Below are 57,671 nucleotides of genomic sequence, written 5' to 3'. Positions count from 1 at the left end.
CGAGGGTGTCGGCGAGGATCCGGGCCCGGGCGTTGCCGGCGCTCTCGGCGAGGTGCTCGAAGCTGGCCGCGAGCGCGAAGAACTCGCCGAGGCTGTCCCAGCGCAGGTGGTTCTCCTTGACCAGCTGCTGCACGTGCTTCGGCGCGGAGCCGCCGGCACCGGTCTCGAAGAGCCCGCCGCCGTTCATCAGCGGCACCACGGAGAGCATCTTGGCGCTGGTGCCGAGCTCGAGGATCGGGAACAGGTCCGTGTTGTAGTCGCGGAGCACGTTGCCGGTCACGGAGATCGTGTCCTCGCCGCGGCGGATCCGCTCCAGCGAGTACGCCGTGGCCGCGGCGGGGTCCATGATCTCGATGGTCAGCCCGTCGGTGTCGTGCTCGGGGAGGTACTCCTCCACCTTGGCGATCAGGTGGGCGTCGTGGGCGCGCTCCGCGTCCAGCCAGAACACCGCCGGGACCCCGGTCGCGCGGGCCCGGGTGACGGCCAGCTTCACCCAGTCGCGGATCGGCTCGTCCTTGGTCTGGCAGGCGCGCCAGATGTCGCCCGGCTCGACCTCGTGCTCCATGAGCGTGGTGCCGGCCGAGTCCACGACCCGGATGGTGCCCGCCGCGGGCGCCTCGAAGGTCTTGTCGTGGGAGCCGTACTCCTCGGCGGCGCGGGCCATCAGCCCCACGTTCGGCACCGACCCCATCGTCGACGGGTCGAAGGCGCCGTGCGCCCGGCAGTCGTCGATCACGGTCTGGTAGACGCCGGCGTAGGAGGAGTCCGGGATCACCGCGAGGCAGTCGTGCTCCTCGCCGTCCGGGCCCCACATGTGGCCCGAGGTGCGGATCATGGCCGGCATCGAGGCGTCGATGATCACGTCGGAGGGCACGTGCAGGTTGGTGATGCCCTTCGTGTCGTCGACCATCGCCATCCGGGGCCCGTCGGCCAGGCCCTGCTGCACGGCCGCCTCGATGGCGGCCCCGTCGGGCAGGTCCGAGACCGAGCTCAGCAGTGCGCCGAGACCGTCGTTGGGCGAGATGCCCGCGGCGGCCAGCTGCTCGCCGTACTGCTCGAAGAGCGTGGGGAAGAACGCCTGCACCGCGTGGCCGAAGATGATCGGGTCGGAGACCTTCATCATCGTGGCCTTGAGGTGCACCGAGAAGAGCACGTCGTCGGCCTTGGCGCGGGCGATCTGCTCGGTGAGGAAGCGGCGCAGCGCGGCGACGTTCATGAAGGTGCCGTCGACGACCTCGCCGGCCAGCACCGGCACCGACTCCTTGAGCACTGTGACGGTGCCGTCGGCGCCGACGTGCTCGATGCGCAGGGTGTCCTCGGCGTCGACGACCACCGACTTCTCGTTGTGGCGGAAGTCGTCGGCGCCCATCGTGGCCACGTTGGTGCGCGACTCGGGGCTCCAGGTGCCCATCGAGTGCGGGTTCCGTCGGGCGTACTGCTTGACCGAGGCCGGGGCGCGTCGGTCCGAGTTGCCCTCGCGCAGGACCGGGTTGACGGCGCTGCCCTTGACCTTGTCGTAGCGGGCCCGGGCCTCCTTCTCCTCCTCGGTCGTGGGGCTCTCCGGGTAGTCGGGCAGGTCGTAGCCCTGCTCCTGCAGCTCCTTCACCGCGGCCTTGAGCTGCGGGGTGGAGGCGGAGATGTTGGGCAGTTTGATGATGTTCGCCTCGGGCGTCTTGGCCAGGTCGCCGAGCTCGGCCAGCGCGTCGTCGATGCGCTGCTCGTCCGTGAGCCGGTCGGGGAACTGGGCGATGATCCGGCCGGCCAGCGAGATGTCCCGGGTCTCGACGTCCACCCCGGCGGTCGAGGCGTAGGCCGCGATGACCGGCAGGAACGAGTGGGTCGCCAGCATCGGCGCCTCGTCGGTGATGGTGTAGATGATCTTGGACATGGGTGCGGCGACTCCTGGCTCGGTGGGCGTCGGTCGACAAAGTTGCTTGACGTCAAGATACCTGACGCGGCGTTGCGCTCACCCTCGCACCCGGTCGCCGCCCGGCGCTAGAGTGCCCGGCGAGCCCGGTCAGCGGGAGGACGACGCCCACGAGGGAGCCCCGACATGCAGCACTACCGGCAGGCGCTCGGCCAGCAGGTGGCCGCTGAGGCGTTCGGCACGTTCGTGATCGTGCTGGTGGGGGCCGCGACCGTCGTCGTCGCCGACGACCCCGTGGCCACCGGGCTGGCCTTCGGCCTGTCGCTGCTGGTCATGACCTACGCCGTCGGCCACCTCTCCGGAGGTCACTTCAACCCCGCCGTGTCGGTCGGCTTCGCCGTCAGCGGCCGCATGACCTGGCCGCAGGTCGGCGTCTACGCCGCCGCGCAGGTCGGCGGAGCCGTGGTCGCCGGACTCACGCTGTTCGTGGTGCTGCACGGGTACGACGGCTACGAGAGCCGCGGCAACATGGGGCAGAACTTCTTCGGCTCCGAGGCGCCGGGCGGGTTCGCGGTCTGGGCGGCTCTCCTGGTCGAGGTCGTCGCCGCCGCGATCTTCGTGCTGGTGATGCTCTCGGTGACCGACCGCCGCAACCCCGCAGCCGCCGTGGCCCCGGTGGTGCTCGGCCTGGGCCTGGCGGCGATCTACCTGGCGACCTCCGGCATGACCGGCGGCTCGGTGAACCCGGCCCGCTCGATCGGCCCCGGCCTGTTCGCGGGCACCGACGCCGTCCTGCAGCTGTGGCTGTTCATCCTGGCGCCGCTCGCCGGTGCCGCGCTCGCCGGGCTGGGGCACCCGCTGGTCTTCGGCCGCGACGAGGCACCGGTCCCCGGGTCGGGGCTGCGGCTCCCGCAGCGGCCCCGGCACGCCGCCGCGCCGGAGGCCGCCTCGCCGGAGGACAGGCGGACTGACGGGCCGGCTGATGGGCCGACTCAGGGGTCCGCGGAGCGACTCTCGGCCGGGCCCGGGGACCGGCCGGCGGACGATCACCCCGACCGGGAGTCCCCGGGCCGGTCCTGAGCGACCAGCGTCCACGTGCCGCCCGACCCGTCCCGCTCGACGAGCCCGGCCCCCGGCGCGTAGGCGGCACGGGTCACGGTGGGCTGGTCGGGACTGCTCTCCTCGAGCACGACCACGCCGTCGTAGTCGGCGTACGGCGTGCTGCGGGTGTCGTCGACCTCCAGGACCGTGACGTACTCGTCGCCGGCGCCGGGGACGACCGCCCGGGCCCAGCCGTCGCCCACCCGCGGCTCCGCCGGCATCGCCAGACCGGCCTCCGCGCCGGCCACGCCGGCCTGCCAGGAGCCCTCCGCCGGGTCCGTGACGGCGAAGAGCCAGACGTTCCCGTCCCGGTCCTGGGCGTAGCTGCGCTCGCTGGTCCGCCGCGCGGCTCCCCGGCCCTCGACGGAGCGGACCACCGTGGTCGCGACCCCGGCGACCTCACGGACCTCGGTCAGGACCTTGACCCGCAGCACCCGGTCCCCGGCGTCGTCCCGGTAGCGGCGGGTCTCCCCCGGCGGCAGCGGCAGCAGCGGGTTGTCGACCTCCGCCACGAAGTCGGCCGCGGCGGGGTCCGGGGTGGGGATCACCAGCTCGTCGATGCCGGTCGGGTCGATCTCCGGCGGGGCGGATCCGCACCCGGTGGCTGCCAGTCCCAGGATCCCCGCGAGCAGCACGGCGGGGACCCTGGAGCGCATGGGCACAGCATCCCATCGGCCTTGCGGCGCCCGAACCCGACCTCGCTGGGACCTCCGCGGCGCTGCTAGCGTGATCGGGAATCCACACGCTTCCTCGAAGGAGACCCCGTGAGCCCTGCCTCGCCCCTGAAGGTGGCCGTCACCGGCGCCGCCGGCCAGATCGGCTACAGCCTGCTGTTCCGCCTCGCCAGTGGCGCGCTCGGTGACCGCCCGGTCGAGCTCCGGCTGCTGGAGATCACCCCGGCCCTCAAGGCCCTCGAGGGTGTCGTGATGGAGCTCGACGACTGCGCCTTCCCGACGCTGGCCGGTGTCGAGATCGGCGACGACGCGAATGCGATCTTCGACGGCGCGAACCTCGCCCTGCTGGTCGGCGCCCGCCCCCGCGGCCCGGGCATGGAGCGCGGCGACCTGCTCGAGGCGAACGGAGCGATCTTCACCGCCCAGGGCAAGGCGCTCAACGAGGTCGCCGCGGACGACGTTCGGATCGGGGTCACCGGCAACCCCGCGAACACCAACGCGCTGATCGCGATGACCAACGCGCCGGACATCCCGCAGGAGCGGTTCTCGGCGCTGACCCGCCTCGACCACAACCGGGCGATCTCGCAGCTCGCGGCCAAGACCGGCGCCCCGGTCACCGACATCAAGAAGATGACGATCTGGGGCAACCACTCCGCGACGCAGTACCCCGACCTTTTCCACGCCGAGGTCGGCGGCCGCAACGCCGCCGAGGTCGTCGACGACCAGGCGTGGCTGGAGAACGAGTTCATCCCGACGGTGGCCAAGCGCGGCGCAGCGATCATCGAGGCGCGCGGCTCCTCCTCGGCCGCCTCCGCCGCCTCGGCCACCATCGACGCCGCCCGGGACTGGCTGCACGGCTCGGCCGCCGACGACTGGGTCTCGATGGCCGTCCCGTCCGACGGCTCGTACGGCGTCCCCGAGGGCCTGATCTCGTCGTTCCCGGTCACCACGGCGAACGGCGACTGGTCGATCGTCCAGGGGCTCGAGATCGACGACTTCTCCCGCGGCCGGATCGACGCCTCGACCGCCGAGCTCGCCGAGGAGCGGCAGGCCGTCAGCGACCTCGGCCTGATCTGAGGTCCGCCCCGGTCTCCGGGCCAGCCCGCGAAAAAGTGTCATACGACCGCAATTGCGGCCGTGTGACACTTTTTTCGCGCCAGAACATGTCAAAGGGCCGCAATTGCGGCCAATGGGCGGCCGGTTCGTCTTGCGGCCACCGGTCAGCCGGTCGATCGATCCGCGCTCAGCCGGGCTGGTTCGGGATCGTCGCGACGAGCGACAGCAGCGCGATCCCGGTGCCGACCAGGATCACCACGTCGAGGAGCTTGCTGCGGACCCGGAGCATCCCGGCATCCGGGTCGGGCAGCACCAGGCGCGCGGCCGCGGCGGCGATGAGGGCGATCGCCAGCCAGCTCACGCCGTTGCGCCAGGCGCCCGTGGCGGCCACGCCGATCCCGGCCAGCGCCCCACCGAGCACACCGAGGTAGACCATCCCGCCGATCGTCGACGGCTTGCGGACCTCGGTGACCCCCCGCACCCCACCCGGCTCCGCGGCCAGCGCGTCGGCACGGGCCGCCTCGGGGTCGTCGACCTCGGGGAAGCCGGACTCGCCGGAGCCCTCGGCGGAGCCGGCACCCGGCGGGTCCGAGGCAGGCGGCTCCCCACCGGCCTCCCGGTCCAGGGGATCCTGCGCGGCGTCGCCGCTCACGCGGACCCGAGCCCGTCCTCGGCGATCGAGACCACGTTGGCCAGCAGCATCGCCCGAGTCATCGGACCGACGCCGCCGGGGTTGGGCGAGACCCAGCCGGCGACCTCCCACACCTCCGGCGCGACGTCCCCCGCGAGCTTGCCGTCCACCCGCGAGACGCCGACGTCGAGCACGGCGGCGCCGGGCTTGACCATGTCGGCCGTGATGATGCCGGGCACCCCGGCCGCGGCCACCACGATGTCGGCGCCGCGCACGTGGCCGGCCAGGTCGGTGGTGCCGGTGTGGCACAGCGTCACGGTCGCGTTCTCCGAGCGCCGGGTCAGCAACAGCCCGAGCGGCCGACCGACGGTGACGCCGCGACCGACCACCACGACGTCGGCCCCGGCGATCGGCACATCGTGGCGACGCAGCAGCTCGACGATCCCGTACGGCGTGCACGGCAGCGGGGCCTCGTTGCCCAGCACCAGCCACCCGAGGTTGGTCGGGTGCAGCCCGTCGGCGTCCTTGGCCGGGTCGATCAGGCCGAGCACCCGGTTCTCGTCGCGCCCCCGCGGCAGGGGCAGCTGGACGATGTAGCCGGTGCAGGCGGGGTCCTCGTTGAGGGTCCGCACCGCCTCCTCGATCTCCTGCTGGGTCGCGACCTCGGGCAGGTCGACCCGGATCGACTCGATTCCGACGTCGGCACAGTCCTTGTGCTTGCCGTTCACGTACCACCGCGACCCCGGGTCGTCGCCGACCAGCACTGTGCCCAGCCCGGGGACGACGCCGCGCGAGCGCAGCGCCTCGACCCGGATGATCAGCTCGTCCTTGATGGCCTTGGCGGTCGCGGTGCCGTCCAGCTTGCGTGCAGTCACCTGCTCATCCTTCCATCCGCGTGGCGGGCGAGCACTCAGTGGGCGAAGTGCCGGGTCCCGGTGAAGTACGTCGTGACGCCGGCCGCCTGCGCCGCCTCGATGACCTCGTCGTCGCGGATCGAGCCACCGGGGGCGACGATCGCGGTGACGCCGGCCTCGATCAGGATCTCGGGGCCGTCGGCGAACGGGAAGAACGCGTCGGAGGCCGCGACCGACCCGGCGGCTCGCTCCCCCGCCCGGCTCACGGCCAGGTGGCAGGAGTCGACCCGGTTGACCTGGCCCATGCCGACGCCGACCGAGGCGCCGTCGGCGGCGAGCAGGATCGCGTTGGACTTCACCGCCCGGATCGCCCGCCAGGCGAACCGGAGGTCGGCCAGGGTGTCGGCGTCGGCCGGGTCCCCGGCGACCAGCCGCCACCGGGCCGTGTCGTCGCCGGTGGGGTTGCCCTCGGCGTCGCTGCCCTCCGCGTCGATCAGGTCGCGCTGCTGCATCAGCAGCCCCCCGGAGATCGGCCGGGTCTCGACGCCGCCGCCGGCCGGCGGGGCGACCTCGAGCAGCCGCAGGTTCTTCTTGCGCGCCAGGACGAGCAGCGCCTCGTCGTCGAACGCCGGTGCCACCACGACCTCTGTGAAGATGTCGCGGACGGTCTCGGCCATCTCCGCGGTCACGGTGCGGTTGGTCGCGATGATCCCGCCGTACGCCGACACGGGGTCGCAGGCGTGCGCCTTGCGGTGCGCGTCGGCGACGTCCTCCCCGACGGCGATCCCGCACGGGTTGGCGTGCTTGATGATCGCGACGGTGGGCTGGTCGCCGTGGTCGTAGGCCGCGCGGTAGGCCGCGTCCGCGTCGACGTAGTTGTTGTAGGACATCTCCTTGCCCTGCAGCTGCCGCCCCTGGGCGAGACCCGGCTGGGGCTGGAAGCCGTTGGTGTACAGCGCCGCCGCCTGGTGCGGGTTCTCCCCGTAGCGCAGGACCGCGGACCGGTCCCAGGTCGCCCCGAGCCAGACCGGGAACGGCGAGTCCGAGGCGCCCCCGGCACCCTCGGCGGGAGCCAGCACGCTCCCCATCCAGCTGGCCACGTGGACGTCGTACGTCGCGGTGTGGACGAACGCCTCCGCGGCCAGGGCACGTCGCTCGTCGAGGGTGAAGCCACCCTCCCGGGCGGCGCGCAGCACGTCGTCGTACCGGTCGGGTGAGGTGACGATGGCGACCGAGGGGTGGTTCTTGGCCGCGGCCCGCACCATCGAGGGCCCGCCGATGTCGATCTGCTCGACGCACTCGTCCGGCGAGGCGCCCGAGACCACGGTCTCGGTGAACGGGTACAGGTTGGAGACGACCAGGTCGAACGGCTCCACGCCGAGCTCGGCCAGCTGGGAGACGTGGTCGTCGAGGCGGCGGTCGGCCAGGATCCCGGCGTGCACCCGCGGGTGCAGGGTCTTCACCCGGCCGTCGAGGCACTCGGGGAAGCCGGTGAGCTCCTCCACCCGGGTGACCGGCAGGCCGAGGCCCTCGATCAGCGCGGCGGAGCCGCCGGTCGAGACCAGGGCCACCCCGGCGTCGTGCAGGCCACGGACCAGGTCCTCCAGCCCGGACTTGTCGTAGACGGAGACCAGTGCCCGCTTCAGCGGGACGCGTGCTTGCGACATCAGCCGAACCGCACCTTCCTGTCGGTGATCGTGAATCCTTCTCGGGCCATGCGGCCCACGGTCTCGACGAGCATCTGCCGCTCGGCGACCTTGATCCGCTCGTGCAGGGTGGCCGGGTCGTCCTCGTCGAGCACCGGCACCGGCACCTGCGCCACGATCGGCCCGGTGTCCACGCCGTCGTCGACGACGAACAGGGTGGCGCCGGTGACCTTGACGCCGTAGGCCAGGGCGTCGCCGGGCCCGTCGGTCCCCGGGAACGCCGGACAGAGCGCGGGGTGGGTGTTGACGACCCGGCCGCCGTGCGCGGCCAGGAAGTCCCGGCCGACCAGCTTCATGAACCCCGCCAGCACGATCAGGTCCGGCTCGAACGCGGCCACCGTCCCGGCCAGGGCGGCGTCCCAGTCCGCCCGGGTGGCGAACTGGTCCAGGCGGTGCACGAAGGTCGGCACCCCGGCCCGCTCGGCGCGTGCCAGGCCCCCGGTGCCGTCCCGGTCCGCCCCCGCGGCCGCCACCCGGGCGCCGTAGGAGTCCTCGGCGCAGGCGTCGAGGAGGGCCTGCAGGTTCGTCCCGGCGCCCGAGACCAGCACGACGAGGCGGGCGGGGTTCGGGGTGGGCGGCACGCGCCGGAGTCTAACGACCCGACGCCGGGCGGGCGCCGTCCGGGCGGGTCGCCCGGGCCGGGCGGATGCCGCTCAGGCGGCGACCGCGCGTCGCGCCCACCAGACCCCGGCCAGCCCCCCGAGCAGGCCGCCGATGCCGAGCGCCACGATGGCGTGCACGAGCACCTGGCCGGCGAGTGGCCCGACCTCGGCCATCCGCCCGGGACCGACCGCCCCGCCGGCAACGGCGGTCAGGGCGGCGATCAGCACACCGGCCACGACGCCGGCCACCAGCCCGCGCAGCGCCCCCTCGTCCCAGGCGGTCGTGGGGCGCCGCCCGGCGGCCCGGAAGCTGCCGAGCGCCGCGCAGAGGACCGGGACGACGACCAGGTACGGCAGCCAGGTCGGGACCGGACCGTTGTCGGGCAGCGCCGCCAGCAACGGGAACATCGGCACCGGTCCGATCGCGACCACCGAGGGCGAGACGAGGGTCCCGGTCCCGACGGCGAAGCCGGGCCCCAGCAGGTACGCCGCCGCGAACAGCACCGCGTTCGGCACGAGGGTGAGCACCAGCAGCACGAACAGCAGCGTGTCGCCGGTGTCGGTGTGCAGGCGCGACACCACGTTGACCGCGGCACCGAGGTCCAGCAGCAGCGCACCGGTGAACACCGCCGCCGAGACCCCCAGCAGGGTGAGCAGGATCGAGGCCACCGCCGCTCCGCCGGCCCGCACAGCCGCGGGCACCAGCGAGAGCCAGATGGCCGCGCGACCGGAGCCGATGGCGATGCCGATGCCGCCGAGCACGGCCGCGAGCAGCGTCGCCCACAACAGCACCGGGCCGGTGCCGGCGGGGCCGGGAGCGCCGCCGGCCGAGAGCACGACCGCGGCGACGGTCACCAGCAGGTACGGAGCCGTGAACAGCAGGGTCGAGGCGGCCACGGTCCAGTCCCGGTCCCCGTCGGAGAGTGCGGCCGCATCGGGACCGTGGCCCGCGACGGACTCGCCCAGCCGGACCGCCGAGCGCCACACCTGCCACACGACCAGCAGGGTGACCCCGAGGGGTACGACGGTCACGGCGGTGCCGCGCACGTCGACCCCGGCGCCGTGCGCCATGAGCCAGGCGGTGCCCCCGGTGCGCAGGGCGTCCCGCGGGGTGCCGTGCATCCCGGCGTCGGCGAGGAACCAGCCGGCGAGGGCGACCCCGAGGCACACCGCCAGCGGCACCACCGCCGAGGAGAGCCCGGCCGCGGTCGCCAAGAGCGTGAGCGGTCGGCGCGGCGCGTCGGCGGCGGTGGCACGGGGAGGGCTGAGCGTCGCGGTCATGGCCCGGCCATCCTCTCCCGCACGTCGGGGACCGGTCCGCTGCACACGCCGCGGTGCCGCGTTTCGCCTCCTCCCGGAGGCTCACGTAACGTGGTGGGGCCATGCGAGGTTCCGAGGAGTTCGACGCGTTCTACCAGTCTGCGCGGAGCAGGGTGCTCCTGCAGACCTACGCCCTGACCGGCGACCTCCCCGCCTCGCGCAGCGCGGTCCGCGACGCGTTCGTGGCGGCCTGGCACCACTGGCCGAAGGTCTGCCGGCTCGACGACCCGGAGGGCTGGGTCCGCCCGCACGCCTGGCAGCACGCCCAGCGCCGGCACACCGCCCGGATCTGGCACCGGGACCGCTCGCTGGACGACTCCTCGCGCGCCACCCTGGAGGCCCTGGGCAAGCTCGGTGTCACCCAGCGCAAGGCACTGCTGCTGACCCAGCTCGGCTCGAGCACCCTGCCGGAGATGGCACGGGAGGTCGCGCTCACCGACGACGCGGCGAGCAGCGCCCTGCAGAGCGCGACGTCGCAGTTCGCCGTGCACCGCGGGGTGCCCTCCTCCTCGATCAGAACGCACCTCGAGGCGCTCGGCCCACGGGTCGCCGACGCCCGGTTCCCCCGTCCGAGCATCATCCGGCGGGCCGGCGCCGCCCGGCGGCGTGCCCACACCACGGCCGGCGTGCTGGCGGCGGTGGTCGCCCTGTTCCTCTCGGGGATGGTCGTCCACGAGAACGGCGGGGCCGAGGCCGACATCGGCGCCGCGGTGCAGAACGCGCCGGCTCCGCCACCGGACGAGCCCGAGGCCGGGCTGCGGACCAGCGACCTGCTGGATCGCGACGAGATCAACCGGCTCTCCCCCGGCCGCGCCAAGGTCAAGGCCTCGACCAGCGACAACACCGAGGGCGACGGCATCAACGTGCTGTGCCAGCGGGAGCGCTTCGCCGACCCGGACGGGGTCGCGGCCCTGGTCCGGACCTTCGACCTGTCGGGCCGGCCCGAGCTCGGGGCGGTCCAGAGCCTGGAGCTCTCCCGGTCGCCCAAGGACGCCCGGCAGGCCTACCGCCGGGCGCTGTCGTGGTTCGGCGACTGCTCCGAGCCGCGCGTCCAGCTGCTCGCCAGCCACCGACTCGACGGCGTCGGGGACGAGGGCATGGTGCTCGTGCTGCGGTCCTGGCGCGAGCCCGTGACGACGTACACGCTGGGCATCGCCCGCACCGGCAGCCTGGTCAGCTCCACGCTGCGCAGGACGGCCGACGGCCGGCCGCCCCGGCTCCAGCCGATGGTCCGGCTCACCGGCGCCTCGGTGGCCCGCCTGTGCGGCCAGCCGGAGGCCGGCGACTGCACGACCCGACCCACGACGCGGCCGGCGCCGCCGCCGCCGCCGGCCGAGGCCGCCGGCATGCTGCAGGTGGTGGACCTCCCGCCCATCGACGGCATCGTCCGGCCCTGGATCGCCACCGACCCGTCGAAGCCGAAGGTGAACACGGCGGCCACCCGGTGCGACAACGCCGACTTCCGTGGAGACGCGGTACGCCGCGCCGCCACCCGGAGCTTCCTGGCTCCCGAGGCCAAGGTGGCCCGGACGTTCGGGATCACCCAGACCGTCGGCCGGTTCGGCTCGCCGGAGGGCGCCCGCGCCTTCGTCGGCAGGCTCCGCGACCGCCTGGCCGGCTGCGAGGACCGCGACCTGACCGCCACCGTGCGTCAGGTCTACGACCGACGCCAGGGCGCGGTCGAGGCGGCCGTCTGGCGGGTCACGACCGAGGTGTCGGACCAGCGCGCGGTCAGCTTCGACATGGCCCTGGTGCGCGACGGCGCGCTGGTCTCCCAGATCGGCTTCGTCCCGGCACCCGGCCGGACGATGGAGGCGGACCGCTTCCGGGCCCTCGCCGAGCGCGCCCTGGAGCGGCTGCAGCAGATGCCGGGGCGCTGAGCCGGCCCGATCCCGGTCGCGATGTCGGTCGCGGGTCGCTCCGGAGGCAACCCGAGCCGCCTCTGAGGCGTATACCCCCTCGAGGACCGGATCGGACAGGACGGGGTGAGGCGCGTGGACGAGTCGGAGTTCGATGAGTTCTACACCTCCTCGCGAGCCCGGATCATCGGGCAGCTGTACGCGATGATCGGGGACCACGACGAGGCCCAGGAGTGCGTCCAGGAGGCGTTCGTCCGGGCCTGGGCACACCGGGGCAGCCTGTCCCGGGCGCAGCACCCCGAGGCGTGGGTGCGAACCACCGCGTACCGGCTCGCCGTGAGTCGCTGGCGGCGGACCCGGCTGGCCCGTCGGCCGGCGGACCGGGCGGTGTCGGCTCCGGTCACCGCCGGGCCGCCCGACGACGCCCGGGTGGCCCACGTCGCCCTCATCGAGGCGTTGCGCCAGCTCCCCGAGAAGCAGGTGCGCGCCCTGGTCCTGCACCACCTCTGCGACCTCCCCGTCGCCGAGGTCGCCCGGGAGACCGGCGTGCCGGAGGGCACGGTCAAGGCACGGCTCGCCCGGGGCCGGACCGCGCTGGCCGCCCTGCTCGACGACGGTCTCGGACAGCCCGGATCACCCGAAGGAGCCCACCATGGCTGACCCGATCGACGAGCTGGAGCGCCTCCGGGGGCACACCGTCGGACTCCACGACACGATGCCCCCCGCCGCGGAGATCCGACGCCTCGGCGACCGCCGTCGGCGCCGCGAGCAGGGCCTGGTGGCCGGAGCGGCCGCGGCCGCCGTCGCCGTGGTCGCCGTCACCGGCGCTCTCGCCGGCGGCGCCCTGGACCGCGACGCCGCCCCGCAGCCGGCGGCACCGAGCGAGCCGCCGCCCAGCCGGAGCCCGTCCGTCACAGACGTGCCCACGGACATCCCGCGGGACTTCCCGCTCGACCTGGGGGCGCTCGACCTCACCGGCGACGGCGGAGAGCTGCGGGGTCCGGCGCCCGGCGCGACCGGGCTCGAGGAGCTCGAGGTCTGCGGGCAGCCGGTCTGGGACACCGAGCCGGCCTCGAGGCTGGGGTTCACCTCGACCGGTCCGGAGACGGCCGACCGCCGCGAGCTGCGCGTCTACCCCTCGGCCGAGGAGGCGGTGGCCGCCATGTCCCGCCTGCAGGAGCTCCCGGCCTGCGGCGAGGAGCCCACGGCGGACCCGGGGCGCTCCTGGGTCTGGCGCCCCTACGACGCCACCACGGGCTACGCCACCGTGAGCTTCGGTGCGTCCTTCAGCCAGGCGCCCGACGACGCCCCGCCCCTCGGCGGTGAGGCCTACGTCGTGACCCGGGTGGGGAGCGCGGTGCTGGCCCTGTGGTCGAGCGGCGAGACGTCACCGGACACCCAGGCCCAGTCCGTGACCGGCATGACGGAGACCGCACGCGGGCTCACCCCGAGGCTGTGTCGCTACACGGTGGCCGGCTGCGACTGACCCCGGCGTACGTCGGCCCCGACAGCGTGCGCTGCCGGGGCCGACGTCGAGGTCGCAGGACGACTCAGGAGCGCTCGAGGATCTCGCGCATCAGTGTGGCGGTCTCGGACGGCGTCTTGCCGACCTTCACGCCGACGGCCTCGAGGGCCTCCTTCTTCGCCTGGGCGGTGCCCGAGCTGCCGGACACGATGGCGCCCGCGTGACCCATCGTCTTGCCCTCAGGAGCCGTGAACCCGGCCACGTAGCCGACGACCGGCTTCGTGACGTGGTCCTTGATGTACGCCGCCGCACGCTCCTCGGCGTCGCCGCCGATCTCGCCGATCATCACGATCGCGTCGGTCTCCGGGTCCTCCTCGAAGGCCTTCAGCGCGTCGATGTGCGTGGTGCCGATGATCGGGTCGCCGCCGATGCCGATGCAGGAGGAGAAGCCGAAGTCCCGCAGCTCGAACATCATCTGGTAGGTCAGCGTGCCCGACTTCGAGACCAGGCCGACCCGGCCGGCCTTGGTGATGTCGGCGGGGATGATGCCGGCGTTGGACTTGCCCGGGCTGATCAGCCCGGGGCAGTTCGGGCCGATGACCCGGGTGCCCTTCGCCTCGGCGTACGCCCGGAACTCCGCGGTGTCGTGCACCGGGACGCCCTCGGTGATGACGATCGCCAGCGGGATCCCCGCGTCGGCGGCCTCGATGACGGCCGCCTTGGTGAACGCCGGCGGGACGAAGAGGACCGAGACGTCGGCGCCGGTCTCCTCCATCGCGTCCGCGACCGACCCGAACACCGGGATGTCGTTGCCGTCGATCGACACCGTCTCGCCGGCCTTGCGGGGGTTCACGCCGCCGACGATGGTCGTGCCGGAGGCGAGCATGCGCGTGGTGTGCTTCATGCCCTCGGAGCCGGTCATGCCCTGGACGATGACCTTGCTGTTCTCGGTGAGGAAGATTGCCATGTCGTTGTCCCTCTCAGGCTCGGTTGGCGGCGGCGAGCTCGGCGGCCTTGTCGGCCGCGCCGTCCATCGTGTCGACCAGCGTCACCAGCGGGTGGTTCGCCTCGTTGAGGATCCGCCGGCCCTCCTCGACGTTGTTCCCGTCGAGCCGGACGACCAGCGGCTTGGTGGCCTCGTCGCCCAGCTTCTGCAGCGCGCCCACGATGCCGTTGGCCACCGCGTCGCAGGAGGTGATGCCGCCGAAGACGTTGACGAAGACCGACCTCACCTGCTCGTCGCCGATGATGATGTGCAGGCCGTTGGCCATCACCTCGGCCGAGGCGCCACCACCGATGTCGAGGAAGTTGGCCGGCTTCACGCCGCCGTGCTCCTCGCCCGCGTAGGCCACCACGTCGAGGGTGGACATGACCAGGCCGGCGCCGTTGCCGATGATGCCGACGGAGCCGTCGAGCTTGACGTAGTTCAGGCCCTTCTCGGCCGCCGCCAGCTCCAGCGGGTCGGCGTCCTCCACCAGCTCGAACGCCGCGTGGTCCTCGTGCCGGAAGTCGGCGTTGGTGTCGAGGGAGACCTTGCCGTCGAGCGCCTCGAGCGAGCCGTCGCCGAGCCGGACCAGCGGGTTGACCTCGACCAGAGAGGCGTCCTCCTTGATGAAGACGTCCCAGAGGCTCTTGATGACCGACTTCGCCTCGTCGGCGATCTCGGCCGGGAAGCCCGTGGCCGCGACGATCTCGTCGGCCTTCGCGTCGTCCACGCCGACCTGCGGGTCGACGGCGACCTTGGCGACCGCGTCGGGGTTCTCCACCGCGGTGACCTCGATCTCCACCCCACCCTCGATCGAGGCGATGCACAGGTAGTTGCGGTTCGCGCGGTCGACCAGGAACGAGAAGTAGTACTCCTCGGCGATGTCGGCGGCGGGGGCGATCAGCGCGCGGTGCACGGTGTGGCCCTTGATGTCCATGCCGAGGATCTCCTCGGCCTTGGCCACCGCCTCCTGCGGGTCCTGGGCGAGCTTCACGCCACCGGCCTTGCCGCGGCCACCGACCTTCACCTGGGCCTTGACGACGACCTTGCCGCCGTTGGCCTCGGCGGCCGCTGCCGCGTCCGCGGGATCGGTCACCACGGTGCCGACCGTCACCGGCACGCCATGCTTCGCGAAGAGCTCCTTCGCCTGGTACTCCATCAGGTCCACGATGCACCCAGTCCTTGTCCAGTTCGCCGAGAGTGTTCCGGGCCGCCGGAGGAGCAGGTCAGGCGGCGTGCGAGACGGCCCTCCGTGGCATTTCCTCTCGGCACCCTAGACCTGTTGCGTGGCCCACGACCATGCCGGGTGCCCGGCGACGGGGCCTCCGCCGGGAGCCGGGTGCGCCTGCTGCGGGTCGGGCGGCGCTCCCCGTGATCGGCGGTGTGGGATCGGGCACACCTCTCGCGGAACGGTCGCGAAGGAGCGCGATTGCGTCCACAATGGTCCGCGGGGACGATTTCGACGCGCCGTCGGGGTCGGCTACAGTCAGGGCTTCCCCGAACACTTACGTGAGGACGCATCTCTATGGGCAACCACCGGGCTCCCCGGCGCGCCAACCGCGCGACCCCGGGTCCGTCGGTCGCCGGCATCACGCCGGCCGAGTCGCCCTCCGAGACCTCACCCGCCCGCTCCTCCGGGAAGCGGCGCGCGGTCCGACACGCCGGTCGGCGCGGCCAGCTGGTCCGCCGGCTCCCCTCGGTGCCGGTGCTGCTGGGCGTGGCCGCCCTCGCGGTCTCCGCCGCCGGCGCCGTCACCGTCAGCAGCACCTCGCCGGTGGCCGACGCCAACTTCGTGCTCACGGCCCAGGCCAACGCGATGTCGGGAGAGACTGTCGCGGCCTCGACGAGCGCCGAGGACCAGCGGAAGGCCGCGGTCTCCCGCGACTCCCGCCGTGACGCCCTCCAGAGCGCCAGCAGCGCGAAGCTGCAGGCGGCGGTGGAGGCGCAGGCGAAGCAGCGCAACGCCGAGCTGGCCAAGCTGGCCCAGAGCGCCGAGAAGCAGGCGGCGCGGATCGCGCTGAACCTCTGGCAGCTCCCCCTCGAGTCCTACCGGCTCAGCGCCACCTTCGGTCAGTCCAGCGGGCTGTGGGCCAACACCCACACCGGGCTCGACTTCGCCGCCGACTACGGCAGCCCGGTCGCCTCGGTCACCAACGGCACCGTGACCTCGGTCGGCTACGAGGGCTCCTACGGCAACAAGGTCACCGTGACCACCGACGACGGCGAGGAGCTGTGGTACGCCCACCTCTCCGGTTTCGCGGTCTCGGTCGGCGAGGAGGTCCGCAGCGGCGAGGTGCTCGGCTACGTCGGCAGCACCGGCAACAGCACCGGCAACCACCTGCACCTCGAGGTGCGGCCCGGCGCCGGGGACCCGGTCGACCCCTTCTCCGCCCTGGTCGCGCACGGCGTCACCCCGTAGCCGGCCGCGGCGCGTCGTACGCCGCAGCCGGCCCCCGCGTGCGCGCGGGTCCCAGGTGTCACTCCACGCACTGGACGTCGACGAAGTACGTCCGGTCACCCGCCTTGTGGTTCTTCACGAAGACCGGCACCACCACCGTGCCGTCGACCGGCAGGTAGTCCTCACCGTCCGGTCCCCGGACCGACTCGATGGTGCAGCCGACCTGGTCGTGGATGGTGATCTGGTGCCTGCCCTGCTCCGCCGCCTCGACGTGCGCCTCGTGGAAGGCGAGGATCGCCGGGTTCCACTCGGAGTACTTCACGTTGCTGGCGCCGAGCGTGTCGGTCCACACCGCCGCCATCCCGTCGATGGGCGTGCTCGAGCCGTGCACGTAGAAGCGGGCGTCGATCTCGACGATGTTCTGCGCACGGACCTTGAAGTTGTCGGTCTTGCTCTCGCTCGGCAGGAAGCAGTGCTTGGCCGCTCGGGAGTCGCACGCCAGGTCGTTCGTCAGCGTGATCCAGACCTTGTAGACGCCGCCGTTGTTCGGGGTGTCGTCGTACGGGAACAGCTGCACCGTGGTGCCCCCGTCCTCGCCGTCCGTGCCCGTGCTGTGCGCGCACGCACCGCTCGGGGCGACCGAGCCGAAGACGCCGTCCGCCCCGACCTCGACCTGACGGCAGGAGATGTCGTCACTCGACAGCAGGGTCTTGCCGGACGGGTCGGTCACCATGAACGTGTAGATGCCGGCCGGCAGTCCGGCGGCGGAGTCCGGTGCATTGATGCCGGGTCCACCGTTGAGGTAGACGTCCCGCTTGTCCGCGTAGTGGTTCAGGTTCACCGGGACGCCCGTGACGTCCGTGGTGAAGAGCGCGCCCGACAGCTGCGTGTCCGGTGGCGCGGCGGAGACTGCCCCTCCCAGGGTCAGAGCTGCGGCCCCCGCGACCGCAGCGACCAGTGTTGCCGTTCTCCTCATGACCTGCTCCCTCGAATCGACGGCGGGCGTCGCGAGCGATCCGGCGCCCGGATCCTTTCGACGCTACGCCCGCCCGAAGTCGACGGGCAGGGGCGATCGAGTCATCCCGCCCCCAGCCGGGGACCCCGGGGGCGGCCTCCGCCGGCCACCGGATCGGGCCCCTCACACCTGCGCGGCGGACGCGTTGGCAAGGCCTGCCATATCGACCGCGCGCGGCGGCGCCTAGCGTGCTGGCATGAGCGAAGGCCCCCTCTCCGACCTGTTGGTGCTCGACCTGACCCGCGCCCTGGCCGGCCCGCACGCCGCCATGATGCTCGGAGACCTCGGCGCCCGCGTGATCAAGATCGAGTCCCCCACAGGCGACGACACCCGGACCTGGGGGCCGCCGTTCGTCGGCGAGGGCGAGGACCGCGAGTCGACGTACTTCCTCTGCGCCAACCGCAACAAGGAGTCCCTGACGCTCGACCTCAAGTCGGAGGAGGACCGCGACGTGCTGGCCCGGCTGGTCGAGCGGGCCGACGTGCTCATGGAGAACTTCCGCCCCGGCGTGCTGGACCGGCTCGGCTTCCCGACCTCCCGGCTGCACGAGATCAACCCCGGCCTGGTCGTGCTCTCGATCACCGGCTTCGGTCACGACGGCCCCGAGGCCACACGGGCCGGGTACGACCAGATCGCGCAGGGCGAGGGCGGCCTGATGTCGCTGACCGGCGTCGACCAGCCCACCAAGGTCGGTGTGCCGATCGCCGACCTGCTGGCCGGCATGAACGGGGCGTACGGCGTCCTCGCCGCCCTGCACGAGCGGTCCCGGACCGGCCTGGGCCGGGTGGTCCGGACCTCGCTCCTCGCGGGCGTCGTGGGCGTCCACGCCTTCCAGGGCACCCGGTGGACCGTCGCCGGGGAGGTGCCCGGTGTGTCCGGGGCGCACCACCCGTCGATCGCGCCGTACGGACTGTTCTCGACCGGCACCGCACCGATCCAGATCGCCTGCGGCTCGGAGGGCCTCTGGCGGGCCTTCGTGGCCGCGTTCGGGCTGGACCCCGACGACCCCCGCTTCGCGACCAACCCCGACCGGGTGGCGCACCGGACGGAGCTGGTCGCCGAGCTCGAGGCGATCTTCGCCGGGAACTCCGCCGAGCACTGGCTCGAGCTCCTCGCCGCCGCGGGCATCCCCTCGGGCAAGGTGCGCAGCCTCGACGACGTCTACACCTGGGACCAGACCCGCTCGCAGGGCCTGCTGCTCGAGGTGGAGCATGCCAGCCAGGGCACGCTGACCCTGCCCGGCTCCCCCCTCCGCTTCGACGACAACCTGCACTCCGGGGGCCGGGTCCGGCACGAGGCGCCTCCGACGCTCGGCCAGCACAACGACGCCATCCGCGCCTGGCTCGACACCTGAGGCAGGTCGTCGGTCGCAGGGTCGTCCCCGGGTGGTTGAGGAGGTCGCGCCCGGTGGTTGAGGAGGTCGCCCTCGGTGGTTGAGGAGGTCGCGCAGCGACCGTCTCGAAACCACGCCCCGCCCACCCCCTCGCCGGTTGAGGAGGTCGCCCAGCGACCGTCTCGAAACCACGCCCCGGCCCCTCGCCGGTTGAGCCGGCCGGTCGTCCCCGGTGGTTGAGGAGGTCGCGCAGCGACCGTCTCGAAACCCACCCCGCCGGTTGAGCCGCGAGCCCTGGCGAGCGTGTCGAAACCCGCCGCCGCCGGCCCCCGTCGGTTGAGCCGCGAGCCTTGGCGAGCGTGTCGAAACCCGTTGTGCACAGCCGATTCTCGACCCGGTCCGACTGTCAGTGGGCACGGCTAGCGTGGTTGCCATGAGGACGAAGCCCACCGAGACGACCGACACCGCGGACGCGGTGCTGGGTCGGGCCAAGGGTCTTCGTCGAACCGCGGACCAGGCCGAGGCCGACCTGCTGGTGGAGGCATGCCGCTGGGCGGACCTGCACCCCCCGGAGGGCATCCACCCTGCGGCGACGGTGTCCACGGCACTGTTCGGTGACACCGGCCTGCCGTTGGCTGGGCAGGGTGCACCTCAGGTGGCGGAGTTCTGTGTGGCCGAGTTTGCCGCCAGCATCGGGTTGGGCACCGAGTCCGGGAAGGCGCTGATCGGGGAGGCCCTCGAGCTGCGGCACCGGCTGCCGAACCTGTGGACCCGGGTGATGGTCGGTGACCTGGCCGCCTGGAAGGCGCGTCGGGTCGCGGCCGCCACCATCGTCCTGTCCCCGGCCGCGGCCGAGTTCGTGGACGTGGCGGTCACGCCGGTGGCACACAAGGTCACCCCCGGCCAGGTCGACCGACTCGTCGCCGAGGCGATCGGCCGGTGCGACCCGCAGCTGGCCCAAGAGCGGGCCGACCGGGCGGTCGCGGGCCGGCACGTGACGATCACCCACGGCCAGGTGTCCTTCGACGGCACCAGTCAGGTGCACGGGATCCTCGACCTGGCCGACGCGCTGGACCTCGACACCGCAGTGGCCAACGGTGCCGCACAGCTCAAGGCCCTCGGGTCCACCGAGGACCTCGACGCCCGCCGGGCCACCGCGCTCGGTGGCCTGGCCCGCCGCCAGCTGGCCCTGGACCTCAACCCCAACACCGATGGCGCCGCCGCAAGCGGCCCCAACCCCGACACCGACAGCATCGAGGCCGACCGAGGCCCGGTCGAGTCGCCCCGCAGCGACGGGAGCCGGCAGGCAGCCGCCGGCACCGGCGAGGCGGCCGGCGAGCAGGCCGCCGACGCCGCCGCGGGCGCGAACGAGTCCGACGGCCGAGCCGGGAGTGGGCGGGTGAAGCCGCGGCAGGCGGTGCTCTACCTGCACCTGGCCGCGGACGCGATCACCGGCACCCGCAGCGGAACTCGTGCCACCGGCGGTGGCGCGGCCAGCACCACCGGCACCACCGACGGCGGCGCCGACTCCGGTGCGGGTCGTGGTGGGGTGGTAGGGCGGTGTGAGCTGTCCCGGTCCCCGGTCACCGCCGACCAGATCCGCACCTGGCTGGCCCACCCCGACGCCCAGGTCGTGGTCAAGCCGGTGCTCGACCATCAGGGGCTGGTCCCGGTCGATGCCTACGAGGTGCCGGACCGGATGGGCGAGGCCATCCGGCTCCGTGATGGGACGTGCGTGTTCCCGTGGTGCACCCGCCCGGCCCGGTCCTGCGATGCCGACCACTTGGTCGCCTACGACCCCGACGGCCCACCGGGCCAGACCGCGACCGACAAGCTCGGCGCGCTGTGTCGGCGGCATCACCGGCTCAAGACCCACGGCGCCTGGGCCTGTCACACCCCGAGGCCGGGGGTGTTCGAGTGGACCTCCCCGCACGGGCTGAGGTTCCGACGCGACCGCACCGGCACCCTGGACATCACCGACCCGACCCGCCCGGCCGGTTCCCCGCCCGAGCACTGAGGACCACGCCCCACACCCCACCCCAGGCAGCATCGGGTGGGGGCACAGGCATGTCCACCGGTGGTTCAGGAGTGGGTTCGAGACGCTCGCTGGCGCTCGCTCCGGGTCCTGAGGAGGCGCGCCAGCGCCGTCTCGAAGGGCAACCACCGGAGACCACGCCCGCTTGTCGGTGGTTGAGGAGGGCCGCCAAGGCCCGTCTCGAAACCAGCACGCCAGCCGAGGGTGGTTTCGAGACGCTCGCTGGCGCTCGCTCCTCAACCACCGGGGACCGCGCTCGCTCCGGTTCCTGAGGAGGCGCGCCAGCGCCGTCTCGAAGGGCAACCACCGTCGCCCGGTTGGCCAGGTCGCGCCGCGAGCGTGTCGAAAACCGGTGGCCGGGCAGGACTACGTGCAGCACCCCGCCTCGGAGTGCCGTACGGCGCTGAAGGGCAGTGGCTGCACGTCGTTCTGCACGCGCAGCACCGTCGAGGAGTGGTTTCGAGACGCTCGCTGCGCTCGCTCCTCAACCAGCGAGGACGGCTGGCGCTCGCTCCTCAACCACCGGGGACCGGGCTCGCTCCGGTTCCTGAGGAGGCGCGCCAGCGCCGTCTCGAAGGGCAACCACCGGGGACCGCTGGCGCTCACTCGCAACCGGCCCCGGGGCGGCCCGCCCGCAGGAGCGGGCCGCGCCGGAACGGATCAGCCGAGGTCGACGATGGCGGCGACGGGGCCGCCACCCTCCGGGCCCTGGTGGGCAGCGGAGACCGAGACGAAGACGGCGGGGTCGCCGGTCACGGCGGCGGTGACGCCGCCGACGCAGGACTTGATCTGACGGTGCCAGTGCACGTCGGAGTCGTCGAGCATCGCGTTGCGGCGGCCGCGCACGGTGCCGTCCTGCGACGCCTCGCACTTGAGGAACAGGTTGACGAGCTTGCCGTCGAGGTCGCTCTGGTGCGGGCGCTCGGGCAGCTCCAGCCCGGCGTCGCGGATCGCCTCCCAGAGACCGTCCTGGTCCAGCGCGTCCTTCATCACCGAGTGCCCGATCCGGTACCGACCGCCGACACCCGGCGCGTTGCCGACCACGACGATCTGGGCCTGGTCGAGCTCGACGCCCGACGAGCAGGAGGCGACCGAGCTGAACAGGTCGCGTCGGTGCATGACATCCGCGTCGGTGGGCATCTCGATCTCGCCGAGGGCCACGGCGATGCCCAGCGCGGTGACGCCGTTGGAGAGGTCCATCGACTCGTGGGTGTGCTCGGTCCAGACGGTCTTGCCGCGGCTCTTGGCGTCACGGATCGTGTTGATCGTCAGCAGCGGGGTCTTCGTCTGGACGTAGTGCACGTCCTTCGGGTCCGTGATCCCGGCGCGCTCCATGGCCACCTTCACCGCGTCCGCGACCTTGGAGATCATCGGGGTGCGGCCGATCTCCTCGGGCAGCAGCTGCTCGCTCATCGCGAACCCGACGGTGAGCCGGGGCTCGTCGGTCTCGACCTTCTCCTCGTCGGGGACCGTCGCGAAGATCGTGGCGTGCGGGCTGATGACGCCGTCGGTGCCACCGGACCACACGATCGGGACCTGCTTGACCTGGTCGGCCGGAGCGCCCTTCTCGATGAGCACCTCGCGGAAGGCCCGGTCGGCGATGATCCGCGTGTAGTCGTTCACCCCGCCGTTGCCCTCGGTCTTGCCGATGATCGCGATCACGCGGTCCGCGTGCATGACACCGTCGTCGATGAGCTTGGCCAGCTCACTGGCGTCGGCGACGGAGTGGATCGGCACCTTGCGTACTTCGATGGCGGAGGGCATGGGGTTCCTTTCGGTGGAGGGTCAGTCGGGTACGACGACGGTGCCGGAGGTCCCGGCGACGGCGTCGAGGATGTGCTCGAGGTTGGTGATGACGGAGCGCTGGCCACCCTGCTCGACGAAGCGGCAGGCCGCGTCGACCTTGGGGCCCATCGACCCACTGGCGAAGTGGCCGTCGGCGGCCAGCTCCCGCATCCGGGAGACGGTGACCTCGCCCAGGGGCTCGGCCTCGGGGGTCCCGTAGCGCAGGATCGCGTGGGGTACGTCGGTCGCGACGACGAGGACGTCCGCCTCGACCGTGAGCGCGAGCAGCGCCGCCCCCAGGTCCTTGTCGATGACGGCCTCGACACCGCGCAGCACCTGCCGGCCCCGGTCGTCGGTGTCCCGGACCACGGGGATCCCGCCGCCGCCGTTCGCCACGACGACGTACCCCGCGTCCACCAGGGTCCGCACGGCTGCGGCGTCGAGGATCTCGCGAGGCTCCGGGGAGCCGACCACGCGCCGCCAGCCCTTCTCGCCGCGGTCCTCCCAGATCTCGCCGTGGGCGATCAGCGGCTCGGCCTCGGCGGCGCTCAGGAACCGGCCGACGGGCTTGGTGGGCGTGCTCAGCCCCGGGTCGTCGGCGTCGACCCGGGTCCGGGTCACCACCGCCGCGCAGCGACGGTCCGAGTCGCGTCGCGCCAGGGCGTCGTCGAGCGCGTCCATCAGCACGAACCCGAGCGTCCCCTGCGTCTGCGCACCGCACCAGTCCAGCGGCACGGGCGGCACCACGCCGGCGGCCAGCTCGTTCTTGACGAGCAGGTTCCCCACCTGGGGACCGTTGCCGTGGGTGAGCACCACGTCGACGGGGTCGACGGGGTCGACGGGGTCGGCACCGGCCGCGGGTGGGCTGGTCAGCAGGTCCGCGACCGCGCCCATGGCGACCCGAGCGGCCGCGATCTGGTCCTCGGGCCGGGCCCGCCCGTCGGCGGAGGTCATCGCGTTGCCGCCGAGTGCGAGGAGGACTCTCATGCGTCGAACCTAACAACCGGCAACGGCGCCGACACTGGCAACTCGAGCCAACCAGGAGCCCGACCGCGGGCAGGTGTTGCCATACGCACTCACCGGTCCGATACGCGGGCGGGAGCCGTCGGAGTCCGCCCCAGCAGCGTCGTCATCGGCACGGTGCCGACCGGCAGGCCGTGCGCCTCGTAGTAGGCGAACATCGCCAGCAGCCAGGACCGCTGCCGCTCGTCGAGGCCGGCGCCGTCCGTCCGTGCCCACTCCTCCGGGTCGAGGACCTCGGTGGCCGCGCCGACGGCAGCGGCCACCCCGGAGACGTCACCGCGCCACGACGCCAGCTCGTAGGTGGCGCCGGCGTGCGCCTCGTCGAGCAGCACCGTGGCGGCCACCTCGGCCAGGTCGTCGAGGTGGGCGAACCCGAACGGTGCGTCGAGCCGGTAGGGGACGACGATCGTCGAGCCGTCCAGCGGCAGGTTCTGCAGGTAGGCGCCCGGCTGCAGGATCGTCCAGGCGAGGCCGGATCGCCGCACCAGGTCCTCGGCCCGGGCCTTGCCGAGGTGGTGCGGCAGGTCGGGTGCGTACGGCGCGGCCACCGAGTGGTGGACCACCCTCCCCACGCCGGCGGCCCGCGCCGCCGCGAGGATCGCGGAGACGTGGGCGGGCTCGTCGGGGTGCAGGTTCGGGGCGATCAGGTACGCCGCGGCGCAGCCCCGCAGGGCGCCCGACAGGTCGGGCCACTGGGCACGACCGAGGGGGACCGGGACCGCCCCACGGGCGGCCAGGGCCCGCGCCACGGCGCGTCCGGTCTTGCCGGTCCCGCCAAGGATCCCGACCCGGGTCATCAGGACACGTCGACCGCCGCGTGCGCGGCCCCACCGGCCAGCGTCGCGTACCCGGGGCCGCGGTCGAAGAACGCCTCCGCGGGCCCGTGGCGCGAGCTCCGCTTGGCGGCCGTCGCCTCGGCGTCGAAGCCGAGCGTGTCGTCGTCGCGGGAGCCGGTCAGGACGACGCCGTAGTCGGCGAGCGCCGCCTCCGGGGAGACCTTGCGCCACTGGACGTCGCGGACCACGGAGCCGGGCTCCCGGTCGAGCGGGTTCCCCCAGCCGCCGCCGCCGGTGGTGCGGATCCGGATCACCTCGCCGGCAGCGACAGGCTCGGCGTCGGCCAGGGCGTCGACGATCCGTTCGTTGGGTCCGCCGGCGTCGATGGTCACCTCGAACGGCTTGCCGGCCAGGCCGCCCTTGACACCCCAGCAGGCCAGGATCGACCGGTCCGCGATCGACATGAAGTGGCCGTCCTTGAGCATCCGGATGTGCTTCTCGTAGCCGAGGCCCCCACGGAACTGGCCGGCACCGCCGGAGTCCATCGCCAGCGAGAGCGCCTCGACCCGGAACGGGAACCGCGCCTCGGTGAACTCGCTCGGCAGGTTGCGGGAGTCCGGCACCACGTGGATGGTGTCCTCGCCGTCGGCGTAGTAGCGCCCGCCCGACCCGCCCCCCAGCACCTCGCGCATCAGGTACGGCCGGCCGGCGAGGTCGTCGCCGTACACGCCGGTGTAGCGGATCGTCTCCTGGTCGGCCGGCATCCGCCCGTCCACGGCCTTGGCCAGCACGCCCGCGAGCACGCCGAGCAGCCGCAGGATCACGAACGTCCGGGCGTTCGTCGGCGCGGGGAACACCGGGGTCAGCAGGGTGCCCGGCGGCGGGAACCGCATCTCGATCAACGGGATGATTCCCTCGTTGACGTCGAGCTCGGCCATCCGCTCCGGGCTCTCGGCCAGGTTGCGGAGGATCGGCGCGAGCCACTTCTTGAGGAACACCCCGTCGCTGTAGTCGCCGCAGTGGTTGATCGGGCCCTTGGCCTGCGGGGACGTGCCGTCGAAGTCGAGGATCAGGCGCTCCCCGTCGGGGTCGTCGGCCGCGGTCCGGGTGAGCGTGATCCGCTGCGTGTGCAGCATCGGCTCGTCGACGCCGTCGTGCTCGGCGTAGTCCTCCCACACCCACTCCCCCACCGGGATCTGGCTGAGGATCTCGCGGCGGTAGGTCTCCGTGGTGCGGTCGATGATCGCGTCGAAGCTGGCCTCGACGGTCTCCCGTCCGTAGCGGTCGAAGAGCTCCCCGAGCCGGCGGGCGCCCATCAGGCAGGCCGAGCACTCGGCGTCGAGGTCCGCGGCCAACGACTCCGGCATCCGCGAGTTCCGGGTCATGATCGCCAGCGCCGCCCGGTTCGGCTCGCCGGCGTCCCACAGCTTGATCGGAGGGACCATCAGCCCCTCCTCGAACACGCTCTCCGCGTTCGAGGGCATCGAGCCGGGCACCGCGCCGCCGATGTCGTCGTGGTGGCCGAAGGCCTGGATGAAGGCGACCACCTCGGGCCCGGACCCGCTGTCGTGGAACACCGGGACCGTGACGCACAGGTCGGGCAGGTGCCCGATGCCGCCCTCGGAGCGGTAGACGTCGTTGTGGAAGAACACGTCGCCGGGCTTCATCTCCGCGAGCGGGAAGTCCCGGGCGATCGGGTGCACCAGCGCGCTGTAGGAGCGTCCGGTCAGCTTGCGCAGGAGCCGGTCGTGGATCCCGGCCCGGAAGTCGTGGGCGTCGCGGATCATCGGACTCCGGCTGGTGCGCGCGATCGCGGTCTCGACCTCCATCTCCACGCTCGCGAGCGAGCCCTGCACGATCTCGACGACGACCGGATCGGCGCTGCGACCGGCGTCGGCGGTCAGCGTCCCGAACGGGAAGTCCGTGGGTGCCCTGCGGCTGCTCATGCCTCGCTCCTCGTGACGATGATGTTGAGGTACTCGTCGATCCGGGCCGTGAAGCCCGGGTGCAACGGCACGGTGGAACCGAACTCCTCGATGATCGCCGGGCCCACGACGGTGGTCCCGGGCGCCAGGTCCGGTCGCCACAGGACGGGGGTCTCGAGGTACCCGTCGGCGGCGTCGAAGCAGACCTGCCGCGTGCCCCGCGGCTCGACCGAGGCGCCCTCGGCTTCCCCGGTCACGGGGTGCCGGGTGATCTCGGGTCGCTGGATCGGGCCGACACCGGAGACCCGGAGGTTCACCCACTCCACCTGCTGGCTGGGGTCGTGGGCGAAGTCGTAGCCGTACAGCGCCCGGTGCTCGTCGTGGAAGCGCTGGGCCACCTCGTCGAGGGCGGCCTGGTCGAGGACGCCGTCGGCGACGGTGACCCGGACCTCGAAGGCCTGGCCGAAGTAGCGCACGTCGGCGGTCCGCAGGAACACCTGGTCGGCGTCGGCGAAGCCCTCCGTGGCGAGCGCCGTGCGCGCCTGCCCGGCCAGCGTGTCGTACGCCGCCTGCACGGTGCCGAGGTCGAGCTCGTCGTGGAGGGACACGGCCGTCTGCACGTAGTCGTTCTTCACGTCGACGGTCAGCAGGCCGAACGCCGAGACGTTGCCCGGGTTCGGGGGCACCAGCACCGTCGGCAGGCCGAGCACGTCGACCAGCCGGCACAGCAGCAGGGACCCCGAGCCGCCGAACGTGGTCAGCGTGAAGTCGCGGACGTCGAGGCCGCGCTTGACGGTCACCTGGCGCAGGGCGTTGGCCTGGTTCCACGCGGAGATCTCCAGGATGCCGGTGGCGCAGGCCTCGGGGGTGAGGCCGAGCTCGGCGGCGAGCGTCTCGACGCCGTTCCGGGCAGCCTCCACGTCGAGCGGGATCTCCCCGCCCAGCAGGTGGGGAGGGATCCGACCGAGGAAGACGTGGGCGTCGGTGATCGTGACGTCCTTGCCGCCCTTGCCGTAGCACAGCGGCCCCGGGTCGGCGCCGGCCGAGTGCGGGCCGACCTTGAGCGTCCCCTCGGGGGAGAGCCAGGCGATGGAGCCACCCCCGGCGCCGACGGTGACCACGTCGATCATCGGGATCTTCGAGGGGTAGGCGCCGACGGTGCCCTCGGTGGTGAGGGTGGGCTCGCCGTCGATGACCACCGAGACGTCGGTCGACGTGCCGCCCCCGTCGCTGGTCAGCACCCGGTCGAATCCGGCCACCTTCGCGATCAGCGCGGCGCCCAGGGCGCCGGCCGCCGGACCGGAGAGGACGGTCGTGATCGGCTGGTGGACCACCTCGTCGGCCGAGAGCACGCCGCCGTTGGACTTCATGACGTAGAACGGGACCGAGTCGGAGCCGGTGGCCGCCGCGGCGGTCGCGTCGACGGCGTACGCGTGCAGGCGGTCCTTGATGTTGTTGACGTAGCGCGAGAGCCGGGGCTTGACGGCGGCGTCGACCAGCGTGGTCATCGCCCGCTCGTACTCGCGGTACTCGCGGAGCACCTCGCTGCTGATGGAGACCACCGCGTCCGGGTGCTCCTCGCGGAGCACCTCGCGCATGCGCAGCTCGTGGTCGGGGTTGGCGTAGGCGTGCAGGAAGCAGATGCCGATCGTGTCGATCCCGCGGTCCCGGAACCAGCGCGCCACGGTGCGGGCGCCGTCCTCGTCGAACGGCCGGACCTCGGCGCCGGTGAAGTCGAGCCGGCCGCCGACGGCCTTGACCAGGTGCCGGGCCACGATCCGGTCCGGCTTCACCCAGAAGTAGGAGTTGCCGTACCCGTCCGGCACCGACTGGCGGGCGATCTCGAGCATCGCCTCGTAGCCCTCGGTGGTGATGAACCCGAGCTCGTCGACCTTGCCCTCGAGGAGCTGGTTCGTGGCCACGGTCGTCCCGTGGCTGACCGCGCTCAGGGCGCTGCCGTCGCCGGCCGGCAGGCCGAGGAGGCCCAGGACCTTCTCGATGCCGGCCATGAAGCCGTCGGCGGGGTTGCCCGGTGTGGAGGCGGTCTTGGTGGTGATCAGCTCCCCGGAGGTCTCGTCGAAGGCGACCACGTCGGTGAAGGTGCCGCCGGTGTCGATGCCGACCCGGATGCGGCGGGATGAGGTTTCGGCCATGCCCCGATTCAAGCGGTGCCCCGGCCCCCGGGCGACGGCAGAATCCGACAACAGAAGCGGTGTTCGTTGTCACCAGTCGCCAACGGGGTCAGGCGTCGGGGGGCCGCTCGTTGTAGCAGCCCGCCAGCTCCTGACCGGTGAGCGCCTGGATCGCGGTCATGATCTCGTCGGTCACCTCGCGCCGGGCCCGCCCGGCCGGGACGCCGTCGTAGCGCCCGGCCACCTCGATCGGCTCGCCGAAGGTGACGCTGACCTTGGCGAGGTGCAGCCGGTTGCTGCCGACCGGCTGGATGTCCTGGGTGCCGGCCAGCCCGACCGGCACCACCGGGACACCCGCGGTCAGCGCCAGGTGCGCGACGCCGGTCCGGCCCCGGTAGAGGCGGCCGTCGCGGGACCGGGTGCCCTCGGGATAGATGCCGAACGCCTCACCGCGGGCGAGCACCTCGAGGGCGGTGTCGAGGCTGTTCAGCGCCGCCTTGGTGTCGTCCCGGTCCACCGGAAGCATCCCGGTGCTCTCGAACCACAGCCGGGTCGCGTGGCCCTTGAGCCCGGTGCCGGTGAAGTAGTCGGACTTGGCGAGGAAGGCGACCTTGCGCGGGACCACGATCGGGATCACCACGCTGTCGACGAAGCTGAGGTGGTTGCTGGCCAGGATCAGGCCGCCGTGGGCCGGGATGTTCTCGAGCCCGACCACCGTGGGCCGCCACACGGCCCGGGCCAGCGGCTGGACGACGCGGTGTGCGACCCCGTAGATCATGGCCACATTGTGCCCGCTCCGGCCGGGGTCAGGGTCGAGCGTCCGCGCCGACCTCCCGCTCGAACGCCTCGGCCACCTGGAGGAGTCGGCGCTCGGCGCCGTGCGGCGCCACGATCTGGACTCCGACGGGCAGCCCGTCCCGGGTCCGGCCGGCCGGCACCGAGATGGCCGGGCACCCGGTGACGGTGATCAGGTACGCCGAGCGCATCCAGTCGAGGTACGTCGTCATCGGCCGGCCGTTGATGGCGGTCGGGAACTCCGCGTCGCTGGCGAACGGCGGCACCTGGGAGACCGGCAGCACCAGCACGTCGTGGTCGACGAAGAACAGCCGCATCCGCTCCGCCAGCGTGGTGCGCTGGATGTAGGCCCGGGCGACGTCGGCCCCGGTCAGGTGCTCACCGGCCCGGATGTTGTCCGCGAGGGCCTGCTTGAACTGGTCCGGGTGCTCGGCCAGCAGCGCCCCGAACGTGGCCTGGAAGTGCCAGGCGCGCAGGGTCCGGAAGGTGTCGTCGGCCTCGCCCAGGTCGGGGTGGGCCGCCGTCACCCGGGCGCCCGCGCCGCTCAGCACGGCCGCCGCGGACTCGGTGACCGCCGCGACCTCGGAGTCGACCTCGAAGGCGCCCCCCAGGTCGAGGGAGAAGCCGACCCGGAGACCGGCCAGCGAGCCGCCCAGCGAACCGTCGGCGGGCGGCGCGAAGGTCGCGCCGGGCTCACCGAGCGCGAGCGGCACCCGGGGGTCGGGCCCCGCGAGCACCGAGAGCAGCAGCGCCACGTCGGCGACGTTGCGGGCCATGGGACCGCCCACGGACAGCGACTCCCACTGGTTGGCGGCCGGCCAGCCGGGCACCCGGCCCAGCGACGGGCGCAGCCCGACCACGCCGCAGAAGGACGCCGGGTTGCGCAGCGAGCCGCCCATGTCCGAGCCGTCGGCCAGCGGCGTCATCCCCGCGGCCAGGGAGCACGCCGCACCGCCGCTCGAGCCACCGGCGGAGCGGGTCGGGTCGTGCGGGTTGAGGGTGGTGCCGAACACGGTGTTGAACGTGTGCGACCCGGCCGCGAACTCGGGGACGTTGGTCTTGCCGACCAGCACCGCCCCGGCGCCGCGGATCCGCTCGACGAGCAGGTCGTCGTGGTCGGGCACGTTGTCGGCGAGCAGCGGGGAGCCGAAGGTGGTCCGCCAGCCCTTGACGTTGTGGGTGTCCTTCACCGCGAACGGCAGGCCGTGCAGCGGGCCCGGCTCCCGGCCGGCGGCCAGTGCCTCGTCCGCCTGCGCCGCCGAGGCCCGGGCCCGCTCCTCGTCCAGCGAGACGATCGCGTTCAGCTCGGGGTTGCGCTCGGCGATCCGGTCCAGGTGCAACTCGAGCAGCTCGCGCGCGGAGATCTCCCGGGCGCGCAGCGCCGCGGCCATCTCGCGGGCGGTGGAGTGGGCGTCGAGCCCCCGGGAGGCGGTCACCGGCGGCCGATCCGACCGGCCAGGACACCGAGCAGCACCAGTCCGGCGCCGACGGCGATCCCCTTGAGGAACTCCTCGGGGCCGCCCCCGCCGGCGGCCGCGGGGCGCGTGAAGACCTGGCCCGCGGCGGGCGCGGCACCCGCCGCGGAGTCGGGAGCCGCGCCAGGGGTGCCCGACGCCCCCGATGTCATGGCCGGAACGGCGGGCGCGGCGCCGCTGAGCACGCCCTCGACGTTGCCGAAGAACTCGGCGGCCATCCGCCGCGAGACCGAGGTCAGCATCCGCTGGCCGACACCGCCGATCATGCCGCCGACGACCGCGTCGGCGGTGTAGGTCAGCCGGGTGGTGCCGTCACCGTTGTCGGCGAAGCTCACCGCCACGTCGGCGCCGATCGTGCCCGGGGCGCCGGCGCCCTGGACCGCCATCGTCAGCGACTCGTGCTCGACCAGGTCGGAGAGCACGCAGGTGCCGTCGTAGGTGCCCTTGATCGCGGCGACGCCGGCCGAGACGGTCATCGCATAGCTGTTCTCAGCGGTGGCCTCCAACCGCGTGCACCCGGGGATCGTGCCGACCAGGACCTGCGGGTCGAGCAGGGCGCCCCACACCCGCTCGACGGGTGCGTTGAGGGTGTGCTCTCCGGCGATGATCATGACTGCTCCTCGGGGGCTGGGCCCTGGCTGGCGGGTTGGCTGGCGTGCTGGCGGCGGAGCTCGAACAGCTCCGACGGTGAGATCGGCATGGCGGTGACCGGGAAGCCCTCGGCGTCCTCGATCGCGGCCGCGAAGACGGCCGAGCTCGGGATCACCCCGGCCTCGCCGGCACCCTTGAGGCCCAGCGGGTTCAGCGGCGACGGGGTCTCGAGGTGGTCGATGTCGATGCCGTCGGGCACCTCGGTGACGTAGGGCATGAGGAAGTCCATGAAGGAGGCGTTGAGCAGCTGGCCGGAGGCGTCGTAGACCATCCGCTCGTAGAGCGCACCGCCGATGCCCTGCGCGACGCCCCCGTGGATCTGCCCCTCGACGATCATCGGGTTGATGATGTGGCCGCAGTCGTGGACGACGGCGTACTGGAGGATCCGCACCTCGGCGGTCACCGGGTCGGTCTCCACGATCGCCGCGTGCATCCCCGACGCGAACGTCGACCGCTCGGGCGAGTAGAAGTCCTTGCCCTCCAGCCCCGGCTCGTCGTCCTCGGCGACCGGCGGGCGGCCGGGGTCGCCGACGCTGAACTGGGTGGCCGACTTCGACGCCTCGTCGAAGGCGTAGCGCAGCGGGTTGGACAGCACCGCGACGGTGCCGAGGCTCATCGACGACCCGGGCGCGCCCTTGACCCGCACCTCGCCGTCGACGAGCTCGAGGTCGTCCTCGTCGGCCTCCAGCGCGTCCGCGGCGATCCGCAGCACCTTCTCCTTTGCGCGGGTGGCCGCGAGGTGGATGGCCGAGCCGCTCATGACCGCGGCCCGCGAGGCGAAGGTCCCCACGGCGTACGGCATCCGGCGGGTGTCCCCGGTGACCACGTCCACGTCCTCGAACGGCACGCCCAGGACGTCGGCGACGAGCTGCGCGAAGACCGTCTGGTGACCCTGGCCCTGGGAGGTCAGGCCGGTGGCGACCTTGACCCTGCCGCTGGTCTCGATGTGCACGTGGGCGCCCTCGTAGGGGCCGACCCCGGTGCCCTCGACGTAGCAGGCCAGGCCGATGCCGAGTCGACGCCCCTCGGCGGCGGCCTCGGCCCGGACGGTCTCGAAGTCGTCCCACCCGACCAGCGCCTTGATCTTCTCGAGCATCGTCGGGTAGTCCCCGGAGTCGTAGATCAGTGGCCGGCCGTCCTGGAAGACCATCTGGTGGTCGTAGGGGAACTCGTCGGGCTGGATGAAGTTGGCCGCGCGGACCTCGGCGCGGTCCTTCCCGAGGTGGGCGGCGATCGCGTCCATCGTCCGCTCCATCACGTAGCACCCCTGCGGCCGCCCGGCGCCGCGGTAGGGGGTGACGATGACGGTGTTGGTGTAGAGGCTCTCGAACCGCACCCGGTAGTTGTCGGGCTTGTAGGGGCCTAGCAGCTGGGTCGAGGTGATGATCGGGACGATCAGGCCGTACGGCGAGTAGGCGCCGTGGTCGTGCCAGAACTCGACGTCCAGCCCGAGCAGGCGACCGTCGTCGTCGAAGCCGACCTCGACGTGGTGCACCTGTCCCCGCTCGTGGGCGGAGGAGATGAAGTGCTCGCGGCGGTCCTCGGTGAACTTGACCGGCCGGCCCAGGGCCTTCGCCGCGAGCGGCACCAGCAGCTCCTCCGGCCAGGGGTGGTTGATCTTGACGCCGAAGCCGCCGCCGACGTCGGGCGTGATGACGTCGACCTGCCCGAGGTCGAGCCCGAGCTTGGCCGCCACCGCGGCCCGGACGCCGGTCGAGGTCTGGGTGGAGGTCCACACCTGCAGTCGGGAGGTGTCGGGGTCCCACCGGGCGACCGTGCCCCGACCCTCGAGCGGCGTGCAGGCGCTGCGCTCGATGGTGAGGTCCAGCTCGAGGCGGTGCGGGGCCGCGGCCACGGCCGCGGGCGCGTCGCCCACGTGCTGGTCGAGCCGGGCGCCTACGTTGCCGGGGACGTCGTCGTGGACGAGGTGGGTGGCGGCCCGGGCGGCCTCGATGCCGACCACGGCCGGGAGGAAGTCGTAGGTGACGCGGATCCGCTCGACGGCGTCCTCGGCGAGGTAGCGGTCGTCGGCGACCACGAAGGCGATCGCCTCGCCGACGTAGTTGACCTCGTCCCTCGCCAGGGCGTACTGGGTGCGGCCGTGGGTGAGCGCGTCGTGCGGGATCAGCAGCGGCAGCGGCTCGGCCATGGCGTCGGCGAGGTCCTCGTGCGTCCAGACCGCGTGCACGCCCTCGACGTCGAGGACGTCCGCGACGTCGATGTCGACGATCCGGGCGTGCGCGTGCGGGCTGCGCAGGACCGCGGCGTGCAGCATCCCCGGGAAGGCGCCGACGCCGACGTCGTCGACGTACCGGCCCTGGCCGCGAAGCAGGCGCTGGTCCTCGACCCGCTGGACCTTGGTGCCGAACATCTTCGTGGTCATGCCCGCTCCCCCTCGCCGACGACGTCGCCCTCGGCGATCAGCTCCGAGGCGCGCTCGACGGCCCGGACGATGTTCTGGTAGCCGGTGCAGCGGCAGAGGTTGCCGGCGATCATGTCGCGGGCCTCGTCGTGCGTGGGGCACGGGTTCTCGCGCAGGCCGGCGGTGATCGTGGTGAGGAAGCCGGGCGTGCAGAAGCCGCACTGCAGCCCGTGGCACTCCGAGAACGCCTGCTGCACCGGGCCGAGGCCGCCGTCCGGCTCGCCGAGCCCCTCCACGGTGGTGACCTCGGTGCCGTCGGCGGACACGGCCAGCATCAGGCACGAGCGCACCGGCCGGCCGTCGACCAGCACGGTGCACGCGCCGCACACACCGTGCTCGCAGCCGACGTGGGTGCCGGTGAGGGCCAGGTCGTGGCGCAGGGCGTCGCTGAGCAGCCGGCGGCCCGGCACCTGCACCTCGCGGGTGATGCCGTTGACCCGCAACGACACGTCGTGGAGCTCCTCAGGCATGGTCCGGCTCCCCTCTCTCGTCGGTGGCGTGCGCGTGCGCGGCCCGCAGGACGCGCCCGGTCAGGTGCCGCACGAGCATCGCGCGGTAGTCGGCCGCGGCGTGGATGTCCTCCTGAGGGTCCAGGTCGGCCAGCGCCGCCTCGCCGGCAGCGGCCAGGGAGGCGTCCGTGACCCCGTCGGCCAGGCTGTCGGTCAGGTCGACGACGGTGGGTACGTCGCTCACGGACAGGTAGCCGGCACGGGCCTCGACGACTCGCCCCCCGGCCACCCGGACCAGGCCGGCCACTCCGCACATGGCGTAGTCGCCGTGCCTGCGGGCCACCTCCTCGAAGCCGACGCCCGCGCCGGGAGCCAGGGCCGGGAAGAACGCCTCGAGGGCGATCTCGTCGGGGCGCAGGCTGGACTCCAGCGGTCCGAGGAAGAGGTCGTCGGCGGCGATCGTGCGACGCCCGGAGGCCGAGGCCACGTCGACGCTGCCGCCCAGCAGCCGGAGCACGACCGGCATCTCGGCCGCCGCGTCGGCGTGCACGAGCGAGCCCACCGTCGTGCCGCGGTTGCGGATCGTCGCGTGGGCGACGTTCCCCAGCGCGAGGGCGACGAGCGGCTGGCAGGCCCGGGCCTCGGCGGAGGCGAGGACGTCGGCGTGCCGGGCCAGCGCCCCGACCCGGACCCCGTCCGCGGTGGCGGTGACGTGGTCCAGGTCGGGCAGCCGGTTGATGTCGACCAGCAGGGCCGGGGCCGCCAGCCTCATCGAGAGCAGCGGCACCAGGCTCTGGCCCCCCGCCAGCACCTTGGCGTCCGGGCTCTCGGCGAGGACCGCGAGGGCCTCCTCGAGGGTGGTCGGGCGCCGGTAGGCGAAGGGTGCCGGCTTCACAGGACCTTGGTCACCTCTCCCGCTCCGAGCTCCTCTCGTCGGCCCTTCACCAGGTGGTAGTACACGATCACGAGGATCGTGCCGAGCGCGATGCCGCTGAGGGTGAAGTCGTCGGTGATCTGGAGGCTGACGTCGCCGACGCCGACGATGATGCCCGCGGCCAGGCCGACCAGGTTGACCGGGTTGCCGAAGTCGACCCGGTTCTCCACCCAGATCTTGGCGCCCACCAGGCCGATCATGCCGTAGAGCACGACCGTGATCCCGCCGAGGACACCGCCGGGGATCGCGTTGACGACCGCGCCGAACTTCGGGCACAGGCCCAGGATGATCGCGACGATCGCGGCCACGTAGTAGGCGGCCGTGGAGTAGACCCGGGTGGCGGACATGACGCCGATGTTCTCGGCGTACGTCGTGGTCGGCGAGCCGCCGAACGCCGAGGCGAACGCGGTGGCCAGGCCGTCGGCACCGATCGCGCGGCCCATGTAGGGGTCGAGGTCGTCGCCGGTCATCTCGGCGACCGCCTTGACGTGGCCGGTGTTCTCGGCGACGAGCGCGATCACGCCGGGGATCACGAGCAGGATGAACGTCAGCGAGAAGCTCGGGCCGTGGACGACCGAGACGCCGTCGGCGAGGGTGCCGCTCGGCAGCCCGATCCAGTCCGCGGTCTGCACGGCGGCCCAGCTGACCCGGTCGTGCTCGACGGCGACGCCGTCGCTGGTCGGCAGCACCGAGGTGATCGGGCCGAAGACGGTGTCGGCGAAGAACGAGAGGAGGTAGCCGAAGATCAGCGACAGGAACACCGCGATCCGCGACCAGAAGCCCGGCAGCAGCACGGCGCCCATGATCATGAACGTCGCCGTCGCGAGCGCGATCCACTGGTCCTGGGGCCAGTAGATGTTGGCGACCACGGGGGCCAGGTTGAAGCCGATCAGCATGACCACGGCCCCGGTGACCGCGGGCGGCAGGATCTTGTGCACGATGCCGGCGCCGCCGATGTGCACCAGGAGGCCGAGCAGGGCCAGCAGCAGGCCGGCGACCAGGATCGCGCCGGTGACGTCGGAGGAGTCACCTCCGGCGGCCCGGATCGCGACGACGCCGCCCACGAACGAGGCGCTGGTGCCGAGGTAGCTGGGGACCCGGTTCTTGACGATCAGCAGGAACAGGATCGTGCAGAGGCCCGAGAACATGATCGCCAGGTTGGCGTCCAGGCCCATGACGATCGGGAACACGAACGTCGCCCCGAACATCGCGACCACGTGCTGGGCCCCGAGGCCGATCGTGCGGCCCCAGCTGAGCCGCTGCATCGGGCCCACGGACTCGCCGGGCGGCGGTGTCTTCCCGCCGTGGACGAGCTCCCACTGGAACATGCTCATGCTGCCTCCTCGTCTCCGGGCGCCCGATCGGAACTCGCTGCCCGCCGCCCTCGAATAGCCCGACGGTAGTGTCCGACCTCACAGGGACTCACCGGCGACTTGTGCCCAACGAACCCGCAGATCGGTGGCAAGAGTTGTCGCCGGTCACCCGCCCGGGGCGATCTCGAGCACCCGGAGTGCCACCGCGACGTCGAGACGCAGGTGCGGGTCGGAGGCCACCGGCCCGAGGATCCGCTCGAGCTTGCCGACCCGGTAGCGCATCGTGTTGTAGTGGAAGAACTGGAGCCGGGCCGCGGCGGCCACGTTGAAGTTCGTGTCCAGCAGCACCTGCAGCGTCTCCCGGAGGTCGGCCGCCTCGGAGGTGTCCTCGGCCAGCTCGCGGAGCACGTCGCGGGCGAACCGGCGCAGCTCCCCGCTGTCGGGGACCAGCGCGATCAGGCGGTGCACGCCGAGCTGGTCGAACCACGTGGTCGACCGGCCTCCGTTGACCCGGCGGCCGACCTCGACGGCGCGCCGCGCCTGGCCGTAGGCGTCAGGGAGCTCGGCCAGGCTGGAGACCACGCGGCTGACCCCCACCGAGAAGGGCCGCCGTCCGCCGCCCCGGTCGCCGGCGACGGCCTCGACCATCTGCCGCACCAGCGCACCGCCCTCGTCCGCGGCACCCTCGGGCACCGGCACCAGCGTCACCACCTCCGAGGAGAAGTCGACGCTGGGCACCCCGGAGTCGTGGCTGCGGCTGACCATCCGCCAGGCGGCGGAGAACCGCTCCTGCCACCGCCGGCGCACCTCGCTGGACGGCGGCTCCTCGTCCTGCCCGCTCGCGGCCGCCGGGTCCAGCTCGGCGGCCACGACCACCATCGGCCGGTCCAGGTCCCAGCCGAAGGCCTGGGCGTGCTCGAGGACGTACTGCTCGTCGCCGGCCCGCCGCAGGAACACGTCGCGCAGGAAGTCGCCGCGGTACTTGCTCTCCACGGCCGTGACCGCCTCCTCGCGGGTGATCAGGAGGGCGGCGACAGCGGCCGCTCGCTCCAGCGCGTGGACGTCGTCGGAGGAGATCGTGCCGCGCTGGCGGAAGCAGACCAGTCGGGCCAGGTCGGCACCGCCGGCCGCGATCCGCAGCGATCGCACCTCGCCGGCACCGGCGCGGACGCCGTCGGGACCGGCCCGCTCGACCCGGAACCGACCGGTCGGGTCGAAGAGCCCGGCCTCCGCCAGGAGGGTGCGCTGGTCCTCGGCCAGGGTGCCGGCGCGCTCGCGGCCGTCGGTGGAGGTGACCAGCACCCACACGTCGAGCACCCGGGCCACCTCGTCGGCGATCCGGCCCAGGTCGCCGCCCTCGAGCACCAGGTGGGTGAGCGCGGTGTGGAGCGCGTCGATCCGGGCCAGCGCCTCGGTCGCCTCGGTGGCCTGAGCGGGGGTTATCAAGACTTGCGCCTTTCGCGAGGATCGGTTGGCACAACCTGCCGTCGGCACACCGTACCGCCTCGGACTAGCGTCGGTGGGGTGAGCAACCCCCGACCCGGGCCCGCGCCCCTGCCCGCCGCGGCACCGCCCCGGGTCCGTGCCGCGCTGGCCGCGGCGGACGGCCGTCGGCTCACCGTGCTGCACCGCGGCCGGGACGCGGCGTACCTCACGCTGGACGGCCCAACAGACGGCCCGGTGGACGGCCCAGTGAACGGCTCGGTCGTCGGCATCGTGACCGCCGGTGCGGCCCGGGTGCCGTGCGCCCTGCGGCTGGCCGCCCCCGAGCTCCCCTGGCTGGCGACGCTGGGCGGCGCCCGCGTCGAGGACGGCGTGCTCCACCTCGACGACGTGCCGGTGCCGATCGGGCGGACGCTGGACGTCACCGTCCCGCGACTGCGGCACCGGTCCCGCGTCGAGCGTGACTCCCGCGTGGACTCGGCCGCGCGGTCCCTGCCCGGGGCGGCCCTCGCCGCGCTCGCCGGCCTCGACACCGAGGCCCGGCCCGCGGCGCTGGTCGCGGCCCTCCTCGGCCGTGGCGACGGCCTCACCCCGCTCGGCGACGACGTCCTCTGCGGCTGGCTGGCCCTGCACCGGGCGGCCGGTCAGGCGCCCGACCTGCTCCTGACCGAGGTCCGGGCCGAGGTAGCCGCCCAGGTCGGCGCCGACGGCGGACGCACCGGCCGCCTGTCGGCCGCCCTGCTGGACTGCGCGCTGCACGGCGAGGTGCTCCCGGAGTTCGGCGACTGGGTGGCCGCCGTCGATCCCGCCGCCCGGGCCGTGGCGCAGACCCGGCTGCTCGCGATCGGCCACACCTCAGGAGCCGGGCTGCTGCTCGGCGCCGACCTCGCCCTGTCCCACCTGTCCCGGAGGGCCGGCCAGTCCGGCACCCCCGATCGGAACCGTCACCGGCACGAACGGAGCGCATGCGCATGAGCCACACCCACGTCGAGGTCCGGGGCGGCGCCTACGCCGACTCGGTGACGCTGCTGCAGGTCAGCCGGACCGTGCAGGCCACCGAGGGCGTGGAGGCGGCCCAGGTGGCCATGGCCACCGCCCTCAACATCGAGGTGCTGGAGCAGATGGGCTTCACGGTCCCCTCCGAGGCGACCCCCAACGACATGCTGGTCGCGCTGCGGCTGGCCTCCGAGGAGGCCCTCGACCCGGCCCTCGGAGCCGTCCGGGACGCCCTGGCCGAGGCCGGCCGGGCGCGCGACCAGGGCGAGACCGGGCTCGAGCCGCCGCGGACCACGGGCGCCGCGTTCCGGCGTACCGGCGAGGGGCTCGCGCTGGTGTCGGTCCCCGGCGGCAACGCGCTGGTCGAGGCGATGGACGCCCTGGACGCCGGCCGCGACGTCATGATCTTCAGCGACAACGTCCCCCTGGCCGAGGAGCTCGCCCTCAAGCAGGCGGCCACCGCCCGCGGGCTGCTGGTGATGGGCCCCGACTGCGGCACCGCGGTCGTCGGCGGCCTCGGCCTCGGGTTCGCCAACAGCACCTCGCCCGGACCGGTCGGGATGGTGGCCGCGTCGGGCACCGGGTGCCAGCAGCTGCTCGCGCTGCTCGACCACGCCGGGGTCGGGGTCGGCTCCGCGCTGGGCGTCGGCGGCCGGGACCTCTCGGCCGACGTCGGCGGGCTCTCCACCCGGGAGGCGCTGCGCCGACTGGACGCGGACGACGAGGTGGAGCTGATCGTCGTGGTCTCCAAGCCGCCGGACCCCGAGGTCGCCACCGCGATCCGCGAGTACGCCGGCACCCTGGCCACGCCCGTGGAGTTCGCCCTGCTCGGCCCCGGGCAGCCGGACCTGACCGCGGCCGCCGAGGCGGTGCTGACCCGGCTGGGCCGGGAGCTGCCCACGTGGCCGGCCCGTGGGGCCGCCGCGGCCGCCGGTGACGGCACGCTGCTGCGCGGGCTGTTCGTCGGTGGCACGCTCTGCGACGAGGCGATGCTGATCGCCAGCGCGGAGCTGGGGCCGGTGCGCAGCAACATCCCGCTCTCCCCCGAGCTGGCGCTCGGCAGCGACCTCGACGCCGACGACCACCTGATGGTCGACTTCGGCGACGACTCGCTGACCGCGGGCCGGGCCCACCCGATGATCGACCCCACCCTGCGCCTGGAGCACCTCTCCCGGGTGGCGGCCGACCCGCGCACCGGCGTCCTGCTCCTCGACGTGGTGCTCGGGCACGGTGCCGACCCGGACCCGGCCGCCACCCTGGCCCCCGCCCTGGCCGACGTCCGGCAGCCGGTCGTCGTCGCCCTGGTCGGCACCGCCCTGGACCCGCAGGGCCTGGACCGGCAGGCGCGGGCCCTCACCGAGGCCGGCGCCGAGGTCCACCTGTCCAACGCCCGCGCCACCCGGCGCGCGCTCGAGCTCCTCGGAGGTCACCGATGACGCACACCCCCACGCAGGTCGTCAGCGCCGGCGTCGACCTGTTCGCCGATGCCGTGGCCGCCCAGGCGGTCCCCGTCAGCCGGGTCGCCTGGCAGCCCCCGATGACCGGGACCGAGCAGGACCTGGCCACCGTCGCCGCCGACCCGCTGCGGCACGAGGCCAACGAGCGGGCGCTGGCCGCGATGCTCGGGGTCCAGGCGGTGCTGGTCGACGTCGCGCCCGCCTCGGAGGTCCTCGGACTGGAGCGCGGCGAGTTCCTGCACGCCGGCCCGCCGATCGCCTGGGAGCAGGCCAGCGGTCCCCTGCGCGGGGCCCTCATGGGTGCCGCCGCGCTCGAGGGCCTGGTCGAGGACCCGGAGGACGCGGTCGCCCTGTTCGCCTCCGGTGAGGGGATCCGGCTCGAGCCCTGCCACCACCGCGGCACGGTCGGTCCGATGGCCGGCCTGGTGACCCCGTCCATGTGGATGTTCGTGCTCGAGGACCCGACGACCGGTCGGCGTACCCACTGCTCCCTCAACGAGGGGCTCGGCAAGGTGCTGCGGTACGGCGCCTACGGGCCCGAGGTGCTCGAGCGGCTGCGCTGGATGTCCGCCGTGCTCGGACCGGTGCTCGCCGCCGCCGTGCGCGGGCACGGCCCGGTCGACGTGACCGGGATCCTCACCCAGATGCTGCAGATGGGCGACGAGGCGCACAACCGGAACCGGGCCGGCACGCTCATGCTGATGCGCGACCTGGCCCCCGCGATCGTCGAGTCCGGTCACGACACCGGCGACATCGGCGACGTGCTGCGCTTCGTCGGCGGCAACGACCACTTCTTCCTCAACCTGGCCATGCCGGCCTGCAAGCTGGCGCTGGACGCGGCCCGCGACATCGACGGCTCCACGATGGTGGTCGCCATGGCCCGCAACGGCACCGAGTTCGGCATCCAGGTCTCCGGCACCGGGGACACCTGGTTCACCGGCCCGGCCAACCTCGCCGACGGCCTGTTCCTGGGCGACTTCGGCCCCGAGGACGCCAACCCCGACATCGGCGACTCGGCCATCACCGAGACCGCCGGCATCGGCGGCTTCGCGATGGCCACCGCGCCCGCCATCGTGCGCCTGGTCGGCGGCACCGTGCCCGACGCCCTGGCCACCTCGCGCCGGATGCACGAGATCACGCTCGGGGAGAACCCGCGCTGGTCGATCCCGGTGCTGGAGTTCCAGGGCGTGCCCACGGGCATCGACGTCACCCGGGTCTGCCGCACCGGCATCCTGCCCCAGATCAACACCGGCATGGCCGGCCGCGAGGCCGGCGTCGGCCAGGTCGGGGCCGGCCTGGTCACCCCGCCGGCGGAGATCTTCCCGAAGGCGCTGGCCGCACTGGCCGAGCGCACCCGGGAGCGGGGTCAGAGCTTCTCGACGGGGGCGTAGCGCAGCAGCAGGCGCTTGACGCCCTCGGAGCCGAAGTCCACCGACGCGACCGACTTGTCGCCACTGCCCTCGAGGGCGACCACGGTGCCCATTCCGAACGAGTCGTGGACGACCCGGTCGCCCGGGTCGAGCGAGGGGATCGCGCGGGCCGGCTTGGCCTTGGCGGCCGCGTCGAGGCGGACCGCCGCGCTGCCGAAGTTGCGGCGGCCGGCCGCGGTCGGCGTACCGAACGAGCCGGCCCGGCCACCGGAGAGGTCCGGCCGGTCCCAGGAGGTCTGGGCGCCCGCGGTGCGCCGCCAGTCCACGAGCGTGGCCGGCAGCTCGTCGAGGAAGCGGGAGGCCGGGTTGTGGGCGGGTGCTCCCCAGGCCGAGCGGACCACGGCCCGGGACAGGTAGAGGCGCTCGCGGGCGCGGGTGAGGCCGACGTAGGCGAGCCGCCGCTCCTCCTCGAGCTCGGGCTGGTCGCCCAGCGACCGCATGTGCGGGAACACGCCGTCCTCCAGGCCGGTGAGGAACACCACCGGGAACTCCAGGCCCTTCGCGGTGTGCAGGGTCATCAGCGTGACCACGCCGGCGTCGTCCTCGTCGGGCTCGTCGGGGATCTGGTCGGCGTCCGCCACGAGCGCCACCCGCTCCAGGAAGTCCGACAGGCCGGGCGTCGCGGTGCCGGCCACGGTGTCGTCGGGGTCGGCCGGGTCCGCGGAGGGGCCGGCCACCGGGTCGTCGGAGAACTCCCGGGCCACCGCCACCAGCTCGGCGAGGTTCTCCACCCGGGTCTCGTCCTGAGGGTCGTCGGAGGCCTCGAGCTCGGCGAGGTAGCCGGAGCGCTCGAGCACCGACTCCAGGATCACGTCCGGGCGCTCCCCCGCGTCGACCATCGACTGCAGCTCCTCGACCAGGTCGACGAAGCCGCGGATCGCCTTCAGCGACCGGGTGGCCACGCCGGGCGCCTCCTCGGCCCGGCGCAGGGCCTCCCAGAAGATCAGCCCCTCCCGGTCGGCGAACGCCGCGACGCACGCCTCCGCGCGGTCGCCGATCCCACGCTTGGGCGTGTTCAGCACCCGGCGCAGCGAGATCTCGTCGGCGGGGTTGGCGAGCAGGCGCAGGTAGCCGAGCGCGTCGCGCACCTCGCGCCGCTCGTAGAAGCGCACCCCGCCGACCACCTTGTAGGGCTGGCCGGTGCGGATGAACACCTCCTCGAACACCCGGGACTGGGCGTTGGTGCGGTAGAACACCGCCACGTCGCCGGCCCGGGCCGCCCCCTCGTCGGATAGCCGGTCGATCTCCTCGGAGACGAAGCGGGCCTCGTCCCGCTCGTCGTCCCCGACGTAGCCGACGATCTTCGCGCCGTCGCCGGCCTGGGACCACAGGCGCTTGGGGGTGCGGCCGGTGTTGTTGCCGATGACCGCGTTGGCGGCGTTGAGGATGGTCTGCGTGGAGCGGTAGTTCTGCTCCAGCAGGACCGTCGAGGCGTTGGGGAAGTCCTGCTCGAAGTCGAGGATGTTGCGGATGTTGGCACCGCGGAAGGCGTAGATCGACTGGTCGGCGTCACCGACCACCATCAGCTCGGCCGGCTCGACGCGCTCGCCGCCGGAGCCGGTCTCCTCCATCTGGTCGGCGCACAGCTGGTGGATCAGCGCGTACTGCGCGTGGTTGGTGTCCTGGTACTCGTCGACCAGGACGTGCCGGAACCGGCGCCGGTAGACCTCGCGGACCTCCGGGTGCGCCTGGAACAGGTGCACGGTGGTCATGATCAGGTCGTCGAAGTCGAGGGCGTTGGCCTCCCGGAGCCGCCGCTGGTAGCCCTCGTACGCCGCGGCGTAGGCCTCCTCGAAGGAGTTGCGGGTGTCCTTGCGGGCCTCGTCGGGGTCCTTGAGCTCGTTCTTGGCCGCCGAGACCCAGTTGAGGACCGCCCGCGGCTGGTAGCGCTTGGGGTCCAGCTCCAGGTCCTGGCAGACCAGCGTCATGAGCCGCTTGGAGTCCGCGGCGTCGTAGATCGAGAAGCTGGACTTGAACCCGAGCCGGTCGATCTCCTTGCGCAGGATCCGGACGCAGGCTGAGTGGAAGGTGCTGACCCACATGATCCGGGCCCGCCGGCCGACCAGGTGCTCGACCCGCTCCTTCATCTCCGCGGCGGCCTTGTTGGTGAAGGTGATGGCCAGGATCGACCCGGGGTGGGCCTGCCGCTGGGAGATCAGCCAGGCGATCCGCCGGGTCAGCACCCGGGTCTTGCCGGAGCCGGCCCCGGCGACCACGAGCAGCGGCGCCCCGGCGTGCACGACGGCGGCCCGCTGCGGGTCGTTGAGACCGTCGAGCAGAGCGTCGGACGGCGGGGTCCCGCCCTGCCGGTCACGGGGGGTGACGGACTCGAGGCCGGGGATCGGGAAGGGCGTGCTCATCTCGGGTCCCACCCTACGTTCGCCCGCGGTCGGGTGCTCGGGTGGTTGCTCGGGCGACCACCTGCGCACCCGACCCGGGGCTAGGGTCGGGCCATGGCGCTGACCAGCCGAGCATCACGACAGGGCGACGACGACCGATCCCGGTTCGAGCGGTTCGTCGAGGCGACCTACCTGCGCGTGAGCGGGCCGGGGATGTTCTTCCTCTGCTGCGCGATCGTGGTGGCCTGGTTCGTCAGCGTACCGCTCTGGGTCGACCTGAAGGCGTGGCAGGTCGCGATCCACACCGTGGGCAGCGTGCTCACGCTGCTGCTGCTCGTGCTGCTCGAGAACGCCAGCCGGCGGGCCGAGGAGGCGGCCCAGGAGAAGCTGAACGTCATCGCCGAGGCGCTCGCCGCGCTCATGGACTCGCGGGCCCGCGACGACGAGGAGCTGCGGGAGGCCGCCGGGCGGCTCCGCGAGTCGGTCGGCCTCGAGGAACGGCACTGACCCACCTCGGCACTCGACCCGGGCGGGGGCGGGGCGGATACTGGGCGGCATGGGTGACGAGGTGTCGGTGCTGGTCGTGGGTGACGGACCCGTGTCGGGGGCGCTGCGGCCCATGGTCGAGGCGCTCGGCTGGGTCGCCCACGTCGCCACGGACGCCGAGGGCGTGACCGAGGCCCTGCCGACGGCGGACGCCGTGGTGGTGCTCAGCCACCACGAGGGCATCGACGCGCCGGCGATCAAGGAGGCCCTTGCGGCGGGCACGCCGTACGTCGGCGCGATGGGGTCGCGCAGGACGCAGACCCGGCGCCGGGAGTGGCTGCTCGGGAACGGTCTCAGCGAGGACGACCTGGGCGCCCTGCGGGCACCGGTCGGGCTGGACATCGGGGCCGACACCCCCGGCGAGATCGCGATCTCGATCCTCGCGGAGGTGGTCGCCGTCCGTCGTGGCTCGGACGTCGCGGTCGGCTCGATCAGCGAGCGGGACGGGGCGATCCATCCGGACGCCGCGCCCGGGACGGCGACCTGCCCGGGCGGCTGAGCGGGCATCCCACTCGCCCGGGCCCACCGAGAGTCTTCTTGGCTCCAGACCAATCCGATCGGTCGGCGCCTCCGGACCACCCTGACAGCAACCGGTCAGGAGGCACGGTGCAGGAGAGCATCAGGGCGGCGATCTCGCCGCTGCGCGTGGCACTCTGGTTGCTCTGTGCCGTCGCAGGAGCCGCGGCAGCCGTGCTGCTGAGTTCCGCACCGTCCCAGGCCGCGACACCCGATCCGGCTCGTCCGGGCCCGCTGGGCTCGGCGACCTCGACGCTCTCCGACGTCGACCCGTCCCCGAAGCCCGAGGAGTCGACGCGGTCCTCTTCGCCCTCGCAGCGGCCTGCCGCTGTCGAGCCCCAGCACCGTGGCAGCAAGACGGAGCAGGTCGCGAACCAGGTCACCGAGCAGGTCACGGAGCCCGTCGTCGAACCGGTCACCGAGCGCGTCGTCGAACCCGTCAAGCGGGTCACCGCCCCGGTGACCGAGCGGGTAGTCCGGCCCCTCACGAAGCCGATCGTCGAACCCGTCAAGCGGGTCACCGCCCCGGTGACCGAGCGGGTAGTCCGGCCCCTCACGAACCCGATCGTCGAACCCGCCGAGGAGAGCCTCCCGGCACCGCCCGACGACGGCGTCGCTGAGGTTCGCGTCGCCGGCACGGCGCTCAACGCCGGCGCCGGGCCGGCTTCGGGCTCCGCAGACCCTATGGCGACCGAGCCGCGGGCCGACATCGGGTCCGACATCGACACCGCTCCCCTTCCCACAGCCGACGCCACGGCGTCGGCCTCCCCGCTTCCCGCCGGCCCTCTGGGCCTGTGGACGGGCGCGACGCCCTCCGACAGCACCGCAACTGCGTCCGGCGGCTCCGCGAGCGCGGGCACGACCAACGCCGTGCTGCCGTTCAGCGTCCGGCCCGATGTCTCCGGACCGGCCGGCTCCGTGCGACCGACCGACGCCTGGGCCGGCTCAGCGACCGGCCCCCTGCCGGGATTCTCCCCCGACTGAACCTCCCGTGAATGCACGACCGGACCCGGTACGCCGGGTCGTCGGGCCGGGCCCCGCGCCCGGCGCGCATCCATTCACGACGAAAGGTTCACCATGAACATCTGGATCAAGCGATCCCTGAGCACCGTCGCCGTTGCCGGTGGCCTCGTGCTCGCCGGGGCGGCCACCGCCCAGGCAGACGACAACGACACCACGAGCCAGCAGGACTCCTCCTTCTCGGCTCCCATCGAGGTCGGCGGCGTCTCCGCCGGCGTCGACAGGTCCGAGTCGTCCTCCGACCAGGACCGCTCCGAGCGCTCCGACGAGGACGGCACCCGGAGCTCGAGCTCCGGCCGGTCCGAGTCCGACTCGAGCAGCTCGGGCATCGAGACCCGCGAAAGTCGCCTCGAACCCGCTGGGGCGTTCTCCCGGGACGAGGACGGCTCACGGCGCGACGAGGGCCAGGCCGAGGACGAGACCTCACGAAGCGAGACCCAGGGCGAGGGCGACTCGCCCGTCCACATCGGTGGCGTCGCCGTCCACGACGAGCGCGAGAACAGCTCGCGCGAGTCGCAGCGGTCCGGGCGCACCGACGAGGACGGCACCCGCACCTCGCGGGAGCGGTCCTCCGAGCGGTCCTCGTCAGAGGCCAGGTTCGGCTCCGGCGACCTCGACCTCCACCCGCAGGGTGCCTTCCGCGACGCGGAGAGCTCCGAGCGGGAGGAGTTCGGTGACGATGAGTCGGGCGAGGAGTCAGCGCGTCGCTTCGGCGAGGCGTCGGCTCCGTTCACCTACGAGGGCGGCTTCTTCGCCTTCGAGCGGGACGAGGCCTCCCGGGAGAGCCGCTCCTCGACGGTCCGCGACGAGGAGGGCACCCGGTCCTCCTCCGAGTCCAGCTCGGACTCGAGCCACCGTGGCGGCGGCTTCGCCGTCGGCGAGATCACCGGCGATCCTGCCGGCGACCTCTCCCGGCGCAGCTCGAGCAGCGACGACGAGTTCGGCGACGATCAGCGTTCGGAGAGCACCGAGCACAACGAGGGCGAGCTCTCCGGCCCGTTCTCGTTCGAGGGGTTCGGCGGTTTCCTGACCGACGAGTCCGCGTCGCGGAGCACCGAGCGTGACCGCGTCCGCGACGAGGACGGCAGCCGGTCGTCCACGTCCAGGGACGAGGCCGAGCAGTCGCAGACCGTCTTCGGTGAGTCCGGCGCGTTCGCCGGCGACCCGGTCCTGAGGTTCTCCGATGCCCGCTCGAACGAGAGCGACGAGTTCGGTGACGACTCCGAGAGCACCTCGGAGAACCACAGCCGCGCCCGCTACGCGTTCCCCAACGCCTACGACGGTTTCGTCACCGGCGTGGAGCGCTCGGAGCGCGACGAGATCTCGTCGACGGGCACCGTCCGTGACGAGGACGGCACCGACCAGCGCTCGGACAGCTCCGGGGACTCGTCCTCGCAGCGCCCGACCTTCGGCTTCGACGGGCTCGCTGGTGACCCGGCCGGGTCCATCGACTCCAAGGAGCTGACGGAGAACGACGAGCGCTGAGCCAGCACCACGTGATCAGCGCATGAGCGCGGGCGGGTACGCCGACAGCCAGTCGGCGTACCCGCCCGTCGTGCTCACTGCCGGCTCACACGTGCGCGGTGGACCAGAAGACCGCGACCGCGACGTTGAGCACCGACAGCGCGAGCAGTCCGTAGAACAGCCCGTCAGGGATCCGCGGCTTGCGCAGGTTGGCCATCACCAGGCCCAGCACGACCAGGCCGACGACCAGCTTGACGCCCACCTTCGCGTGGTCGACCTCGGCGTCGCCGGCCTCGAGCACGCCGACCAGCGCCAGGCCGGCCAGGAACGCGGTGCCGGCGCCGTCCCGCATGGCCGGGTTCACGGCCTTCTCGGCCGCGCCGACCTGGACCAGCAGGCCGCCGATCAGGGCCGCGAAGCCGAGGATGTGCACGAACAGCAGCACCAGGCGCAGGGTCTCCATGGCTGCAGGCTAGTGCCCCGCGGTCAGCCCGGACCGCGGGGCACGCCCTTCCGCTCGGAAGCCGCTCAGACGCTCGAGCCGTCGTGGAGGCGCAGGAACTCCAGGTGTCGCTCGTACTGGTCGAGCACGTCGTCGATCAGCTGGGTGTGCGTGTAGCCCATGACGTCGTACCCCTGGCCGCCGTCGCGCAGGTGCACCTCGAGCCGCGAGTAGACGTCGTCGCCACGCGGCGCCCACCCGCCGTACGACGGGATCGGCACCTGCCGGTGCTGCACCTTGTAGCAGAACGCCAGCTCGGCCCCGACGTCCGCGGTCAGCTGGACACCGGGATCCCCGAACTCGTCCAGCACACTGGCGACCTCGGCGGCCACGCCCTGGCCGTCGAGCTCGCGGGCGACCTCCTCGAGGGCGGGGGCCACCACGGTGGAGACGAAGTCGTCGGCCTTCTCCCGGCTCGGGAACGTCATCACCCGGCGCATCCGGGCCTGCCACGGGACGTGCGGCCGGCTGTCGGGGGTGACGCTGCGCCCGGACAGGGCGCCCTGGAGTGCGCTGCCCCGACTGTCGGCCATGTGCGCCTCGATCGACAGCGCCTTGTAGAGCCCCCACATCACCGCGATCATCACGAACGCGAACGGCAGGCCCACGATCACCGTCGCGTACTGCAGCGCGAAGATGTTGCCGGCGGCCAGGATGGCCAGGGTCAGCGAGCCGGTCGCGACCGCCCAGAAGATCCTGAGTCCGGGCGCGGCATCGTCGTTGGCGGTGCGCAGCCGCGAGGAGAGGTTCGCCATCACCAGCGCGCCGGAGTCGGCCGAGGTGACGTAGAACAGCAGGCCGACCAGGATCGCCAGGGAGGCGACGACCGGGAAGGCCGGGTACTCCTGCAGCAGGGCCCACAGGCCGTCGGAGGGGTCGACCGCCTCGGAGGCGATCGCGGTGAAGTCGGCGTTCCCGGCGCGGATCTCGCCGATCGCGGCGTTCCCGAAGATCGCGATCCACATCACGATGTAGCTGAACGGGATGATCATCGTCCCGGCCACGAACTGCTTGATCGTGCGGCCGCGCGAGATCCGGGCGAGGAAGAGGCCGACGAAGGCCGCCCAGGCGATCCACCAGGCCCAGAAGAACAGCGTCCAGAAGCTCATCCAGTCGCCGGTGTCCTCGAAGGCGAAGGTCTGCATCGTCATGTCCGGGAAGAGCCGGGCGTAGTCGCCGATGTTGAGCACCGACGCGTTGAGCAGGTACGCCGTCCGGCCGGTCACCAGCACGAACGCCGCCAGCAGGATGGCGAGCAGGACGTTGAGCTGCGAGAGCCGCTTGATGCCCTTGTCGATGCCGCTCACGGCGGAGACCGTGGCGATGGCCACCGCGAGCAGGATCAGGGCGATCTGGACGGGGAGGCCGACGCTGATCCCGAAGACGACCTCGAGGCCGACGTTGAGGCTGACCACGCCGATGCCGAGCGAGGTGGCGACGCCGAAGATCGTCCCGAGCACGGCGGCGGTGTCGGCGGTGTGCCCGATCGGGCCGTCGATCCGCTTGCCGAAGATCGGGAAGAGCGCCGAGCGGACGGCGAGCGGGAGGTTCATGCGGTAGGCGAAGTAGGCCAGCGCCATCCCCATCAGGGCGTACATGCCCCACCCGGAGATGCCGTAGTGGAACAGCGTCCACACCGTGGCCTCCCGGGCCGCCTCGACGGTCTCCGGCTCCGTGGACGGCGGGGCGAGGTACTGCGTCACCGGCTCGTAGACCGCGTAGAACATGAGGTCGGTCCCGATGCCGGCCGCGAACAGCATCGCCGCCCAGGCCCCGGTCGAGAACTCGGGCTTGCTGTGCTCAGGGCCCAGCTTCACCGACCCGAAGCGGGAGAGCCCGAGGAAGATCACAAAGATCAGCACGGCCGTGGTGAGGGCGATGTAGTACCACCCGAACCAGGTCGACACCCAGCCGACGACGCTCTCCAGGGTGCTGAAGGCGTTGTCCGGCCAGATGACGCACCACAGCGTGACGGCGATCGTGACCGCTGCCGAGGGCACGAACACCGGCCAGTTGATCACCGCCCCGGGACCGTCCGGGGCGGGCGGCGGCACAGGTCGTCTCGGCGTTGCTGTCTGACTCATCTCTGTTCTCCTGTCCGGTCGATCACGGTCTCGACACCGTCCCGGGCACGGCGTTGTTGCGCGGGTCGCCCTCGGGGTAGAGCGGCATGCCCGTCCCGTGGCGGTAGTAGGGAACCTCGAGCGGCGCCAGCGGCTCGTTGCCGGCGATCAAGTCGGCCGCCTTCTCGGCCAGCATCATCACCGGCGCGTAGATGTTGCCGTTGGTGACGTAGGGCATCACGGACGCGTCGACCACCCGCAGCCCCTCGACGCCGTGGACCCGCATCGTCGTCGGGTCGACCACGCTCATCTCGTCGGTGCCCATCTTCGCGGTGCAGGACGGGTGCAGCGCGGTCTCGGCGTCCTGGGCGACCCAGTCGAGGATCTCCTGGTCGGTCTGCACCTGGGGGCCCGGCGAGATCTCCCCCGCCGAGAACGGCGCGAACGCCGGCTGGCCGAGGATCTCGCGGGCCGAGCGCACCATCTCGATCCACTCCCGCCGGTCGTTCTCCGTCGACAGGTAGTTGAACTGCAGGGCCGGGTGCTCGTACGGGTCGGTGCTGCGGATCCGGCAGGTGCCGCGCACGTCGGAGTACATCGGCCCGATGTGCACCTGGTAGCCGTGCTCCGCGGCCGGCTGCGACCCGTCGTAGCGGATCGCGATCGGCAGGAAGTGGAACATCAGGTTGGGGTAGGCGACCTCGTCGTTGCTGCGCGTGAAGCCGCCGGCCTCGAAGTGGTTCGAGGCGCCGACGCCGCGACGCAGGAACATCCACTCGGCGCCGATGCGCGGCTTGTGCCGGTGCTTGAGCCAGGGGGCGATCGACACCGGCAGCTTCGAGGCGTGCTGGATGTAGACCTCGAGGTGGTCCTGGAGGTTGGCGCCCACCCCGGGGAGGTCGGCGACGACGTCGATGCCCAGGGCGCCCAGGTGCTCGGGGTCGCCGATGCCGGCGAGCTGCAGGAGCTGCGGGGAGTTGATGGCGCCGCCGCACAGGATCACCTCGCCGGCCTCGACGCTGCGCCGCAGCCGCCCGCCCCGGACGTAGTCGACCCCGACGACGCGCTTGCCCTGCGTGCGCAGCCCTGTGACGTGGGACAACGTGTGGACGTCGAGGTTCCTCCGGGACCGCACCGGGTGCAGGTAGGCCTGGCTGGCCGAGAGTCGCCGCCCGCGGTGCACGTTGCGGTCGAACTTCGCGAACCCCTCCTGGCGGTAGCCGTTCACGTCGTCGGTCAGCGGGTGCCCGGCCTGCTGGACGGCCTCGAAGAGGGCCCCGAACAGGGGGCTGTCGGCCGGACCGCGCTCGAGCACCAGCGGCCCCGAGCCGCCACGCCACGCGTCGGCGCCCGCCGTACAGGTCTCCATGCGCTTGAAGTACGGCAGGCAGTGGGCGTAGTCCCACGACTCCATGCCGGGGTCGGCCGCCCAACGCTCGTAGTCGAGCGGGTTGCCGCGCTGGAAGATCATCCCGTTGATGCTGGAGGACCCGCCGAGGATCTTGCCGCGGGCGTGGAAGACCCGCCGGCCACCCATGTGCGGCTCCGGCTCGGACTCGTACTTCCAGTCGTAGAGCCGGTTCCCGATCGGGATCGGCAGCGCGGCGGGCATGTGGATGAACGGGTCGATCTTGTAGTCGCTGCGCCCCGCCTCGAGCACCAGCACGCTGGTGCCCGGATCCGCGGAGAGCCGGTTGGCGAGCGCGGAGCCGGCCGAGCCGCCACCGACGATGACGTAGTCGTAGCGACCGGCCGAACGGACCGACCCGGCACCCATCAGCGCTCACCTCCCCGGAACCAGTGCTGCGGGGCCGGCCGGGTGTTGTGCCAGACATGCTTGGTCTCGCGGTACTCCGCCAGGCCGGCCAGCCCCAGCTCCCGCCCGACCCCGCTCTGCTTGTAGCCGCCCCACTCGGCCTGCGGCACGTAGGGGTGGTAGTCGTTGATCCAGATCGTGCCGTGCCGCAGCCGGGCGGCGACCCGCTCGGCCCGGCCGCCGTCGCGGGTCCACACCGCGCCCGCCAGCCCGTAGACGGTGTCGTTGGCCAGGGACACCGCCGCCTCCTCGCGACCCTCGGCGTCGGCGCCGGTGAACGTCTCGACGGTCAGCACCGGTCCGAACGACTCGTCCTGCACGCACGACATGTCGGCCGCGCAGCCGTCGAGGACGGTCGGCGGGTAGTAGAAGCCCTGCGGGTCGAGGTGCGGGTACGCCGCCCCGTCGGGCCGGGTGCCACCGACCCGGAGGACCGCTCCCTCGGCGACCCCGGCCGCGACGTAGGCCTCCACCTTGTCGCGGTGCGCGGCACTGATGAGCGGCCCGGTCTCGGCCTCCTCGTCGAAGGGGCCGCCGAGCCGGATCCGACCCGCCCGGCGCACCAGCTCGTCGACGAAGTCGTCGTGGACGGTGTCCTCGACGATCAGCCGGGCGCCCGCGGAGCAGACCTGCCCGGAGTCGAGGAAGACGGCGGTCAGGGCCATGTCGAGCGCGGCCTCGAGGTCGGCGTCGGCGAAGACGATGTTGGGGTTCTTGCCGCCGAGCTCCAGGGCGACCTTCTTCACGGTCGGGGCCGCCGCGGCCATGATCCGGCGCCCGGTGACCAGGCCGCCGGTGAACGAGACGAGGTCGACCTCGGGGGCCTCGGTGAGGACCGGGCCGACCCGGTCCCCCGCCCCGAGCACCAGGTTCGCGACGCCGTCCGGCAGCCCGGCGTCGGTGAGCGCCCGCATCAGCCAGACCGCGGTCGAGGGCGTCAGCTCGCTCGGCTTGAGCACGAGGGTGTTGCCGGCGGCCAGCGCCGGCGCCACCTTCCAGGAGGTCTGCAGGAGCGGGAAGTTCCACGGTGTGATCAGCGTGCAGACGCCGACCGGCTCGTGGACGACCCGACTGACGACGTCCGGCATCCCGGTGTCGACGACCCGGCCGGCGTCGGCCTGGGCGAGCCCGGCGTAGTGGCGGAATACGCCAGTGACGTCGTCGACGTCGATCCGGGACTCGACCAGCCGCTTGCCGGTGTCGAGGGACTCGAGCCGCGCCACCTCCTCCTTGTCGGCCTGGAGCCGGTCGGCCACCCGGTGCAGGAGCGCCGCCCGCTCCGGTGCGGGGGTGCTCGGCCACGGACCGTTGTCGAAGGCGCTGCGGGCCGCGACCACGGCCGCGACCGCGTCCTCGGCGCCGCCCTCGGACACGGTGGCCACCAGGCTGCCGTCGGCCGGGCAGCGGATCTCGCGGGTCGCTCCGTCAGCGGCGTCACGCCACCGGCCGTCGACGAACAGGTCGGGCACAGGTCACCTCGGATGAGAGCAGGGGAGTTGCTCTCTCGACGGAACCGGAAAAGGCCGCCGTCGTCAACTGGACACCCCCCTGCCAGCCGGGCCATCGGCGACTCTGGGGTCTGGCCCCGCCCGCGCCGGCCGGCCCTAGAGCAGCCGCCGGTCCGAGGCCCACCGGGTCAGCTCGTGCCGGGAGGAGAGCTGCAGCTTGCGGAGCACGCTGGACATGTGGGTCTCGACGGTCTTGATCGAGATGAACAGCTCCCGGGCCACCTCCTTGTAGGCGTAGCCGCGGGCGATCAGCCGCATCACCTCGCGCTCCCGCTCGGTGAGCCGGTCGAGGTCCTCGTCGACGGCCGCGATCTCGATCGAGCCGGCGAAGGCGTCGAGCACGAACCCCGCAAGCCGGGGCGAGAAGACCGCGTCGCCGTCGGCGACCCGGGTGATCGCCGCCACCAGCTCCGGCCCGGTGATCGTCTTGGTGACGTACCCCCTGGCCCCGCCCCGGATCGTGCCGATGACGTCCTCGGCCGCGTCGCTGACGCTGAGGGCCAGGAAGCGGGTCCCGGTGGCCCCGACCTGGCGCATCACCTCCACCCCACCACCGCCGGGGAGGTGCACGTCGAGGAGGACGACGTCGGGCTGGTGCTCGCGCACGGCGGCCACGGCGGTCGGCACGTCCTCGGCCTCGGCCACGACCTCCACGGCGCCGGCGAGCTCGGCCCGGACCCCCGCTCGGAACATGGCGTGGTCATCGACGATCACGACTCGGGTCACGGTGTCTCCTCCTGGTCGAGGGGCATGCGGAGCACGATCTCGGTGCCCGCCCCCGGGGTGCTGCGGATCTCGGCGGTGCCGCCGTGCCGTGCCATCCGGCCGACGACACTGCCGCGCAGGCCGTGCCGGTCGGCGCCCACGGCGGCGGGGTCGAAGCCGACCCCGCGGTCCTTGACGAAGATCTCCACCAGCGTCGCCGTGGTCTCGGCGTAGACGTCGACCTTGCCGGTGCCGGCGTGCTTGGCGGAGTTGGTCACCGCCTCACGCGCGGCGTGGACGACCGGCTCCACGAGCTCGGTGAGCGGGGTGTCCCCGACCGTGACCACGTCGACCGCCACCACGTGGTCCTGCTCGGCCTGGGCGGCGATCGCCCGCAGGGCCGCCCCCAGGGACTCCCCGCCGGCGCTCTCCCCCGTGAACAGCCAGCTGCGCAGGTCCCGCTCCTGTGCCCGGGCGAGCCGGGACACCGTGGCCGGATCGTCGGCGTTCTTCTGGATCAGCGCCAGCGTCTGCAGCACCGAGTCGTGCAGGTGTGCGGCCACGTCGGCCCGCTCCTGGCTGCGCACCCGCTCGGCCCGCTCGTCGGTGAGGTCGGTCGCCATCCGCCAGACCCAGGGCCCGAGGGCGATCGCCAGGCCGAGGACCCCGAGGACCCCGGCGACCAGCACCTCACGGGCCGGCCCGAGGTCGCCGGACCGCAGGGCGTAGAACACCAGGCCGGACAGGATCAGCGCTCCGCCCGCGAACAGCCGCAGGTAGGCCGCCCCCGACCCGTGGCCCAGGAGGGAGCCGAGCGGGTCGATCCGCCCCGTGGTGTCGAGCCAGCGGTCCCGCTGGGCCTCGTCCAGCTGACGCCAGATCAGCGCCACCCCGACCAGGCCGAGGGCGATCGGCCAGAACAGGGCCCCCCGCCCGAACACCGTCTCCGCGGCGAGGATCAGGCCGGCACCGAGCGCGAACAGTGCGATCAGTGGGCCGACGTCGGCCATCCGGCGGACCCGTCCCGGTCGCCTCCCGGTGCGGGTGGCGGAGGCGAGACCGGGCGGCTCGTCGGTGAACCGTGCCTCCGAGGGCAGCATCACCCAGAGGCCGGCGTACAACCCGACCCCGAGGCCGCCGAGGACGGTCGAGAGCAGGAAGAACAGCCGCACCCAGAGCACGGGCAGGCCGAGGTGCCGGGCCAGCCCGGCCGCCACCCCGCCGAGGTACTGGTCGGTGGTGTCCCGGGTGGCCCGACGCGGCTGCAGGGGGGCGGTGGTGCTCATCGTGCCGTCATCGTCACACAGCCCACGCGTGCGTCACCATGAGTGAGGACCCCGAGACACCCCTGAGCCGGGACCGCCGGCACTGGTGGTGCACCAGGGTCGTCCCCGATGGTGGGGAGCACCGGCGGACCGCAGGCTGGAGGACATGGAAACGAACCCGCCACAGACACCGGACGCGCCCCCACCGGGGCCGCAGTCCGGTCCCAGCCACGACCCGTCGGACGACGGGCCCACCGGCACCGGTCCCCGGGTCAGCCGGGACCACATGCGCGACCTGACCCTGCTGCGCCGCAGCCGCACCGACCGCCGCGTCGCCGGCGTCGCCGGCGGCCTGGGCCGACACCTCGACATCGACCCGATCATCCTGCGGGTCGGCTTCGTGGTGCTGGCGTTCTTCGGTGGCGCCGGACTCCTGCTGTACGCCGCGGGCTGGCTGCTGCTGCCCGAGGACGGGGACGAGCACGGCCGGTTGGACCTGGACCCGCGCACCCGGAGCGTCGCGCTCGTGGGCGTCGGGGTCCTCGGCGGCCTGCTCGTCATCGGCGACGCCTGGGCCGGACCGGGCTGGTTCCCCTGGCCCCTGCTGCTGATCGGGCTGATCGCCTGGCTGGTGCTGAGCAACCGGGACCGCCGCCGCGAGCGCCGGGCCGCGGCGTACCCGGGGACACCCGGGGCCACCGCATCCGACCCCGTGGCGTCCGGCCCCGCGGCGTCCGACCCGGTCGGGAACGCCGCCGCGGGCGGGAGCGCCGCCGCGGGCGGACCGCCGTCCGGCTACCTGCCGCCGCCGGCCCCGCCGCGGTGGACGCGCGACCCGCGCAAGCGCGGACCCAAGCTGTTCTGGTTCACGATGGCACTGGCCGCCCTGGCGGTCGGGACGCTGGGCATCGTCGACACCGCCGGCGCGAGCGTCGCCGACTCGGCGTACCCGGCCCTGGTGCTGGCGGTCGTGGCCGTGATGCTCGTGGTCGGTGCGTTCTACGGCCGGGCCGGCGGGCTGATCCTGGTGGGCCTGATCGCCCTCCTCGTCACCGTCATCGCCACACTCGACCGGTACGACGGGCGGGAGGTCGACGAGCGACCCACCTCGGCGGCCGAGGTCGAGGCGGAGTACTGGAACTCCGCGGGTGAGATGCGGATCGACCTGCGGTCGGTCGCGGACCTCGACGCCCTGGACGGGCGGACCATCGACGTCGGCGGCACCATCGGCAAGGTCGAGGTGATCGTGCCGGACGGCCTCGACGTGGAGGTGTCCGCGGAGGTCGGGGGCCCGGGCAGCATCAGGCTCTTCGGGGACGAGCGCGAAGGGATCGACGTGCGCGACAGCGCGCGCATCGACGGCGGCGTCGGCGTACCTGAGGTGACGATCGAAGCCCACATCAGTGTCGGGGAGATCGAGGTGACCCAGCGATGAGCGAGCACGAGCACGAGACGCAGGCCGAGCGCCCGGCGGGCCCGGAGCCCGCCGGGGACGCCGGGAGCCCCCAGCCCCTCGGCCGGGACCTGGCGCGGGACCTGGAAAGGGGGCGGCACCCGGTCAACATCGGTCAGCTGGTGATGGGGCTGGCCTTCGCCAGCTTCGTGGTGATCTGGGCGCTCCTCGTGGGCGAGGCCATCGAGACCGACGACCTGCGCTGGCTGCTGCCGGTGCCGTGGGTCCTCGGCGGAGCGGTCGGACTGGCCGCGGTGGCGCTCGGCGGGCGCGGGCGGCGTACCGGGTAGGGCCCGGCACCACCCGCACGGACCATCTTCGGTGGCCGACCGGTCGGAGCTGCTCCGATCGTCGGCCACCGGTGCCGTGCGGCACCCAGACTCGTGCCCCGGCGGTGCACGTGCGCCGCCGTGGATCACACGACAGGAAGCGACTCGATGCCCTCAAGGACCCCTGCCCGCCTCGCCCTCGGCACCCTGCTGGCCGCGCTCACGCTGGCCGGCACCGGTGGTGCCCACGCCGGGACCACGCCCGGCTGGGAGACCCCCTACGACAACACCTTCCGCG

Annotated in this window: 48 protein-coding genes (2 of these 48 cut by a window edge); 18 read left to right on the top strand and 30 right to left on the bottom strand. The window is 73.1% G+C overall.

All coding sequences use genetic code 11. The features are described from left to right. Positions 1-1,888 carry the 5' portion of an NADP-dependent isocitrate dehydrogenase gene (locus IE331_RS03295; RefSeq protein ID WP_192140448.1) on the bottom strand. The gene continues 329 nt to the left of window position 1, outside the view, so only the first 1,888 of its 2,217 coding nucleotides appear in the window; it begins with the start codon at positions 1,886-1,888; its stop codon lies beyond the left edge, outside the window. 165 nt (positions 1,889-2,053) lie between these two features. On the opposite strand from IE331_RS03295, the gene IE331_RS03290 reads away from it, so the two are divergent. Further along, positions 2,054-2,947: an MIP/aquaporin family protein gene (locus IE331_RS03290; protein WP_192140446.1), complete on the top strand. Its 894-nt coding sequence runs from the start codon at positions 2,054-2,056 to the stop codon at positions 2,945-2,947. Here the strand turns inward: IE331_RS03290 and IE331_RS03285 are convergent. Continuing rightward, positions 2,914-3,624 (bottom strand): hypothetical protein, encoded by a 711-nt coding sequence (locus IE331_RS03285; protein ID WP_192140444.1) that lies wholly within the window; start codon positions 3,622-3,624, stop codon positions 2,914-2,916. The genes IE331_RS03290 and IE331_RS03285 overlap by 34 nt on opposite strands. Positions 3,625-3,732: 108 nt before the next feature. On the opposite strand from IE331_RS03285, the gene IE331_RS03280 reads away from it, so the two are divergent. After that, positions 3,733-4,719, top strand: coding sequence for a malate dehydrogenase (locus IE331_RS03280; protein ID WP_192140442.1), 987 nt, complete (start codon positions 3,733-3,735; stop codon positions 4,717-4,719). A gap of 166 nt (positions 4,720-4,885) precedes the next feature. Here the strand turns inward: IE331_RS03280 and IE331_RS16895 are convergent, their stop codons facing one another. The 5 genes from IE331_RS16895 to IE331_RS03255 form a co-directional block, all read right to left on the bottom strand. Beyond that, positions 4,886-5,350 (bottom strand): DUF3017 domain-containing protein, encoded by a 465-nt coding sequence (locus tag IE331_RS16895; RefSeq protein ID WP_201930974.1) that lies wholly within the window; start codon positions 5,348-5,350, stop codon positions 4,886-4,888. Further along, a complete protein-coding gene (locus IE331_RS03270; protein WP_192140440.1) occupies positions 5,347-6,204 on the bottom strand; it encodes a bifunctional methylenetetrahydrofolate dehydrogenase/methenyltetrahydrofolate cyclohydrolase in 858 nt (285 codons plus the stop codon). Before IE331_RS03270 ends, IE331_RS16895 begins: the two co-directional genes overlap by 4 nt. Positions 6,205-6,239: 35 nt before the next feature. Further along, the gene (gene purH, locus IE331_RS03265; protein WP_192140438.1) at positions 6,240-7,850 is read right to left on the bottom strand and encodes a bifunctional phosphoribosylaminoimidazolecarboxamide formyltransferase/IMP cyclohydrolase; all 1,611 of its coding nucleotides are present in this window, start codon (positions 7,848-7,850) and stop codon (positions 6,240-6,242) included. Beyond that, positions 7,850-8,470, bottom strand: a complete 621-nt coding sequence (gene purN / locus IE331_RS03260; RefSeq protein WP_192140436.1) for a phosphoribosylglycinamide formyltransferase — start codon at positions 8,468-8,470, stop codon at positions 7,850-7,852. Before purN ends, purH begins: the two co-directional genes overlap by 1 nt. A 72-nt stretch (positions 8,471-8,542) precedes the next feature. After that, positions 8,543-9,772, bottom strand: a complete 1,230-nt coding sequence (locus IE331_RS03255; RefSeq protein WP_192140434.1) for a cell division protein PerM — start codon at positions 9,770-9,772, stop codon at positions 8,543-8,545. A gap of 101 nt (positions 9,773-9,873) precedes the next feature. Here IE331_RS03255 and IE331_RS03250 point away from each other — a divergent pair, with 101 nt between their 5' ends. The 3 genes from IE331_RS03250 to IE331_RS03240 all read left to right on the top strand — a co-directional run bounded on the left by IE331_RS03250 (position 9,874) and on the right by IE331_RS03240 (position 13,156). Further along, positions 9,874-11,691, top strand: a complete 1,818-nt coding sequence (locus IE331_RS03250; protein ID WP_192140431.1) for a sensor domain-containing protein — start codon at positions 9,874-9,876, stop codon at positions 11,689-11,691. 114 nt (positions 11,692-11,805) lie between these two features. Next, on the top strand, positions 11,806-12,330 hold the full coding sequence (locus tag IE331_RS03245; protein WP_192140429.1) for a SigE family RNA polymerase sigma factor: 525 nt from the start codon (positions 11,806-11,808) through the stop codon (positions 12,328-12,330). Further along, positions 12,323-13,156 (top strand): hypothetical protein, encoded by an 834-nt coding sequence (locus IE331_RS03240; RefSeq protein WP_192140427.1) that lies wholly within the window; start codon positions 12,323-12,325, stop codon positions 13,154-13,156. Before IE331_RS03245 ends, IE331_RS03240 begins: the two co-directional genes overlap by 8 nt. 64 nt (positions 13,157-13,220) lie before the next feature. Here the strand turns inward: IE331_RS03240 and sucD are convergent, their stop codons facing one another. Together sucD and sucC are read right to left on the bottom strand one after the other, a co-directional pair. Beyond that, a complete protein-coding gene (gene sucD / locus IE331_RS03235) occupies positions 13,221-14,102 on the bottom strand; it encodes a succinate--CoA ligase subunit alpha (RefSeq protein WP_192140425.1) in 882 nt (293 codons plus the stop codon). 13 nt (positions 14,103-14,115) lie between these two features. Then, complete coding sequence (sucC, locus tag IE331_RS03230; protein ID WP_192140423.1) at positions 14,116-15,288, bottom strand: ADP-forming succinate--CoA ligase subunit beta; 1,173 nt, start codon at positions 15,286-15,288, stop codon at positions 14,116-14,118. A gap of 357 nt (positions 15,289-15,645) precedes the next feature. On the opposite strand from sucC, the gene IE331_RS03225 reads away from it, so the two are divergent. Beyond that, entirely contained in the window at positions 15,646-16,539 is an 894-nt protein-coding gene (locus IE331_RS03225) for a M23 family metallopeptidase (protein WP_192140421.1), read from the top strand. A gap of 58 nt (positions 16,540-16,597) precedes the next feature. Here the strand turns inward: IE331_RS03225 and IE331_RS03220 are convergent, their stop codons facing one another. Then, entirely contained in the window at positions 16,598-17,494 is an 897-nt protein-coding gene (locus tag IE331_RS03220) for a hypothetical protein (protein ID WP_192140420.1), read from the bottom strand. A gap of 235 nt (positions 17,495-17,729) precedes the next feature. On the opposite strand from IE331_RS03220, the gene IE331_RS03215 reads away from it, so the two are divergent. Then, entirely contained in the window at positions 17,730-18,887 is a 1,158-nt protein-coding gene (locus IE331_RS03215; protein WP_192140418.1) for a CaiB/BaiF CoA transferase family protein, read from the top strand. A 412-nt stretch (positions 18,888-19,299) separates the two neighbouring features. After that, on the top strand, positions 19,300-20,883 hold the full coding sequence (locus IE331_RS03210; protein ID WP_192140416.1) for an HNH endonuclease signature motif containing protein: 1,584 nt from the start codon (positions 19,300-19,302) through the stop codon (positions 20,881-20,883). 678 nt (positions 20,884-21,561) lie between these two features. On the opposite strand, the gene IE331_RS03205 is transcribed toward IE331_RS03210, so the two are convergent. The 13 genes from IE331_RS03205 to IE331_RS03145 form a co-directional block, all read right to left on the bottom strand. Next, a complete protein-coding gene (locus IE331_RS03205; RefSeq protein ID WP_192140414.1) occupies positions 21,562-22,665 on the bottom strand; it encodes a barbiturase in 1,104 nt (367 codons plus the stop codon). Positions 22,666-22,686: 21 nt separating this feature from the next. After that, positions 22,687-23,673, bottom strand: a complete 987-nt coding sequence (locus IE331_RS03200; RefSeq protein WP_192140412.1) for a carbamate kinase — start codon at positions 23,671-23,673, stop codon at positions 22,687-22,689. A gap of 89 nt (positions 23,674-23,762) precedes the next feature. Further along, complete coding sequence (locus IE331_RS03195) at positions 23,763-24,506, bottom strand: SDR family oxidoreductase (RefSeq protein ID WP_192140410.1); 744 nt, start codon at positions 24,504-24,506, stop codon at positions 23,763-23,765. Next, entirely contained in the window at positions 24,506-26,431 is a 1,926-nt protein-coding gene (locus tag IE331_RS03190) for a hydantoinase B/oxoprolinase family protein (protein WP_192140408.1), read from the bottom strand. The genes IE331_RS03195 and IE331_RS03190 overlap by 1 nt, the downstream gene beginning before the upstream one ends. Beyond that, a complete protein-coding gene (locus IE331_RS03185) occupies positions 26,428-28,563 on the bottom strand; it encodes a hydantoinase/oxoprolinase family protein (RefSeq protein ID WP_192140406.1) in 2,136 nt (711 codons plus the stop codon). The genes IE331_RS03190 and IE331_RS03185 overlap by 4 nt, the downstream gene beginning before the upstream one ends. Before the next feature lie 88 nt (positions 28,564-28,651). Continuing rightward, positions 28,652-29,320, bottom strand: a complete 669-nt coding sequence (locus IE331_RS03180; RefSeq protein WP_192140404.1) for a lysophospholipid acyltransferase family protein — start codon at positions 29,318-29,320, stop codon at positions 28,652-28,654. Between the two features lie 28 nt (positions 29,321-29,348). Next, on the bottom strand, positions 29,349-30,773 hold the full coding sequence (locus IE331_RS03175) for an amidase (protein ID WP_201930973.1): 1,425 nt from the start codon (positions 30,771-30,773) through the stop codon (positions 29,349-29,351). Then, positions 30,770-31,423 (bottom strand): SRPBCC family protein, encoded by a 654-nt coding sequence (locus tag IE331_RS03170; protein ID WP_192140402.1) that lies wholly within the window; start codon positions 31,421-31,423, stop codon positions 30,770-30,772. The genes IE331_RS03175 and IE331_RS03170 overlap by 4 nt, the downstream gene beginning before the upstream one ends. Further along, positions 31,420-33,846: an aerobic carbon-monoxide dehydrogenase large subunit gene (gene cutA / locus IE331_RS03165; protein ID WP_192140400.1), complete on the bottom strand. Its 2,427-nt coding sequence runs from the start codon at positions 33,844-33,846 to the stop codon at positions 31,420-31,422. The genes IE331_RS03170 and cutA overlap by 4 nt, the downstream gene beginning before the upstream one ends. Continuing rightward, positions 33,843-34,355, bottom strand: coding sequence for a (2Fe-2S)-binding protein (locus tag IE331_RS03160; protein WP_192140398.1), 513 nt, complete (start codon positions 34,353-34,355; stop codon positions 33,843-33,845). The genes cutA and IE331_RS03160 overlap by 4 nt, the downstream gene beginning before the upstream one ends. Next, positions 34,348-35,229, bottom strand: a complete 882-nt coding sequence (locus tag IE331_RS16890) for an FAD binding domain-containing protein (RefSeq protein WP_192140396.1) — start codon at positions 35,227-35,229, stop codon at positions 34,348-34,350. Before IE331_RS16890 ends, IE331_RS03160 begins: the two co-directional genes overlap by 8 nt. Next, entirely contained in the window at positions 35,226-36,596 is a 1,371-nt protein-coding gene (locus tag IE331_RS03150) for a uracil-xanthine permease family protein (protein ID WP_192141664.1), read from the bottom strand. The genes IE331_RS16890 and IE331_RS03150 overlap by 4 nt, the downstream gene beginning before the upstream one ends. Before the next feature lie 150 nt (positions 36,597-36,746). Continuing rightward, entirely contained in the window at positions 36,747-38,027 is a 1,281-nt protein-coding gene (locus tag IE331_RS03145) for a PucR family transcriptional regulator (protein ID WP_201930969.1), read from the bottom strand. A 78-nt stretch (positions 38,028-38,105) separates the two neighbouring features. On the opposite strand from IE331_RS03145, the gene IE331_RS16410 reads away from it, so the two are divergent. From IE331_RS16410 to IE331_RS03130, 3 genes are read left to right on the top strand one after another with little or no spacing between them, the layout of a single operon-like run. Further along, positions 38,106-38,999, top strand: a complete 894-nt coding sequence (locus tag IE331_RS16410) for an oxamate carbamoyltransferase subunit AllH family protein (RefSeq protein WP_201930967.1) — start codon at positions 38,106-38,108, stop codon at positions 38,997-38,999. Beyond that, on the top strand, positions 38,996-40,456 hold the full coding sequence (locus IE331_RS03135; RefSeq protein ID WP_192140389.1) for an FdrA family protein: 1,461 nt from the start codon (positions 38,996-38,998) through the stop codon (positions 40,454-40,456). The genes IE331_RS16410 and IE331_RS03135 overlap by 4 nt, the downstream gene beginning before the upstream one ends. Then, a complete protein-coding gene (locus IE331_RS03130) occupies positions 40,453-41,868 on the top strand; it encodes a YlbE family protein (RefSeq protein ID WP_192140388.1) in 1,416 nt (471 codons plus the stop codon). The genes IE331_RS03135 and IE331_RS03130 overlap by 4 nt, the downstream gene beginning before the upstream one ends. Here the strand turns inward: IE331_RS03130 and pcrA are convergent. Further along, positions 41,844-44,267, bottom strand: coding sequence for a DNA helicase PcrA (pcrA, locus tag IE331_RS03125; protein ID WP_192140387.1), 2,424 nt, complete (start codon positions 44,265-44,267; stop codon positions 41,844-41,846). The two genes, IE331_RS03130 and pcrA, sit on opposite strands and share 25 nt — an antisense overlap. A 93-nt stretch (positions 44,268-44,360) precedes the next feature. Here pcrA and IE331_RS03120 point away from each other — a divergent pair, with 93 nt between their 5' ends. The 4 genes from IE331_RS03120 to IE331_RS03105 all read left to right on the top strand — a co-directional run bounded on the left by IE331_RS03120 (position 44,361) and on the right by IE331_RS03105 (position 47,813). Next, the gene (locus IE331_RS03120) at positions 44,361-44,753 is read left to right on the top strand and encodes a low affinity iron permease family protein (RefSeq protein ID WP_192140386.1); all 393 of its coding nucleotides are present in this window, start codon (positions 44,361-44,363) and stop codon (positions 44,751-44,753) included. 49 nt (positions 44,754-44,802) lie between these two features. After that, complete coding sequence (locus IE331_RS03115) at positions 44,803-45,291, top strand: XdhC family protein (RefSeq protein ID WP_192140384.1); 489 nt, start codon at positions 44,803-44,805, stop codon at positions 45,289-45,291. A 107-nt stretch (positions 45,292-45,398) separates the two neighbouring features. Then, positions 45,399-46,292, top strand: a complete 894-nt coding sequence (locus IE331_RS03110; RefSeq protein WP_192140382.1) for a hypothetical protein — start codon at positions 45,399-45,401, stop codon at positions 46,290-46,292. A gap of 93 nt (positions 46,293-46,385) precedes the next feature. Next, positions 46,386-47,813, top strand: coding sequence for a putative sodium/potassium/calcium exchanger (locus IE331_RS03105; protein WP_192140380.1), 1,428 nt, complete (start codon positions 46,386-46,388; stop codon positions 47,811-47,813). 85 nt (positions 47,814-47,898) lie between these two features. Here IE331_RS03105 and IE331_RS03100 read toward each other — a convergent pair whose 3' ends face one another. From IE331_RS03100 to IE331_RS03075, 6 genes are all read right to left on the bottom strand, one after another. Next, positions 47,899-48,255 carry a hypothetical protein gene (locus IE331_RS03100; protein ID WP_192140378.1) on the bottom strand — a complete coding sequence of 119 codons (357 nt, stop codon included), beginning with the start codon at positions 48,253-48,255 and terminating at the stop codon, positions 47,899-47,901. A gap of 65 nt (positions 48,256-48,320) precedes the next feature. Then, a complete protein-coding gene (gene betT / locus IE331_RS03095) occupies positions 48,321-50,378 on the bottom strand; it encodes a choline BCCT transporter BetT (protein WP_192140377.1) in 2,058 nt (685 codons plus the stop codon). Positions 50,379-50,400: 22 nt separating this feature from the next. Beyond that, a complete protein-coding gene (betA, locus tag IE331_RS03090; RefSeq protein ID WP_192140376.1) occupies positions 50,401-52,134 on the bottom strand; it encodes a choline dehydrogenase in 1,734 nt (577 codons plus the stop codon). Next, a complete protein-coding gene (locus tag IE331_RS03085; RefSeq protein ID WP_192140370.1) occupies positions 52,134-53,642 on the bottom strand; it encodes an aldehyde dehydrogenase family protein in 1,509 nt (502 codons plus the stop codon). Before IE331_RS03085 ends, betA begins: the two co-directional genes overlap by 1 nt. Before the next feature lie 135 nt (positions 53,643-53,777). Then, positions 53,778-54,374: a LuxR C-terminal-related transcriptional regulator gene (locus IE331_RS03080; protein ID WP_201931254.1), complete on the bottom strand. Its 597-nt coding sequence runs from the start codon at positions 54,372-54,374 to the stop codon at positions 53,778-53,780. A gap of 29 nt (positions 54,375-54,403) precedes the next feature. Next, positions 54,404-55,672: an ATP-binding protein gene (locus tag IE331_RS03075; RefSeq protein ID WP_192140366.1), complete on the bottom strand. Its 1,269-nt coding sequence runs from the start codon at positions 55,670-55,672 to the stop codon at positions 54,404-54,406. 265 nt (positions 55,673-55,937) lie between these two features. Here IE331_RS03075 and IE331_RS03070 point away from each other — a divergent pair, with 265 nt between their 5' ends. From IE331_RS03070 to IE331_RS03060, 3 genes are all read left to right on the top strand, one after another. After that, on the top strand, positions 55,938-57,086 hold the full coding sequence (locus IE331_RS03070; RefSeq protein ID WP_192140364.1) for a PspC domain-containing protein: 1,149 nt from the start codon (positions 55,938-55,940) through the stop codon (positions 57,084-57,086). Beyond that, positions 57,083-57,394: a hypothetical protein gene (locus IE331_RS03065; protein WP_192140362.1), complete on the top strand. Its 312-nt coding sequence runs from the start codon at positions 57,083-57,085 to the stop codon at positions 57,392-57,394. Before IE331_RS03070 ends, IE331_RS03065 begins: the two co-directional genes overlap by 4 nt. A gap of 147 nt (positions 57,395-57,541) precedes the next feature. Next, on the top strand, positions 57,542-57,671 hold the 5' end (the start) of the coding sequence (locus tag IE331_RS03060) for a hypothetical protein (protein WP_192140360.1). It continues 548 nt past the right edge of the window; 130 of the gene's 678 nt are visible here — the first part of the coding sequence; the start codon lies at positions 57,542-57,544; its stop codon lies off the right edge, out of view.

It is taken from the genome of Nocardioides donggukensis, from assembly GCF_014842875.1.
Lineage (GTDB): Bacteria > Actinomycetota > Actinomycetes > Propionibacteriales > Nocardioidaceae > Nocardioides > Nocardioides donggukensis.
This window is presented reverse-complemented; position numbering and strand designations above follow the sequence as displayed.

Excerpts from the sequence above, each read along its gene's own strand:
- IE331_RS03160 (WP_192140398.1), bottom strand. The coding sequence starts at position 34,355 with ATGCCTGAGGAGCTCCACGACGTGTCGTTGCGGGTCAACGGCATCACC.
- IE331_RS03255 (WP_192140434.1), bottom strand. The coding sequence starts at position 9,772 with ATGACCGCGACGCTCAGCCCTCCCCGTGCCACCGCCGCCGACGCGCCG.
- IE331_RS03115 (WP_192140384.1), top strand. The coding sequence starts at position 44,803 with ATGGGTGACGAGGTGTCGGTGCTGGTCGTGGGTGACGGACCCGTGTCG.
- IE331_RS03210 (WP_192140416.1), top strand. The coding sequence starts at position 19,300 with ATGAGGACGAAGCCCACCGAGACGACCGACACCGCGGACGCGGTGCTG.
- IE331_RS03290 (WP_192140446.1), top strand. The coding sequence starts at position 2,054 with ATGCAGCACTACCGGCAGGCGCTCGGCCAGCAGGTGGCCGCTGAGGCG.
- IE331_RS03190 (WP_192140408.1), bottom strand. The coding sequence starts at position 26,431 with ATGAGCAGCCGCAGGGCACCCACGGACTTCCCGTTCGGGACGCTGACC.
- cutA (WP_192140400.1), bottom strand. The coding sequence starts at position 33,846 with ATGACCACGAAGATGTTCGGCACCAAGGTCCAGCGGGTCGAGGACCAG.
- IE331_RS03215 (WP_192140418.1), top strand. The coding sequence starts at position 17,730 with ATGAGCGAAGGCCCCCTCTCCGACCTGTTGGTGCTCGACCTGACCCGC.
- IE331_RS03170 (WP_192140402.1), bottom strand. The coding sequence starts at position 31,423 with ATGATCATCGCCGGAGAGCACACCCTCAACGCACCCGTCGAGCGGGTG.
- IE331_RS03195 (WP_192140410.1), bottom strand. The coding sequence starts at position 24,506 with ATGACCCGGGTCGGGATCCTTGGCGGGACCGGCAAGACCGGACGCGCC.
- IE331_RS03075 (WP_192140366.1), bottom strand. The coding sequence starts at position 55,672 with ATGAGCACCACCGCCCCCCTGCAGCCGCGTCGGGCCACCCGGGACACC.
- IE331_RS03130 (WP_192140388.1), top strand. The coding sequence starts at position 40,453 with ATGACGCACACCCCCACGCAGGTCGTCAGCGCCGGCGTCGACCTGTTC.
- IE331_RS03225 (WP_192140421.1), top strand. The coding sequence starts at position 15,646 with ATGGGCAACCACCGGGCTCCCCGGCGCGCCAACCGCGCGACCCCGGGT.
- IE331_RS03185 (WP_192140406.1), bottom strand. The coding sequence starts at position 28,563 with ATGGCCGAAACCTCATCCCGCCGCATCCGGGTCGGCATCGACACCGGC.
- IE331_RS03120 (WP_192140386.1), top strand. The coding sequence starts at position 44,361 with ATGGCGCTGACCAGCCGAGCATCACGACAGGGCGACGACGACCGATCC.
- betA (WP_192140376.1), bottom strand. The coding sequence starts at position 52,134 with ATGGGTGCCGGGTCGGTCCGTTCGGCCGGTCGCTACGACTACGTCATC.
- sucD (WP_192140425.1), bottom strand. The coding sequence starts at position 14,102 with ATGGCAATCTTCCTCACCGAGAACAGCAAGGTCATCGTCCAGGGCATG.
- IE331_RS03220 (WP_192140420.1), bottom strand. The coding sequence starts at position 17,494 with ATGAGGAGAACGGCAACACTGGTCGCTGCGGTCGCGGGGGCCGCAGCT.
- IE331_RS03100 (WP_192140378.1), bottom strand. The coding sequence starts at position 48,255 with ATGGAGACCCTGCGCCTGGTGCTGCTGTTCGTGCACATCCTCGGCTTC.
- IE331_RS03150 (WP_192141664.1), bottom strand. The coding sequence starts at position 36,596 with ATGTTCCAGTGGGAGCTCGTCCACGGCGGGAAGACACCGCCGCCCGGC.
- IE331_RS03135 (WP_192140389.1), top strand. The coding sequence starts at position 38,996 with ATGAGCCACACCCACGTCGAGGTCCGGGGCGGCGCCTACGCCGACTCG.
- IE331_RS03080 (WP_201931254.1), bottom strand. The coding sequence starts at position 54,374 with ATGTTCCGAGCGGGGGTCCGGGCCGAGCTCGCCGGCGCCGTGGAGGTC.
- IE331_RS03240 (WP_192140427.1), top strand. The coding sequence starts at position 12,323 with ATGGCTGACCCGATCGACGAGCTGGAGCGCCTCCGGGGGCACACCGTC.
- IE331_RS03200 (WP_192140412.1), bottom strand. The coding sequence starts at position 23,673 with ATGAGAGTCCTCCTCGCACTCGGCGGCAACGCGATGACCTCCGCCGAC.
- IE331_RS03105 (WP_192140380.1), top strand. The coding sequence starts at position 46,386 with ATGAACATCTGGATCAAGCGATCCCTGAGCACCGTCGCCGTTGCCGGT.
- IE331_RS03205 (WP_192140414.1), bottom strand. The coding sequence starts at position 22,665 with ATGCCCTCCGCCATCGAAGTACGCAAGGTGCCGATCCACTCCGTCGCC.
- betT (WP_192140377.1), bottom strand. The coding sequence starts at position 50,378 with ATGAGTCAGACAGCAACGCCGAGACGACCTGTGCCGCCGCCCGCCCCG.
- IE331_RS03070 (WP_192140364.1), top strand. The coding sequence starts at position 55,938 with ATGCGCGACCTGACCCTGCTGCGCCGCAGCCGCACCGACCGCCGCGTC.
- IE331_RS03065 (WP_192140362.1), top strand. The coding sequence starts at position 57,083 with ATGAGCGAGCACGAGCACGAGACGCAGGCCGAGCGCCCGGCGGGCCCG.
- IE331_RS03250 (WP_192140431.1), top strand. The coding sequence starts at position 9,874 with ATGCGAGGTTCCGAGGAGTTCGACGCGTTCTACCAGTCTGCGCGGAGC.
- IE331_RS03285 (WP_192140444.1), bottom strand. The coding sequence starts at position 3,624 with ATGCGCTCCAGGGTCCCCGCCGTGCTGCTCGCGGGGATCCTGGGACTG.
- purH (WP_192140438.1), bottom strand. The coding sequence starts at position 7,850 with ATGTCGCAAGCACGCGTCCCGCTGAAGCGGGCACTGGTCTCCGTCTAC.
- IE331_RS03180 (WP_192140404.1), bottom strand. The coding sequence starts at position 29,320 with ATGATCTACGGGGTCGCACACCGCGTCGTCCAGCCGCTGGCCCGGGCC.
- pcrA (WP_192140387.1), bottom strand. The coding sequence starts at position 44,267 with ATGAGCACGCCCTTCCCGATCCCCGGCCTCGAGTCCGTCACCCCCCGT.